General features: G+C 67.7%; 56 protein-coding genes (2 of these 56 running past the window's edge). 19 read left to right on the top strand and 37 right to left on the bottom strand.

The window, feature by feature from the left end:
- On the top strand, window positions 1-623 hold the 3' portion of the coding sequence (locus tag RTW82_RS14330; protein WP_316925478.1) for a YdcF family protein. 139 nt of this gene lie to the left of the window's left edge; the window shows 623 of its 762 coding nt (coding positions 140-762); the start codon falls outside the window, past its left edge; the stop codon is at window positions 621-623.
- A gap of 54 nt (window positions 624-677) precedes the next feature.
- On the opposite strand, the gene lnt is transcribed toward RTW82_RS14330, so the two are convergent.
- The 5 genes from lnt to miaB form a co-directional block, all read right to left on the bottom strand.
- Window positions 678-2,198, bottom strand: coding sequence for an apolipoprotein N-acyltransferase (lnt, locus tag RTW82_RS14325; protein ID WP_316925477.1), 1,521 nt, complete (start codon window positions 2,196-2,198; stop codon window positions 678-680).
- A 102-nt stretch (window positions 2,199-2,300) separates the two neighbouring features.
- Window positions 2,301-3,140 (bottom strand): HlyC/CorC family transporter, encoded by an 840-nt coding sequence (locus tag RTW82_RS14320; RefSeq protein ID WP_021222012.1) that lies wholly within the window; start codon window positions 3,138-3,140, stop codon window positions 2,301-2,303.
- A gap of 21 nt (window positions 3,141-3,161) precedes the next feature.
- Window positions 3,162-3,620 (bottom strand): rRNA maturation RNase YbeY, encoded by a 459-nt coding sequence (ybeY, locus tag RTW82_RS14315; protein WP_021222011.1) that lies wholly within the window; start codon window positions 3,618-3,620, stop codon window positions 3,162-3,164.
- Entirely contained in the window at window positions 3,613-4,635 is a 1,023-nt protein-coding gene (locus RTW82_RS14310) for a PhoH family protein (protein ID WP_037022330.1), read from the bottom strand. Before RTW82_RS14310 ends, ybeY begins: the two co-directional genes overlap by 8 nt.
- 90 nt (window positions 4,636-4,725) lie before the next feature.
- The gene (gene miaB, locus RTW82_RS14305; RefSeq protein WP_043244993.1) at window positions 4,726-6,066 is read right to left on the bottom strand and encodes a tRNA (N6-isopentenyl adenosine(37)-C2)-methylthiotransferase MiaB; all 1,341 of its coding nucleotides are present in this window, start codon (window positions 6,064-6,066) and stop codon (window positions 4,726-4,728) included.
- 128 nt (window positions 6,067-6,194) lie between these two features.
- Between miaB and RTW82_RS14300 the strand changes: the two genes are divergently transcribed.
- Window positions 6,195-6,524 carry a DUF1820 family protein gene (locus tag RTW82_RS14300; RefSeq protein ID WP_021222008.1) on the top strand — a complete coding sequence of 110 codons (330 nt, stop codon included), beginning with the start codon at window positions 6,195-6,197 and terminating at the stop codon, window positions 6,522-6,524.
- A gap of 242 nt (window positions 6,525-6,766) precedes the next feature.
- Here RTW82_RS14300 and RTW82_RS14295 read toward each other — a convergent pair whose 3' ends face one another.
- The 4 genes from RTW82_RS14295 to RTW82_RS14280 all read right to left on the bottom strand — a co-directional run bounded on the left by RTW82_RS14295 (window position 6,767) and on the right by RTW82_RS14280 (window position 10,238).
- Complete coding sequence (locus tag RTW82_RS14295) at window positions 6,767-7,315, bottom strand: tetratricopeptide repeat protein (protein ID WP_021222007.1); 549 nt, start codon at window positions 7,313-7,315, stop codon at window positions 6,767-6,769.
- A gap of 176 nt (window positions 7,316-7,491) precedes the next feature.
- Window positions 7,492-8,781 carry a glutamate-1-semialdehyde 2,1-aminomutase gene (hemL, locus tag RTW82_RS14290; protein ID WP_316925476.1) on the bottom strand — a complete coding sequence of 430 codons (1,290 nt, stop codon included), beginning with the start codon at window positions 8,779-8,781 and terminating at the stop codon, window positions 7,492-7,494.
- Window positions 8,782-8,814: 33 nt separating this feature from the next.
- Window positions 8,815-9,444 carry a thiamine phosphate synthase gene (gene thiE, locus RTW82_RS14285; RefSeq protein ID WP_021222005.1) on the bottom strand — a complete coding sequence of 210 codons (630 nt, stop codon included), beginning with the start codon at window positions 9,442-9,444 and terminating at the stop codon, window positions 8,815-8,817.
- Window positions 9,441-10,238: a hydroxymethylpyrimidine/phosphomethylpyrimidine kinase gene (locus tag RTW82_RS14280; protein WP_021222004.1), complete on the bottom strand. Its 798-nt coding sequence runs from the start codon at window positions 10,236-10,238 to the stop codon at window positions 9,441-9,443. Before RTW82_RS14280 ends, thiE begins: the two co-directional genes overlap by 4 nt.
- A 299-nt stretch (window positions 10,239-10,537) precedes the next feature.
- Between RTW82_RS14280 and RTW82_RS14275 the strand changes: the two genes are divergently transcribed.
- The 3 genes from RTW82_RS14275 to RTW82_RS14265 all read left to right on the top strand — a co-directional run bounded on the left by RTW82_RS14275 (window position 10,538) and on the right by RTW82_RS14265 (window position 15,335).
- On the top strand, window positions 10,538-12,931 hold the full coding sequence (locus RTW82_RS14275; protein WP_316925475.1) for a hybrid sensor histidine kinase/response regulator: 2,394 nt from the start codon (window positions 10,538-10,540) through the stop codon (window positions 12,929-12,931).
- A 105-nt stretch (window positions 12,932-13,036) separates the two neighbouring features.
- Window positions 13,037-13,675, top strand: coding sequence for a TetR/AcrR family transcriptional regulator (locus RTW82_RS14270; protein WP_316925474.1), 639 nt, complete (start codon window positions 13,037-13,039; stop codon window positions 13,673-13,675).
- A gap of 10 nt (window positions 13,676-13,685) precedes the next feature.
- Window positions 13,686-15,335: an acyl-CoA dehydrogenase family protein gene (locus RTW82_RS14265; RefSeq protein ID WP_316925473.1), complete on the top strand. Its 1,650-nt coding sequence runs from the start codon at window positions 13,686-13,688 to the stop codon at window positions 15,333-15,335.
- A gap of 58 nt (window positions 15,336-15,393) precedes the next feature.
- On the opposite strand, the gene RTW82_RS14260 is transcribed toward RTW82_RS14265, so the two are convergent.
- On the bottom strand, window positions 15,394-16,125 hold the full coding sequence (locus RTW82_RS14260) for a hypothetical protein (RefSeq protein ID WP_316925472.1): 732 nt from the start codon (window positions 16,123-16,125) through the stop codon (window positions 15,394-15,396).
- Between the two features lie 146 nt (window positions 16,126-16,271).
- Between RTW82_RS14260 and amn the strand changes: the two genes are divergently transcribed.
- On the top strand, window positions 16,272-17,753 hold the full coding sequence (gene amn, locus RTW82_RS14255) for an AMP nucleosidase (RefSeq protein WP_021221999.1): 1,482 nt from the start codon (window positions 16,272-16,274) through the stop codon (window positions 17,751-17,753).
- 110 nt (window positions 17,754-17,863) lie between these two features.
- Here amn and RTW82_RS14250 read toward each other — a convergent pair whose 3' ends face one another.
- Window positions 17,864-18,919: an MBL fold metallo-hydrolase gene (locus RTW82_RS14250; protein WP_316925471.1), complete on the bottom strand. Its 1,056-nt coding sequence runs from the start codon at window positions 18,917-18,919 to the stop codon at window positions 17,864-17,866.
- Between the two features lie 152 nt (window positions 18,920-19,071).
- On the opposite strand from RTW82_RS14250, the gene RTW82_RS14245 reads away from it, so the two are divergent.
- Window positions 19,072-19,641, top strand: a complete 570-nt coding sequence (locus RTW82_RS14245) for a pseudouridine synthase (protein WP_021221996.1) — start codon at window positions 19,072-19,074, stop codon at window positions 19,639-19,641.
- Window positions 19,642-19,667: 26 nt separating this feature from the next.
- On the opposite strand, the gene RTW82_RS14240 is transcribed toward RTW82_RS14245, so the two are convergent.
- The 7 genes from RTW82_RS14240 to RTW82_RS14210 all read right to left on the bottom strand — a co-directional run bounded on the left by RTW82_RS14240 (window position 19,668) and on the right by RTW82_RS14210 (window position 23,816).
- On the bottom strand, window positions 19,668-20,060 hold the full coding sequence (locus RTW82_RS14240) for a globin (RefSeq protein WP_173178501.1): 393 nt from the start codon (window positions 20,058-20,060) through the stop codon (window positions 19,668-19,670).
- Window positions 20,061-20,135: 75 nt separating this feature from the next.
- Window positions 20,136-20,339: a DUF2788 domain-containing protein gene (locus RTW82_RS14235; protein ID WP_021221994.1), complete on the bottom strand. Its 204-nt coding sequence runs from the start codon at window positions 20,337-20,339 to the stop codon at window positions 20,136-20,138.
- A gap of 188 nt (window positions 20,340-20,527) precedes the next feature.
- Window positions 20,528-21,007 carry an Lrp/AsnC family transcriptional regulator gene (locus RTW82_RS14230; RefSeq protein ID WP_316925470.1) on the bottom strand — a complete coding sequence of 160 codons (480 nt, stop codon included), beginning with the start codon at window positions 21,005-21,007 and terminating at the stop codon, window positions 20,528-20,530.
- Window positions 21,008-21,472: 465 nt separating this feature from the next.
- Entirely contained in the window at window positions 21,473-21,892 is a 420-nt protein-coding gene (locus RTW82_RS14225; protein WP_316925469.1) for an MAPEG family protein, read from the bottom strand.
- 111 nt (window positions 21,893-22,003) lie between these two features.
- Entirely contained in the window at window positions 22,004-22,897 is an 894-nt protein-coding gene (locus tag RTW82_RS14220) for a cation diffusion facilitator family transporter (protein WP_184489651.1), read from the bottom strand.
- A complete protein-coding gene (locus RTW82_RS14215) occupies window positions 22,894-23,397 on the bottom strand; it encodes a DinB family protein (RefSeq protein ID WP_316925468.1) in 504 nt (167 codons plus the stop codon). Before RTW82_RS14215 ends, RTW82_RS14220 begins: the two co-directional genes overlap by 4 nt.
- Complete coding sequence (locus tag RTW82_RS14210) at window positions 23,397-23,816, bottom strand: polyribonucleotide nucleotidyltransferase (protein ID WP_184489652.1); 420 nt, start codon at window positions 23,814-23,816, stop codon at window positions 23,397-23,399. Before RTW82_RS14210 ends, RTW82_RS14215 begins: the two co-directional genes overlap by 1 nt.
- 129 nt (window positions 23,817-23,945) lie before the next feature.
- Between RTW82_RS14210 and hrpB the strand changes: the two genes are divergently transcribed.
- Window positions 23,946-26,477: an ATP-dependent helicase HrpB gene (gene hrpB, locus RTW82_RS14205; protein ID WP_316925467.1), complete on the top strand. Its 2,532-nt coding sequence runs from the start codon at window positions 23,946-23,948 to the stop codon at window positions 26,475-26,477.
- Between the two features lie 9 nt (window positions 26,478-26,486).
- Here hrpB and RTW82_RS14200 read toward each other — a convergent pair whose 3' ends face one another.
- Both RTW82_RS14200 and RTW82_RS14195 read right to left on the bottom strand, forming a co-directional pair.
- Window positions 26,487-26,927 carry a CopD family copper resistance protein gene (locus RTW82_RS14200; protein WP_021221987.1) on the bottom strand — a complete coding sequence of 147 codons (441 nt, stop codon included), beginning with the start codon at window positions 26,925-26,927 and terminating at the stop codon, window positions 26,487-26,489.
- A gap of 235 nt (window positions 26,928-27,162) precedes the next feature.
- Window positions 27,163-28,245 carry an endonuclease/exonuclease/phosphatase family protein gene (locus tag RTW82_RS14195; protein WP_316925466.1) on the bottom strand — a complete coding sequence of 361 codons (1,083 nt, stop codon included), beginning with the start codon at window positions 28,243-28,245 and terminating at the stop codon, window positions 27,163-27,165.
- Between the two features lie 250 nt (window positions 28,246-28,495).
- Here RTW82_RS14195 and RTW82_RS14190 point away from each other — a divergent pair, with 250 nt between their 5' ends.
- Complete coding sequence (locus RTW82_RS14190; RefSeq protein ID WP_316925465.1) at window positions 28,496-29,299, top strand: substrate-binding periplasmic protein; 804 nt, start codon at window positions 28,496-28,498, stop codon at window positions 29,297-29,299.
- On the opposite strand, the gene RTW82_RS14185 is transcribed toward RTW82_RS14190, so the two are convergent.
- From RTW82_RS14185 to RTW82_RS14170, 4 genes are all read right to left on the bottom strand, one after another.
- Window positions 29,293-29,724, bottom strand: a complete 432-nt coding sequence (locus RTW82_RS14185; RefSeq protein WP_316925464.1) for a VOC family protein — start codon at window positions 29,722-29,724, stop codon at window positions 29,293-29,295. The two genes, RTW82_RS14190 and RTW82_RS14185, sit on opposite strands and share 7 nt — an antisense overlap.
- A 521-nt stretch (window positions 29,725-30,245) precedes the next feature.
- Window positions 30,246-30,908 carry a YciC family protein gene (locus RTW82_RS14180; protein WP_316925463.1) on the bottom strand — a complete coding sequence of 221 codons (663 nt, stop codon included), beginning with the start codon at window positions 30,906-30,908 and terminating at the stop codon, window positions 30,246-30,248.
- Between the two features lie 77 nt (window positions 30,909-30,985).
- Window positions 30,986-31,504, bottom strand: a complete 519-nt coding sequence (locus RTW82_RS14175; RefSeq protein ID WP_316925462.1) for a metal-dependent hydrolase — start codon at window positions 31,502-31,504, stop codon at window positions 30,986-30,988.
- A complete protein-coding gene (locus RTW82_RS14170) occupies window positions 31,501-32,073 on the bottom strand; it encodes a cysteine hydrolase family protein (protein ID WP_316925461.1) in 573 nt (190 codons plus the stop codon). Before RTW82_RS14170 ends, RTW82_RS14175 begins: the two co-directional genes overlap by 4 nt.
- Before the next feature lie 131 nt (window positions 32,074-32,204).
- On the opposite strand from RTW82_RS14170, the gene RTW82_RS14165 reads away from it, so the two are divergent.
- Entirely contained in the window at window positions 32,205-32,678 is a 474-nt protein-coding gene (locus RTW82_RS14165; RefSeq protein ID WP_021217618.1) for an NYN domain-containing protein, read from the top strand.
- A gap of 34 nt (window positions 32,679-32,712) precedes the next feature.
- Window positions 32,713-33,315, top strand: a complete 603-nt coding sequence (locus tag RTW82_RS14160; RefSeq protein WP_043245021.1) for a PolC-type DNA polymerase III — start codon at window positions 32,713-32,715, stop codon at window positions 33,313-33,315.
- A gap of 309 nt (window positions 33,316-33,624) precedes the next feature.
- Here RTW82_RS14160 and RTW82_RS14155 read toward each other — a convergent pair whose 3' ends face one another.
- The gene (locus tag RTW82_RS14155) at window positions 33,625-34,098 is read right to left on the bottom strand and encodes an Lrp/AsnC family transcriptional regulator (RefSeq protein ID WP_316925460.1); all 474 of its coding nucleotides are present in this window, start codon (window positions 34,096-34,098) and stop codon (window positions 33,625-33,627) included.
- Window positions 34,099-34,258: 160 nt separating this feature from the next.
- Between RTW82_RS14155 and yedA the strand changes: the two genes are divergently transcribed.
- From yedA to RTW82_RS14115, 8 genes are all read left to right on the top strand, one after another.
- On the top strand, window positions 34,259-35,164 hold the full coding sequence (gene yedA, locus RTW82_RS14150; protein WP_316925459.1) for a drug/metabolite exporter YedA: 906 nt from the start codon (window positions 34,259-34,261) through the stop codon (window positions 35,162-35,164).
- Window positions 35,165-35,252: 88 nt separating this feature from the next.
- The gene (locus tag RTW82_RS14145; RefSeq protein ID WP_316925458.1) at window positions 35,253-36,569 is read left to right on the top strand and encodes a DEAD/DEAH box helicase; all 1,317 of its coding nucleotides are present in this window, start codon (window positions 35,253-35,255) and stop codon (window positions 36,567-36,569) included.
- Window positions 36,570-36,777: 208 nt separating this feature from the next.
- A complete protein-coding gene (locus RTW82_RS14140; protein WP_031287041.1) occupies window positions 36,778-37,608 on the top strand; it encodes a response regulator transcription factor in 831 nt (276 codons plus the stop codon).
- A gap of 661 nt (window positions 37,609-38,269) precedes the next feature.
- Window positions 38,270-39,388, top strand: a complete 1,119-nt coding sequence (locus RTW82_RS14135; RefSeq protein ID WP_316925457.1) for an ABC transporter ATP-binding protein — start codon at window positions 38,270-38,272, stop codon at window positions 39,386-39,388.
- Between the two features lie 86 nt (window positions 39,389-39,474).
- Window positions 39,475-40,614: a spermidine/putrescine ABC transporter substrate-binding protein gene (locus tag RTW82_RS14130; RefSeq protein WP_316925456.1), complete on the top strand. Its 1,140-nt coding sequence runs from the start codon at window positions 39,475-39,477 to the stop codon at window positions 40,612-40,614.
- A gap of 107 nt (window positions 40,615-40,721) precedes the next feature.
- Window positions 40,722-41,633, top strand: a complete 912-nt coding sequence (locus tag RTW82_RS14125) for an ABC transporter permease (RefSeq protein WP_316925455.1) — start codon at window positions 40,722-40,724, stop codon at window positions 41,631-41,633.
- Window position 41,634: 1 nt separating this feature from the next.
- Complete coding sequence (locus tag RTW82_RS14120) at window positions 41,635-42,447, top strand: ABC transporter permease (protein WP_173173572.1); 813 nt, start codon at window positions 41,635-41,637, stop codon at window positions 42,445-42,447.
- An 18-nt stretch (window positions 42,448-42,465) separates the two neighbouring features.
- Window positions 42,466-43,935, top strand: coding sequence for an aldehyde dehydrogenase family protein (locus tag RTW82_RS14115; RefSeq protein WP_316925454.1), 1,470 nt, complete (start codon window positions 42,466-42,468; stop codon window positions 43,933-43,935).
- Between the two features lie 547 nt (window positions 43,936-44,482).
- On the opposite strand, the gene RTW82_RS14110 is transcribed toward RTW82_RS14115, so the two are convergent.
- The 12 genes from RTW82_RS14110 to RTW82_RS14055 form a co-directional block, all read right to left on the bottom strand.
- Window positions 44,483-44,950 carry a PAS domain-containing protein gene (locus tag RTW82_RS14110; RefSeq protein WP_043245029.1) on the bottom strand — a complete coding sequence of 156 codons (468 nt, stop codon included), beginning with the start codon at window positions 44,948-44,950 and terminating at the stop codon, window positions 44,483-44,485.
- A gap of 2 nt (window positions 44,951-44,952) precedes the next feature.
- Entirely contained in the window at window positions 44,953-45,960 is a 1,008-nt protein-coding gene (locus tag RTW82_RS14105) for a response regulator (RefSeq protein WP_316925453.1), read from the bottom strand.
- Between the two features lie 85 nt (window positions 45,961-46,045).
- Window positions 46,046-46,411 (bottom strand): VOC family protein, encoded by a 366-nt coding sequence (locus RTW82_RS14100; protein WP_263403912.1) that lies wholly within the window; start codon window positions 46,409-46,411, stop codon window positions 46,046-46,048.
- A gap of 285 nt (window positions 46,412-46,696) precedes the next feature.
- Complete coding sequence (locus tag RTW82_RS14095; RefSeq protein WP_316925452.1) at window positions 46,697-46,918, bottom strand: GNAT family N-acetyltransferase; 222 nt, start codon at window positions 46,916-46,918, stop codon at window positions 46,697-46,699.
- Window positions 46,845-47,300, bottom strand: coding sequence for a hypothetical protein (locus RTW82_RS14090; RefSeq protein ID WP_316925451.1), 456 nt, complete (start codon window positions 47,298-47,300; stop codon window positions 46,845-46,847). The genes RTW82_RS14095 and RTW82_RS14090 overlap by 74 nt, the downstream gene beginning before the upstream one ends.
- A gap of 121 nt (window positions 47,301-47,421) precedes the next feature.
- A complete protein-coding gene (locus RTW82_RS14085) occupies window positions 47,422-48,798 on the bottom strand; it encodes an amidohydrolase family protein (protein ID WP_316925450.1) in 1,377 nt (458 codons plus the stop codon).
- A gap of 21 nt (window positions 48,799-48,819) precedes the next feature.
- Window positions 48,820-50,160, bottom strand: a complete 1,341-nt coding sequence (locus RTW82_RS14080; RefSeq protein ID WP_021217535.1) for a nucleobase:cation symporter-2 family protein — start codon at window positions 50,158-50,160, stop codon at window positions 48,820-48,822.
- Window positions 50,161-50,263: 103 nt separating this feature from the next.
- Complete coding sequence (locus tag RTW82_RS14075; protein WP_316925449.1) at window positions 50,264-51,322, bottom strand: GTP-binding protein; 1,059 nt, start codon at window positions 51,320-51,322, stop codon at window positions 50,264-50,266.
- On the bottom strand, window positions 51,319-51,942 hold the full coding sequence (locus RTW82_RS14070) for a UbiX family flavin prenyltransferase (RefSeq protein WP_043245034.1): 624 nt from the start codon (window positions 51,940-51,942) through the stop codon (window positions 51,319-51,321). The genes RTW82_RS14075 and RTW82_RS14070 overlap by 4 nt, the downstream gene beginning before the upstream one ends.
- Window positions 51,939-53,336, bottom strand: coding sequence for a UbiD family decarboxylase (locus RTW82_RS14065; protein WP_316925448.1), 1,398 nt, complete (start codon window positions 53,334-53,336; stop codon window positions 51,939-51,941). The genes RTW82_RS14070 and RTW82_RS14065 overlap by 4 nt, the downstream gene beginning before the upstream one ends.
- A 121-nt stretch (window positions 53,337-53,457) precedes the next feature.
- The gene (locus RTW82_RS14060) at window positions 53,458-54,363 is read right to left on the bottom strand and encodes an amidohydrolase family protein (protein ID WP_236209713.1); all 906 of its coding nucleotides are present in this window, start codon (window positions 54,361-54,363) and stop codon (window positions 53,458-53,460) included.
- 4 nt (window positions 54,364-54,367) lie between these two features.
- Window positions 54,368-54,608 carry the 3' end of an amidohydrolase family protein gene (locus RTW82_RS14055; RefSeq protein ID WP_021217540.1) on the bottom strand. The gene runs 689 nt beyond the window's last position, so the window shows 241 of its 930 coding nt (coding positions 690-930); its start codon lies beyond the right edge, outside the window; it ends in the stop codon at window positions 54,368-54,370.

Below are 54,608 nucleotides of genomic sequence, written 5' to 3'. Positions count from 1 at the left end.
GGGCGATGAGCCTGCCGGTGGTGGTCGAGTGGTCGGCACGGGCGCTGGAAACCGAAACACCCTTGACCCGGGATGAGTGGAGCGGCCTGGCCGGGCGTGCCCAGGCCATCGTTGTGCTCGGTGCCGGGCGCATGCGTGGCGACCCCGCCTGGGGCGAAGACCAGCCCAGCCTCCTGGCCATGGAGCGGGTGCGCTATGCAGCGTTCCTGGCCAAGGCCAGCGGTCTGCCGGTGCTGACCTCCGGCGGCCTGCACTACGGCACCCCGCCCAGCGAGGCGGCGATCATGGCCAGGACCCTGGAGCAGGAGCTCGGCGTGCCCGTGCGGTGGCAGGAAGGGACCAGCCGCACCACCTGGGAAAATGCCGTGGAAAGCGCGCGCATCCTCAAGGCCGAGGGTATCGACAAGGTCGTATTGGTGACCCAGGCCTTCCATATGCAACGGGCGCGCTGGTGCTTCGAGCAGGTGGGGCTGGAGGTGGTGACGGCGCCCATGGGCGCCTACGGGGTGCCGGTCTCGCAACCCTTCGGCGGCTGGCTGCCGGAAGCGCCGGCGGTGTGGAGGAGCGGCATGCTGCTCAACGAGTGGATCGGGCTGATCGCCTATCCGCTGGTCTATCGCTGATCCTCCGTGCGTCCCGGGCTGAAGCCCGGGCTACGGTGGCGCCGGGGCGCGGGGTCAGACGGTCTTGGCGATGCGGCTGGCCAGCAGGGCCCAGCCGAACAGCAGGCCGCAGAGGATCACCAGCGGCCAGGCACGCCATTTCAGGTAGGGCGTCAGCTCCTGCATCGGCACCACTTCGCCATACAGGGTGGCCTTCTGGAACTGCGGGATGCTTTCGGTGATCTGGCCGAAGGGGTCGATCAGCGCGGTGACGCCGTTGTTGGTGGCGCGGATCATCCAGCGGCCGGCTTCCAGGGCGCGCATCTGCGCCATCTGCAGGTGTTGCAGCGGGCCGATGGAAGTGCCGAACCAGGTGTCGTTGCTCACCGTCAGCAGCAGTTCGCTGTTGGCCGACAGGCCGGCGGCGAACTCCGGGTAGACCACTTCGTAGCAGATGAACGGGGCGATGCGGTATCCCTTGGCCAGCAGCGGCTGCTGGTCGGCCGGGCCCCGGGCGAAGTCCGACATGGGCAGGTCGAAGAAGGCGATCAGGCCGCGCAGCACGTCCTGCAGGGGGACGTACTCGCCGAAGGGCACCAGCTTCTGCTTGAGGTAGGTGCCTTCACCTTCACCGACCACGGTGATGCCGTTGTAGTAACGCTTTTCACCGCGCTCATTGAGCTGGCGGATCGGCACCCCGGTGATCAGGGTGGCCTGGCGATCATGGGCGAAGCGGTTCATCACCGAGAGGAAGCCGTCGGCGTATTCCTTGAGCACCGGCACGGCGGTTTCCGGCCAGATGATCAGGTCGGCCTTCTCGGCGCTGAAGGTCATGTCGCGGTACAGCGCCAGCTGCGCGTTGAGCTGTTCCGGGTCCCACTTCATGTTCTGTTCGACGTTGCCCTGCAGTGCGGCGACCTTCAGTGGCTCGCCGGCGGGTTTGGTCCAGGCGTGGCCTTTCAGGGCCTGGCCGGCGATCCAGGGGGCGACCAGCAGCACCAGGCCGGCAGCGAGGAAGCCCGGGCGTGTGCGCAGGCGCACCAGGTTGACCAGCAGGGCGGCGGTCAGCGCGAGGACGAAGGACACCAGCCACATGCCGCCCACCGGGGCGAGCCCGGCCAGGGGCGCGTCGAGCTGGCTGTAGCCGGCGTAGAGCCAGGGGAAGCCGGTGAGGAACCAGCCGCGGAAGGCCTCCTGGGCCAGCCATAGGGCGGCGAAGGCCAGGGCGTCGGCCAGGGGCGCTTCGCTGCGGCGGAACCAGCGCGCCCAGACGATGGCGGGCAGGGCGAAGAACAGCGCGACGCCAGCGCTGAAGCCGCCGGTGAGGAAGGCCGCTAGCGGCATCGAGGCGGCGCCGTAGTCATGGATGCTGACGTAGATCCAGCTGGTGCCGGCTATGAACAGGCCGAAGCCGTAGCACCAGCCGCGGATGAAGGCGGCCTTGGGCGCCAGGTCGCGCAGGCCGAGGTAGAACAGCGCCAGGGACAGCAGCGAGAGTGGCCAGATATCGAAGGGCGCGAGGGCGAGCGGGGTGAGCGCGCCGGCCGCCAGGGCCAGCAGGTTGCCCGGCCAGCCGGGGCGGGTGATCCAGTTCATGCACAGTCCTTGGGCTTGGTGGCGCGGTCGCGCCCGGGGAGTTCGTCGCGGCGCAGTCTAGCCGGGCCGCGCCCACGCCGTGAAGCGGGGCGCGGCGTGGTCTCAGCGGGACAGCGGGCTGAGGCGCAGCAGGTGCAGGCGGCGGCTATCGGCGTTGAGCACGCGGAAGCGGAAATCGCCGATCTGGGTGACTTCGTTGCGCTTGGGCAGGTGGCCGAAGGCGCCCATCACCAGGCCGCCGACGGTGTCGAATTCGTCTTCGGAGAAATCGGTTTCGAAGAATTCGTTGAAGGCGTCTACCGGGGTCAGTGCCTTGACGATGAAGTCGCCGCTGGGCAGCGGCTTGATGTAGCTGTCTTCCTCGACATCGTGCTCGTCCTCGATGTCGCCGACGATCTGCTCCAGCACGTCCTCGATGGTCACCAGGCCGGCGACGCCGCCGTATTCGTCGATGACCACGGCCATGTGGTTGTGGTTGGCACGGAATTCCTTGAGCAGGACGTTGAGGCGCTTGGACTCGGGGACGAAGGTCGCCGGGCGCAGCATGTCCTTGATGGCGAAGGGGCGCTCCGGGTCCTGGAGGATCAGCGGCAGCAGGTCCTTGGCCAGGAGGATGCCCATCACGTCATCCAGGCCTTCGCCGATCACCGGGTAGCGCGAGTGCGCGGCGTCGATGATCGCCGGAAGGAATTCCTTCGGGCTCTGGTTGGCCTTGATGCTGATCATCTGCGAGCGCGGCACCATGATGTCGCGTACCTGCAGGTCGGCGACCTGGATTGCACCTTCGACGATCGACAGGGCTTCGCTGTCCAGCAGCTTGTTCTGGTGCGCTTCACGGAGGAGCTCCAGCAGCTCCTGGCGGTTCTTCGGCTCATGGGCAAAGGCCTGGGTCAGCTTTTCCAGCCAGGACCTGTGCCCGTTGCTCGATCGATCTTCGCTCATATGTCCTTGCTCGGTGCCTTCTTATTCGTCATCGCGGTAGGGGTCGGGGTGGCCCAGTTCAGCCAGCAATTCCCGTTCCAGCGCTTCCATTTCTTCGGCTTCTTCATCTTCGATGTGGTCGTAACCGAGAAGATGCAGGCAGCCATGAATCACCAGGTGCGCCCAGTGGGCGTCCAGGGCCTTGCCCTGTTCAGCGGCCTCGCGGGCCACCACCGGGGCGCAGATCACCAGGTCGCCGAGCAGCGGGATATCCAGCAACTCGTCGGGCACGTCGGCGGGGAAGGACAGTACGTTGGTGGCGTAGTCCTTGTGCCGCCAGGTGTTGTTCAGCTCGCGGCCCTCGGGCTCGTCTACCAGGCGGATGGTCAGCTCCGAGTCGGCACTGCGCTGACGCAGGGCCAGTTCGCACCAGCGGCGGAAGTCGGCTTCGCCGGGCAGCCCGGGGGCTTCACTGGCCAGTTGCAGGTCGAGTTCAAGCATCGGCGTCGATCGCACCCGGGTCGTTGTCGGCAGGCTTGGGCTTGGGCTGGTTGCGGTTGTCGTAGCGGTCATAGGCTTCGACGATGCGCTGCACCAGCGGGTGGCGGACCACGTCCTGGGACTTGAAGTGGGTGAAGGCGATGCCCGGTACGTCACGCAGCACATCGATCACGTGGGTCAGGCCGGAGCGGGTGCCGCGCGGCAGGTCGACCTGGGTGATGTCGCCGGTGATCACGGCCGTTGAGCCGAAACCGATACGGGTGAGGAACATCTTCATCTGCTCGAGGGTGGTGTTCTGACTCTCGTCGAGAATGATGAAGCTGTTGTTAAGGGTGCGGCCGCGCATGTAGGCGAGCGGGGCGACCTCGATGACCTGCTTCTCGATCAGCTTGGCCACCTGTTCGAAGCCGAGCATCTCGTACAGGGCGTCGTAGAGCGGGCGCAGGTAGGGGTCGATCTTCTGCGACAGGTCGCCGGGCAGGAAGCCGAGCTTCTCGCCGGCCTCGACCGCCGGGCGCACCAGCAGGATGCGGCGTACTTGCTCGCGTTCCAGGGCGTCCACGGCGCAGGCGACGGCGAGGTAGGTCTTGCCGGTGCCGGCCGGGCCGATGCCGAAGTTGATGTCGTGGTCGAGGATCGATTTGACGTAGCGCTGCTGGTTGGCGCCGCGCGGGCGGATCATGCCCTTGCGGGTGCGCAGGGCGACGCTGGTGTCGACCTTGGCGGGGCTGGCCAGCTGCTCCATGCCGGTTTCCTGGAGGAACAGGTGGACCATGTCCGGCGATAGCTCGCTGGCTTCGGTTTCACGGTAGAGGCGGCGCAGGAGGTTTTCCGTGGCCTGGGTACGCTGGGCGTCGCCAACCAGTTCGAACTGGTTGCCGCGGTTGCGTATCTCGATGGCCATGCGCTGTTCGATCAGCCGCAGGTGCTCGTCGAATTGGCCGCAAAGGTTGGCGAAGCGACGGGCTTCAAAGGGTTCCAGGGTGAAACGGTGCAAATCCAGGGGTGCGTTCAATGTCGTCTGTATGTGGCCGCCGAACGGCAGGGATAGGAAAGGAAGAATAAACCCAGGTGCCCGACTGTGAAAGCTCGGGCATCTCGGAATTCAGTGCAGGGTCTCGTTGATCAGGGTGCCGCGCAGGGAGTGGGGCAGGGCGTCGTCGATGTGGACGTCGACGAACTGGCCGATCAGCCGCGGGTTGGCACTGCGGAAGTTGACGATGCGGTTGTTCTCGGTGCGGCCCTGGAGCATGCCCGGGTCCTTCTTGGAAAAATCGCTGACCAGGATGCGCTGGGTGCTGCCGACCATCCGTCGGCTGATCTCGAAGCCCTGCTGGTGGATGCGGCCCTGGAGGATCATCAGGCGCTGCTTCTTGACCTCGTCCGGGGTGTCGTCCACCAGGTCGGCAGCGGGGGTGCCGGGGCGCGAGCTATAGATGAAGGAGAAGGAGAAGTCGAAGCCGACGTCTTCCACCAGCTTCATGGTGGCTTCGAAGTCCTTCTCGGTCTCGCCGGGGAAGCCGACGATGAAGTCGGAGCTGATGCAGATATCCGGCACTGCCGCCTTCAGCTTGCGCACGCGCGACTTGTATTCCAGTGCGGTGTGGTTGCGTTTCATCGCCGCGAGTACGCGGTCGGAGCCTGCCTGCACCGGCAGGTGGACGAACTTCACCAGCTCGGGCACCTCGGCGTGGGCCTGGATCAGCGCATCGGAGAATTCCAGCGGGTGCGAGGTGGTGTAGCGCAGGCGGTCGATGCCATCGACGGCGGCGACCACGCGGATCAGCTCGGCGAAGTCGGCGATGCGGCCGTCATGGGTGGTGCCCCGGTAGCCGTTGACGTTCTGCCCGAGCAGGGTGATTTCGCGCACGCCGTTGTCGGCGAGGTGGATGACCTCGGCGAGCACGTCGTCGAAGGGGCGGCTGACTTCCTCGCCACGGGTGTAGGGCACGACGCAGAAGGTGCAGTACTTGCTGCAGCCTTCCATCACCGAGACGAAGGCGCTGGGGCCGTCGACGCGAGGCTCGGGAAGGCGGTCGAATTTTTCGATCTCGGGGAAGCTGATGTCCACCTGGGGCACGCGGGTGCTGCGTGCGGCGTCGATCATTTCCGGCAGGCGGTGCAGGGTCTGCGGGCCGAAGACCACGTCGACATAAGGGGCACGATCACGGATCGCCGCCCCTTCCTGGCTGGCCACGCAACCACCGACGCCGATCACCAGCTGCGGGTTCTGCTGCTTCAGGTCACGCCAGCGGCCCAGTTGCGAGAACACCTTGTCCTGCGCCTTTTCGCGGATGGAACAGGTGTTGAGCAGGATGACATCGGCGTCTTCGGCGCGCTCGGTCACTTCCAGCGCCTGGTGTTCGCCCAGCAGGTCGACCATGCGCGAGGAGTCGTACTCGTTCATCTGGCAACCGTGGGTCTCGATGTAAAGCTTCTTGGCCATGCACGTTCGTCGGGTGGTTCGAAGAACCGCGCATTATAGTCGGCAGGCGCCTGGCTTCCTAGCGTCCACCGTCCGGAGCCGTGCTATGCTTCGCGCCCCTCGAACTTCCCCCTCCTGCCGCCTCCTCCATGACCAAGCGCGACCCGATCTACAAGGTGATCTTCCTCAACCAGGGCCAGGTGTACGAGATGTACGCCAAGCAGATCTACCAGAGCGATCTGTGGGGCTTTCTGGAGGTAGAGGAATTCGTCTTCGGCGAGCGCACCCAGGTGGTGGTCGACCCCAGCGAAGAAAAGCTCAAGGCCCAGTTCGAAGGCGTGGTGCGCAGCTTCGTACCCATGCACGCCATCATCCGCATCGACGAGGTCGAACGCCTCGGCACCCCGAAGATCAGCGAAGCCAAGGTCACCGGCAACGTCATGCCGTTCCCCATGCCGATGCCGGATAAGAGCAGCTGAAAGCCTGAAGCCTGAAGCCTGAAGCTGGAAGTGCTGTGTGTAGGATGGGGCGGGCGGCGTTCCGCGAGCGTAGCGAAACCCATGCTGCCGATGCTCGGCATGACTCCGAAATGGTGGACCGGTGAAGCGTGGTCCACCCTACGTTCGGGCCTTCCCGGATACGTAAGGGGTGGGGAAATAAATAAGCCCGAGGGTTGACGGTTTCCGTCGAGGCCTCAGGCTCTTCCAGCTTCCAGCTGCTCCTAAGGCAACGGCGAGAAAGGCGAGCCGCCGTCGGCGGTCTGCAGTTCGATCAGGTAGTTGCGGAAGATTTGCCCCAGCACCTGGGTGGCGATCTCGAGTTCGTCGGCGCGCATCTGGCCGGAGACCATGTCGGCGGTGTCCATCGCCTCGTCCGAGCCGTTCACCGCGGCCATCTTCAGCACGATATAGGCCTGCACGTTGCTGGCTGGCACGCCTTCGCCACGGAAGAACATGTTGCCGAGGCGGAACTGCGCCTGGGCGTTGCCCTTCAAGGAGGCTTGCTCGAACCAGTTGAGCGCCTGGTGCAGGTCGCGGGGGGTGCGCTTGCCGTCGTAGTAGAACTCGCCCAGCTCGTACTGCGCCTCGGTGTCGCCGGCCTTGGCGGCCTGCTGGCAGTTGGAGAGGGCTTCCTGCTGGTCTTCGGGTTGCGTATTCAGGCTGCAGCGCCCGGTGGCCGAGATCAGCAGGGAGTTACCGCCGGCTTCGGCCAGCAGTGGGGAGAGGAGCAACAGGCTGCCCAGGGTCAGGATGCGGCCGGTGCGGTTCATGAAATCACAGCGCCTCGAAAAGCAGTGCGGGCGACGGGCCCGGCCGGCGAAACGCGCCGACCGTCACATTATGAAATAAGCAAGGCGCTTCTTACAAAGTCTTTGCGCGGATTTCCTTGCATCCGGGCGCTGGCCCGTAGGCGCGGCTCCCGGATGCAACGTCCGCGTAAAGCCGGTCAGGCCTTTTTCAGCTCGGCGAACGCGCGCTCGGCGGCCTCCAGGGTGATGGCCAGCTCGGCATTGCCGTGGGCGATGGAGGTGAAGCCGGCCTCGAAAGCGCTGGGCGCCAGGTACACGCCACCCTGCAGCATCAGGTGGAAGAAGCGCTTGAAGCGCTCGGCGTCGCTGGCCATCACGTCGTCGAAGGTGACGATGTCGTCGGCACCGCTGAAGTAGAGGCCGAACATGCCGCCCGCCTGGGTGGTGACGAAGGGGATGCCCGCGGCATCGGCGCGCTGTTGCAGGCCGTCGAGCATGCGGCTGGTGTAGTCGCTCAGCTCGGCGTGGAAGCCGGGGCGGCTGATCAGCTTCAGGGTGGTCAGGCCGGCGGCCATGGCCAGCGGGTTACCCGAGAGGGTGCCGGCCTGGTAGACCGGGCCCAGCGGGGCGATCTGCGACATGATTTCGCGCTTGCCGCCGAAGCAGCCCACGGGCATTCCGCCGCCGACGATCTTGCCGAAGGTGGACAGGTCCGGCGTCACGCCGTAGTAGCCCTGGGCACCGCCGAGGGCGACGCGGAAGCCGGTCATCACCTCGTCGAAGATCAGCACCACGCCGTGCTGGTCGCACAGGCGGCGCAGGCCTTCGAGGAAGCCCGGGGCCGGGGGGACGCAGTTCATGTTGCCGGCCACCGGCTCGACGATGATGCAGGCCACGTCCTGGCCCACTTCGCCGAGCATCTTCTCGACGGCGTCGATGTCGTTGAAGGGCAGCGTCAGGGTGTGCTTGGCGAAGGCTGCGGGCACGCCGGCGGAGCTTGGCACGCCCTGGGTCAGCAGGCCGGAGCCGGCCTTCACCAGCAGGCTGTCGGAGTGGCCGTGGTAGCAGCCTTCGAACTTGATGATGCTGTCGCGGCCGGTGTAGCCACGGGCCAGGCGGATGGCGCTCATGGTCGCCTCGGTGCCGGAGCTGACCATGCGCACCATCTCCATGGACGGCACCAGGGAGCAGACCAGGTCGGCCATCTCGGTTTCCATGGCGGTCGGGGCGCCGTAGGAGAGGCCGTGCTCCAACTGGCGGCGCACGGCGGCGAGCACGTCGGGGTGGCTGTGGCCGAGGATCATCGGGCCCCAGGAGCCGACGTAGTCCACGTAGCGCTTGTCGTCCTCGTCCGTTACGTAGGCGCCCGCAGCGTGCTTGAAGAACAGCGGCGTGCCGCCGACGCTCTTGAAGGCGCGGACCGGCGAGTTGACGCCACCGGGGATGTGTTTCTGGGCGTTGGCGAACAGGGTTTCGGAACGGGACATGTCAGGCTCTCTCTGAAAACGGGTGTACGGGGCTCAGGCCGGATCGAACAGGGCGCTGAAGGCGCGCGCGCGGCGCTCCACTTCGGCGGGGCTGTCGGCGGCGAACAGGGCGTGGATCACGGCGATCAGGTCGGCGCCACGGGCGATCAGCTCGGGGGCGTTGTCCTGGGTCACGCCGCCAATGGCCACCAGCGGCAGGGCGAAGCGGCGTTTGGCTTCGTCCAGCAACTCGGGCGTGGCGGCAGGGGCGCCGGGCTTGGTGTTGGAGTTGAAGAAGCGACCGAAGGCGATGTAGCTGGCGCCTTCGCGCACCGCGGCCTCGGCGAATTCCAGGTTGGCGTGGCAGGTGCCGCCGATGATGGCGTTGCGGCCGAGCAGGGCGCGGGCGGCGGCGAGGGAGCCGTCGCCCTGGCCGAGGTGCACGCCGACGCTCAGGCGCGCAGCCAGTTCGGCATCGTCATTGATGATCAACTGCGCACCGTGGCGCGCGCACAGCTCGCGCAGGGCGTCGGCTTCGCGCAGGCGGCGGGCGTCGTCACCGGATTTGTCGCGGTACTGCAGCAGTCGGGTGCCGCCCTTGAGCGCCGCCTCGACGTAGGGCAGCAAGCGGCCGTCAGCGAGCAGGGCGCTGTCGGTGATGGCGTAGAGACCGCGCAGCTTCATGAGCAGAAGTCCAGGGGCAGGCGGCGCGGCACGAACTGGCCCTGGCCGGGCTGCTCGGCGTCACGCAGGGTGCGCCAGGTGTAATCGAGGGCGGTTTCCACGGCGCTGACCAGGTCCTGGCCGAGGGCCAGGCGGCCGGCGAGGGTGCTGGCCAGGGTGCAGCCGGAGCCGTGATAGCTGCCCGGCAGGCGCTGGCAGGTGAAGGTGTGCTGGCTGCCATCGCGGGAATAAAGGCGGTTGTGCACTTCGGTCTCGTCGCCATGGCCGCCGGTGATCAGCAGGTGGCGGACGAACGGCAGCAGCTTCTCGGCACACTGGTCGGCGGTGCCTTCGGGCAGTTCGGCGAGGATGCGTGCTTCCGGCAGGTTAGGGGTGGCCAGGGTGGCGACCGGCAGCAGGCGCTCGCGCATGGCGAAGCCGACTTCGTCCTTGCCCAGGGCGCCACCGCCGCCCGCGCGCAGCACCGGGTCGCAGACCAGCGGCACGCCCGGCAGGGACTGCATGATTTCCAGGACCGTCTCGACCATTTCCACCGAGCCAAGCATGCCCAGCTTGACGGCGGAGACCGGCAGGTCTGCGATCACCGCATGGGCCTGGGCCAGCACCCACTCGCGGTCGAGCACGCGGAAGTCGGAAACGTTGACGGTGTCCTGCACGGTGAGGGCGGTCACGGCAGGGGCGGCATGGCAACCCTGGGCGATCAGGGCTTCGATGTCCGCCTGGAGACCGGCGCCGCCACTGGGGTCGTGGCCGGAAAGACAGAGGACGATGGGGCGGGAGATGGGCTTTTTCATGGTGCGCGAGCTTATCACTTTTCCAACGCCCGGAGCCCGGCCGGCCCGTGCGCATTGTCGGACAAAAGGTCTCTGCGACAACCTGCCCCAGGGTGGGGCAGGAACACGCCCTTGCGTCTTCCCGTGTCATGCCTTGTAAGTGCCGTTCTAGAGCGGCTGGTGGCTTATGGCAATGTGCCTCTTCGTGCGGCCTTGGGCTGTGCTAAAGTGAGCGAATTCGAACAACCAGGCCCCGTGTGGCGCGTCAGCAGGGGAAGAAGGGACTTCCCGACGCGCACAACAGGCCTTTGCGGGGCCTCATGCGGCGCGTCCTTCTGCTTCTTCTCCTTCTGGTTTCCACGTCCGTGCTGGCGGTCGAATTCGACGAGCAGACGCGCCAACTGCCCCTCGGGCGGCACATGGACGTATTCGAAGACGTACGCGGCGACGCCAGCCTGGCCGATATCACCTCGCCCGCCCTGGAAAGCAGCTTCCGCCGTCACGACAAACCCGTGCTCAACGCCGGCTACTCGCGCTCGGTGTTCTGGCTGCGGGTGGACCTCGACTACCGCCCGCGAACGCTGGGTGGCCAGCAGCCCTGGTTGCTGGAACTCGCCTACCCGCCGCTGGATCACCTCGAGCTCTACCTGCCCGACGGCCTGGGCGGCTACCGCCTGGCCCAGCGCACCGGCGACGCCTTGCCCTTCTCCAGCCGAGAGATCAAGCAGAACAACTACCTGTTCAGCCTCAACCTGCAGCCCAACCAGCCCCAGCGCCTCTACCTGAGGCTGCAGAGCCAGGGCTCGATCCAGGCGCCGCTGGCCCTGTGGTCGCCGCAGGCCTACCTGGAAGAGCAGCCCGGGCGCATCTACGTGCTCGGCATCATCTACGGCGTGCTGCTGGTGATGCTGATCTACAACCTGTTCATCTTCCTCAGCGTCCGCGACACCAGCTACCTCTACTACATCCTCTATATCGCCTCGTTCGGGCTCTACCAGATCTCGGTGAACGGCGCCGGCATCGAATTTTTCTGGCCCGACAGCCCCTGGTGGGCCAACGCCGCGACGCCCTTCCTGATCGGCTCGGCCTCGCTGTTCGGCAGCCAGTTCGCCCGCAGCTTCCTGCACACCGCCGAGCACAGCCCGTGGATGGACCGCACCCTGCTCGGGCTGATGGCCATGGGCGGCCTGGTGATGGTGCTGTCGCTGGCCGCCAGCTACGGCGTGGCCCTGCGCCTGGCCACCTCCCTGGCGCTGATCTTCACGGTGGTGATCTTCACCGCAGGCGTTCTCGCCTGGCTGCGCGGCATGCGGGTGGCGCGCTACTTCATCTTCGCCTGGACCACCTTCCTCATCGGCGGCGCCATCAACACCCTGATGGTGCTGGGCTACCTGCCCAATGTCTTCCTCACCATGTACGCCAGCCAGATCGGTTCCGCGCTGGAGGTCGGGCTGCTGTCCCTGGCCCTGGCCGACCGCATCAACGCCATGAAGGAAGAGCGCACGCGCATCCTCCAGGAAGCCGGGCGCAAGCTGGAGACGCTCAACCAGGAACTGGCCAACAGCAACCGCCTGAAGGACGAATTCCTTGCCACCGTCACCCACGAGCTGCGCACTCCGATGAACGGCGTGATCGGCTCCCTGGAACTGATGCAGACGGTCAAGCTCGACGTCGAGCTGGAGCAGTACCAGAAGACCGCCGCCAGCTCGGCGCGGGACATGATGCGCCTGGTCAACGACATCCTCGCCATGACCGAACTCCAGGCCGGCAAGCTCTACCCCCGGCGCGAACCCTTCAGCCTGCGTGGCCTGTTCGACAGCCTGCGTGCCCAGTACGCCCCGCGTGCCGAAGACAAGGGCCTGCGCTTCTCACTGGAGCTGGATGAAAGCCTGCCCGACATGCTCGAAGGCGACGCCGGCAAGCTCTCCCAGTCCCTCGGCTACCTGCTGGACAACGCCATCAAGTTCACCCCCCGGGGCAGCGTCACCCTGCGCGTGTTGCGCCTGGAGTCCAGCGGCGACGACCTGGGCCTGCGCGTGGAAGTGGAAGACACCGGCATCGGCTTCCAGACCCCGGCCGATGGCTCGCTCTACCGGCGTTTCCGCCAGATCGACGGCTCCATGACCCGCGAATACGGCGGCCTGGGTATCGGCCTGGCCCTGGCGCGGCAGCTGGTGGAGCTGCTGGGTGGCGACCTCACCCATGAATCCGAGCCCGGCCAGGGCAGCTGCTTCCGTCTCGACGTGCAGCTGACCCGGCCCGCCCAGCCGCAGTTGCCGGCCACGCCCCCGCGCCGCGCCGCCGGCCAGGCCCAGCGTCGGCCCGAGCAATGCACCGTGCTGGTGGTGGAGGACAACGCCATCAACCAGTTGGTGACCCGCGGCATGCTGCTCAAGCTCGGCTACCGCGTGCGCACCGCCGACAACGGCGCCGAGGCCCTGGAGCTGCTGCGTCGCGAGCCGGTGGACGGCGTCCTGCTGGATTGCCAGATGCCGGTGATGGACGGCTTCGCCACCTGCCGTGCCCTGCGCGGCATGCCCACCTATGCCGACCTGCCAGTGCTGGCGATCACCGCCCACAGCCACAGTGGCGACCGCGAGCGCTGCCTGGCGGCGGGCATGAGCGACTACCTGGCCAAGCCGGTCAAGTTCGAAGAGCTGCGCACCCTGCTGCACGACTGGCTGCTCTGCCGGCCGGTGGAAACCAGCGCCTGACACGGCAAGGCAGGCGGCGTTTTTCCCCTTTTCGACGGCGTTAATCCCGCTTTCTGCAAAGTCTGAATCCTGATTCACTGAAAAAGATGAATCAGGATTCAGACCATGTCCTACCGAGTCACCGCCACCCGAATCGACCGTGACCAGGAACTGCGCCGGCGTATTCTCGATTGCGCCCTGGCCCGCGTGGCCGAGGGCGGTTTCGCCGCACTCACCATGCAGGCCCTGGCCGAGGACGCCGGCGTCGCCACCGGCAGCCTGTACCGGCACTTCCGCAACAAGGGCGAGCTCGCGGCGGAAGTCTTCGCCCGCGCCAGCCAAGTGGAAGTGGACACCCTGGCCCAGTTGCTGCGCGGCCCAGGCCCCCCCACCTGGCGCCTGGCCGAAGGCTTGAACCAGTTCGCCGCCCGCGCCTGGAGCAGCCGCCGGCTGGCCTTCGCCCTCATCGCCGAGCCGGTGGACCAGGAAGTGGACGAGCAGCGCCTGCTCTATCGCGAGTCCTACGCCGAGCTGTTCATCGAGTTGCTGGAGGAAGGGCGCGCCAGCGGCGAATTCGACCTCCTCTCCACGCCCCTCACCGCTGCCTGCCTGGTGGGGGCCATCGCCGAAGCCCTGGTCGGCCCCTTGTCGCCGCCCGCCCGCGCCGCCCGTGAGCCCGGGCAATCCCAGGCCGACCTCGAACTGGTCAGCCGCAACCTCGTTTTCTTCTGCCTGCGCGCCGTTGGCGCCGCCACCCCTGCCTAGGAGAACCGCCATGAACCTGCACCAGTTCGCCGAAACCCATGACGTACTCAACCAGGTGCCGTCCCTGGACGGCGCCAACCTCTACCGCGTCGACCTGCCCCTGCAGGAATGGACCCGCCGCTACGACGGCGGCTGGGCCGAGGCGCAGCTCGACCGCTACGGTGCTGCGGCCGGCGGCGCGTTGATGGCGGCGGGTTTCCTCGCCAACGAGAACAAGCCGGTATTCAAGAGCCATGACCGCTACGGCAACCGCATCGACCTGGTGGAGTTCCACCCCGCCTACCACGAGCTGATGGCCTCGGCCATCGCCGCCGGCATCCCCTCGCTGCCCTGGACCGACCCGCGCCCCGGCGCCCAGGTGGCGCGCGCGGCCCTCAACTACCTGCACAACCAGCCCGAGGCCGGCAACGCCTGCCCGCTGACCATGACCTACGCCAGCGTCCCGGCCCTCAAGCTGCAGCCGGATATCGCCGAAAAGTGGCTGCCGAAGATCCTCTCCACCCAGTACGACCCGCGTAATTTGCCCATGGAGCAGAAGAGCGGCGTCACCATCGGCATGGCCATGACCGAGAAGCAGGGCGGCACCGACGTGCGCGCCAACACCACCCGCGCCCACCCCGTCGGCATCCCCGGCCCGGGCCAGGCCTACGAGCTGGTCGGCCACAAGTGGTTCTGCTCGGCGCCCATGTGCGACGCCTTCCTCACCCTGGCCTACACCGACAAGGGCCTGTCCTGCTTCCTGCTGCCGCGCCACCGCCCGGACGGCACCCGCAACCAGTTCTACATCCAACGCCTGAAGAACAAGCTGGGCAACTGGGCCAACGCCTCCAGCGAGGTGGAATACCGTGGCGCCCTGGCCTGGATGATCGGCGAGGAAGGGCGCGGCGTGCCCACCATCATCGAAATGGTCTCCCTGACCCGCTTCGACTGCATGATCGGTTCCAGCTCGCTGATGCGTCAGGCGCTGACCCAGGCCGCGCACCACTGCGCCCACCGCAAGGTCGGCGGGCGCGTGCTGGCCGACCAGCCGCTGATGCAGAACGTACTGGCCGACCTGGCCCTGGAAAGCGAAGCCGCGCTGGCCCTGACCATGCGCATGGGCCGCGCCCTGGACCACGCCCACGATGAGCAGGAAGACAAGTTCGCCCGCCTGGTCACCGCCGTGGGCAAGTACTGGATCTGCAAGCGCGCCCCCGCGATGATCAACGAGGCCCAGGAATGCATGGGCGGCGCCGGCTACGTCGAGGAAACCATCCTCCCGCGCCTCTACCGCGAAGCGCCGGTCAACTCCATCTGGGAAGGCTCCGGCAACGTCCAGTGCCTGGACGTGCTGCGCGCCCTGTCCAAGGAGCCCGGCGTGCTCGACGCTCTGTTCGCCGAACTGGGCGACGGCCACGGCGACGCCCGCCTGGCCGCCCACATCGGCAACCTCAAGGCTGCCTTCCATGACACCGCCGACATCCAGTACCGCGCCCGCCAGCTCACCGAAGACGTCGCCGTGGGGCTGCAGGCCAAGCTGCTGCTGGAAGCCGGCAACGCCACCGTCTCCGACGCCTTCATCGCCAGCCGCCTCGGCCAAGGCGGCCGCGTCTACGGCACCCTGCCGCGCGGCGTAGATGTCGAAGCGCTGGTGGCGCGCAGCACGCCGCATCTGGTGTAACGCTCGGCGTGTGGCGTCGTAGGTCGGGTGAAACCCGGCGATCTTTCTGGCCAGCGGTTCAGCGCCGCTGCCAGATCATCTTCCCGCCCGTGCCCTCGGTGACCAGGTAGGGGTCGCTGAAGCGGTAGCGGGCGGCGGGCTGGTAGTCGGCGGCGCCTTGCTGGCGCACCAGCAGCACGCCGTTGTCGCTGCGCCATTGGCCGCTGTATTGCAGCTGGCCGGGGCTGTCGTAGCTCCAGTCGCCGCCACCGCCGGCGGAGCGGGTCCATTGCGCCACGCTGCCGTCGGCGCCGAGGCGCAGGATCATCACGGTGTTGAAGGAGGCGAAGCCGGTGCCGCCGCTGCTGTTGATGATCTTCTCGTGCACCCAGTTGCCCACCAGGGCCGGGTCCAGGCCGCCGCCCGTGCTTTGGGGCTGTGCCTGTGCGTTCGCCTGGTCGGCGCGCAGGAACAGTGCCTGGCGCTCCAGTACCTGGCCGTTGCGCGGGTCGCGGGCGGCGATGCGGGTGGCGAGCTGGGCGTCGGCGTAGCGGGCGGCGAGGGTGGCGACCACCTGGCCGGATTGCGGCACGCTGATTTCCGCTCGCAGCACCTGGCCGTCGAAGCTGCCCTTGAGGTCGAGGCGCAGGCTGCCATTCTCCACGTACTGGCCGCTCACTGCCTGGCCGTCCTGGCGCAGCACCAGTTCGGTGGGCTGGCCGTCGAGGTTGGCCTGGTAGCGTCCGTCGAGTTCGCCGGCCAGCAGGGAGCAGCAGTAGAGGGCGGGTAGCAGGCAGAGAAGGCGGGCCATGGCGGAGGACTCGTCGTTGGGGTCGCCCAAGCCTAGCTGCAGGGCATGCAGGCTGCCATTGCCGGGACAATCGTCGCGCAATGCACCGAAGGCTCTATGCCGCGGGCCCGGACAGCGGCAAGATAGAACCTGTTCGCACAGACAGGATGCCGATCGTGACCCAGGATACCCCCGAGTTTCTCATCGCCAGCACCGCCGAAGAGGCGGTCGACCGTCTGGCCGAGCTGCATGGCCGCGCCACCTCTGCGCTGAGCCAGGCCCTCAAGCTCTACCTCAAGGAACGGGCCGAGCCGGACGCCGCCCAGCGCGCGCAGTTCCGCTACCCGGAGTTGCGCATCACCTATCGCTGCCAGGGCGAGGTACCGTCCACCGTCCGCGCCTACGCCAAGATGCAGGTGCCGGGCACCTACAGCGTCACCGTCACCCACCCCGCGGCCTTCCGCAAATACCTGCTGGAGCAGCTGCGCCCGCTGATGAGCGACTTCACCGTGCAGGTGGAAGTGGGCGTGAGCCAGCAGAACATCCCTTACCCCTACGTGGTCGAGCAGGGCGATGAGCTGGCCGGCACCGACGTGACCGCCGCCGCCCTGGCGCGGGTGTTCCCCAGCACCGACCTGTCCGCCGCCACCGATGGTGTCGCCGACGGGCTCTATGACTGGGAGCAGGCCGACCCGTTGCCCCTGGCACTGTTCGACGCGGCGCGGGTGGATTTCTCCCTGCGTCGCCTGGTGCACTACACCGGCAGCGACTGGCGCCATGTGCAGCCCTGGATCCTGCTGACCAACTACCATCGCTACGTCGACCAGTTCATCCAGCACGGCCTCACCCAGCTGCGCGAAGACCCGCGCTTCGTGCGCATGGTCCTGCCCGGCAACGTGCTGGTAGAGCGGGACATGAACGAGGAGACCATGCAGGCGGTGATCGACAGTGTGGTCTGGCACCGCTACCAGATGCCGGCCTATCACCTGATCGCCGCCGACGGCCACGGTGTCACCCTGGTCAACATCGGCGTCGGCCCGTCCAACGCCAAGAACATCACCGACCACCTGGCGGTGCTGCGCCCCCACTGCTGGCTGATGATCGGCCACTGCGGCGGGCTGCGGCAGTCGCAGACCATCGGCGACTACGTGCTGGCCCACGCCTACATGCGCCGCGACGGCATCCTTGATCGAGTGTTGCCGCCGCATATCCCGCTGCCGGCCCTGGCCGAAGTGCAGCAGGCCCTGCAGGACGCAGCAGCACTGGTTACCGGTGAACATGGCGAAGACCTCAAGCGGCGCCTGCGCACCGGCACGGTGCTCACCTACGACGACCGCAACTGGGAGCTGCGCTGGGCCCAGGAGCGCCCGCTGATCAACCTGTCGCGGGCGGTGGCGGTGGACATGGAAAGCGGCACTATCGCCGCCCAGGGCTATCGCCTGCGGGTGCCCTACGGCACGCTGCTGTGCGTGTCCGACAAGCCGCTGCACAGCGAGATCAAGCTGCCGGGCTCGGCCAGCGCCTTCTACCAACGTGCCGTCAGCCAGCACCTGCGCATCGGCATCGCCGCGCTGGACCTGCTGCGCACCCAGCTCAACTCGCTGCACTCGCGCAAGCTGCGCAGCTTCGACGAGCCGCCGTTCCGCTGAGTGGCAGGCAAAAAGAAAAGGGCCGCGCAATGCGGCCCTTTTCATTCCCGGATGGGGGGGCGACTTGTAGGGGCGACTTCAGTCGCCAAGCGGCGCGCAGCGCCGCCTGCTCACTCCGCTGCCACTGACTTCATCACCGGCACCTGCCACTGGTAGCCCGGCGTCGGCACGCGGAAGTTGTCGGCCTCGACGTTCCAGTCCGCCAGCGCCTTGGCCAGGTCCTTGGGCGGGGTGTACTGGCCTTCATCGGTGAGGTTGAAGGTGCCGAAGTGGATGGCCAGGCTGTTGCGCGAATCCAGCTGCTTGTGGGCCTGCACGGCATCGTCCGGGTTCATGTGGTTGTCGCGCATGAACCAGCGTGGCGCATAGGCGCCGATGGGCAGGGCGGCGAAGCGCATGGGCCCGAAGCGCTCGTGGATCAGGCGGAACTCCGGTCCCAGCCCGGTATCGCCGGGGAACAGCAGCGGGCCGTCCGGCGAGGTGACCACGAAGCCCATCCACAGGGTCTGGTTGGTGTCGCTGCGGGTGCGCGCCGACCAGTGCTGCACCGGCACCGAGTGCAGGGTGAGCTCGTCGTTCAGCGGCAGTTCCTGCCACCAGTCCAGCTCCACCACGCGGGCGAAACCGGTCTCACGGATCAGCGGGCCGTTGCCCAGCCCGGTGGCGACCGTGGCCAGGGGGAAGCGCTCGGCCAGGCCGCGCAGGCTTTCCAGGTCCAGGTGGTCGTAATGGTTGTGGCTGACCAGGATCAGGTCGATGGGCGGCAGCTGGTTGAGGCTCAGGCCCGGCTGCTGGTGGCGGCGCGGGCCGATGAAGCTGAAGGGGCTGACGCGCTGGGACCACACCGGGTCGGTGACGATGTTCAGGCCGCGGTGCTGGATCAGCACGGTGGCGTGGTTGATGTAGGTGATGCGCAGCTCGTCGCCCTGCACCCGCTCGACGACCTCGGGGGCTGCGACGGCGGGCTCTTCCACCCAGGGTGCCTGCTTCTCGCGGTTGAACTGCCACTTCAGCACCGACCACAGGTCCTTGTGCGGCTTGGGTTCGATGTTGTGGAAACGCTGGCCGTCGAAGTGGTCCGAGGTCGGCCCCTGGTAGGGCGTGCCCGCACAGCCGGCCAGGGTCATCAGGCTGATCAGCCAGGTGGGGCGTAACGCACGGGGCATGGTGGTCCTCGCTCTTGCGGTGGTGGGGCGCTCAACCTAGCATGCGCTTCCGATACCCTGTCCACTGCCGCTCGTAACCAGCCATGTCGTCCCGCCCGCCGCGCTCTCCACGTCCTTCTTCCCGCCGCCCCCAGCCTGCCGCTCCCCGCCGCGTGGCCAAGGCGCCGCCGGCCGAACCGCGCCTGGTGCTGTTCAACAAGCCGTTCGACGTGCTCACCCAGTTCAGCGATGGGGAAGGGCGCGCCACCCTCAAGGATTTCATCGACATCCCCGGCATCTACCCCGCCGGGCGTCTCGACCGTGACAGCGAGGGCCTGCTGCTGCTGACCAATGACGGCCGCTTGCAGTCGCGCATCGCCGATCCCAAGCACAAGCTGGCCAAGACCTACTGGGTGCAGGTGGAAGGGGAGCCCAACGAAGAACAGCTGCAGCGCCTGCGTGACGGCGTCGAACTCAACGACGGCCCGACCCTGCCGGCCGAGGCGCGCCTGCTGGAGGCACCGCAACTGTGGGAACGCGACCCGCCCGTGCGCTTCCGCAAGAGCGTACCCACGGCCTGGCTGGAACTGGTGATCCGCGAGGGGCGCAACCGCCAGGTGCGGCGCATGACGGCCGCCGTCGGCCTGCCGACCCTGCGCCTGGTGCGCGTGCGCATCGGCCCCTTCGCCCTGGACGGGCTGGGGCTCGGTCAGTGGAAGGACGTGCCGGCGCGTCTGGACTGAGCGCCGGCGGCTGGATCAGGAACTGATCAGTAGAAGGACTTGATCACTTCGATGCCCTTGTTCAGCACCTCGCGCCAGGCGCTGCGTACCTCGGTGCTGTGCTCCTTGTCGTGCTCGGCGATGGTCAGCAGCAGCGATTCCACCCACAGGTCGTACATCTCGGGGCGGATGTCGAAGCCCTCGCGGGAGTGGGTGGCGCCGAGTGCGCGCAACTTGGTGTCGGGCATGCCGCGGGCGAACATCACCAGGTTGAGGATGCCCTGGCGCAGCAGCGCCTTCTGCGCCGGCATATCGGTCTCGGTGAACTTGGCGCGGATCTGCGGCGAGCTGTCGAGAAAGCGGCGATAGAAGGCATCGAAGAAATCGGGGTTGGCACAGCAGCGTCCATAGCTCTGCATGACGCGATCAGTGGCGTTCATGTTGTCTCCAGGCAGAAAAAACGAAGCCGCCCACGCAGGCGACCTTGCCTGTGCGGGGAGCGCGGGGGAGGTTTTTTACATGCCTTCGAGGCCGCCGATCACCAGGGACTTGATGACGAAGCCGAGCACACCGAGACCCAGGGCGAGGAACAGGATGAAGGTGCCAAAGCGACCGGCCTTGGACTTCTTCGCGAGGTCCCAGACGATGAACGCCATGAACAGCACGAGACCGGCGATCATCGCGGTCATCATCCACTCTTCGAATTTCTCGGGGCTCATTCTCAACCTCTAGCAGCGAAACGAATCAGACCCGGCGCGGGAATGCGCCGGGCAGTGATGCCGTGAGGGCGGGGGCTGCGGTTGTTGTTCTGCGAGCCTGGGGCTCTTATTGGCGAAACCACGCGGGGCACAGCAAAGGCGCGGCGATTATACGCCGCGCTCCGGTGCTCGCCAGTACCACCTACGTATTAGCCGCGCAGGTGGGTCAGCGGCAGTTCCGTGGTGCTCAGCACCTGGTTGAGCACGAAGCTCGAACGCACGCTGGTAACGCCTTCGATGCGGGTCAGCTGGCCCAGCAGGAACTGCTGGTAATGGTCCATGTCCGGCACCACCACCTTGAGCTGATAGTCCGCCTCCATGCCGGTCACCAGGCAGCACTCCAGCACCTCCGGGCACTGGCCGATCACCGACTGGAAGTGCTCGAAGCGCTCCGGGGTGTGGCGGTCCATACCGATCAGCACATAGGCGGTCAGGCTCAGCCCCAGCTTCTTGCGGTCGAGCAGGGCCACCTGGCGCACGATGTAGCCGTCGTCCTCCAGCTGCTTCACCCGCCGCGAGCAGGGCGAGGGCGACAGGCCGATGCGCTCGGCCAGCTCCTGGTTGGAGGTGCGCGCATCGCGCTGCAGTTCGGCGAGGATCTTCAGGTCGTAGCGGTCGAGTTTTTCCATCTGTGCACCCGGATTCCATGTGGATTGCCAGGAATGATGCGTGATTAGTGAAAAATTGCGCAAGTGGCAATCTGCAGAGCAATCTTTGCAATCATCTGTCGTGCCCGGCAGCTTAAGATTCTTCTCAGTTTCACGGCCCGGACAGCATGTCCACCCGACCCGCCCAATCAGGCGCGTCGGCGCCGCCGAACCCACCGGTTCGAGTCGGCCCCCGGGTCCGCGCTGCCCAATCAGGCAGGCGATGAAAGCGGCGACACAATTGCCAGCACAGGACAGATTCCCCAAAGGGGGGCCCGAAATAGGGGCCCCCCTTTTTTATTGCCCGCGAGAAAAACCGTGATGCACAGGCTTGAACCGTAGGATGGGTAGAGCGAAGCGAAACCCATGCTGATGCGCATGCCCATGATGGGTTCCGCCACGCTCGCGGAACGCCGTCTGACCCATCCTGCGGTAGCTGTGGATATCTCAGACCAGATTGGCCAGGCGCAGCAGCCACCAGGCCAGCACCGCCAGCTGCACGAAGAAGCCGGCGAAGCGCAGCCAGACGAACAGCGCGCTGGTGCTGATCAGGTGGACGACGCTTTGGAAGATGCGCGCACCCAGCAGCACCAGGGCCAGAGGGTCGGTGATGGCGGTTTGTGCGGTGGCCAGGGCGAACAGCAGCACCGCCGCCTGCATCGGCAGGTTTTCCAGGCAATTGGCGTGGGCGCGCACCAGGCGCTGGCCGAGTGCACCGGGCGTGTTGCCGCCATCGGGGGCGAAGGCGTTGACCTTCATCCGCCCGCCGAGCACCAGCAGGCCGCGCTGATTTACCAGTAAAAAGACCAGCAGCAGGCTCCAGGCGACCAGGCCGAGTAAGGCAATGGCAGTGGGGGATTGCGACATGGGAAAGGCTCCTCGAATTGTTGTTGTGGGATGACGCGCGGCGAATATAGAGCAAAAGCTCTAAATCTGCGAAGCCAACCAACAATGGGGAGGAATACCGGTAGGGCAGTCTCAGCGGCGGGCGGCCTGGACCACCTCGATGGGGTCGGCGTGCACCAGCACCTCGGCCCGTGGGTAGGCCGCGATGATCGCCTGTTCCACCCGCTCGCACAGCGCATGGGCCTGGGACAGCGGCAGCTCGCCCGGCAGCTCCAGGTGCAGTTGCACATACCAGTGGCTGCCGGAAATGCGCGTGCGCAGGTCGTGGGCGCCCAGCACGCCGGGCACCGCGCAGGCAAGCTGGTGCATGCGCTCGCCCACTTCTGCGGAGACTTCCTCGTCCATCAGCACTGCCACCGATTCCCGGGCGATGCTGATGGCGCTCCAGAGGATGTAGGCGGCAATGCCCAGGCCGAAGAGGCCGTCCACCCGGTCCCAGCCCTGGCTGGCCAGCGCCAGGGCGATGAGGATGCTGGTGTTGAGCAGCAGGTCCGAGCGGTAGTGCAGGGAATCGGCCCGCACCGCGGTGGAGTGGGTGACCTGCACCACATGGCGCTGGAAGGCCAGCAGGGCGAGGGTCAGCACCAGGGACAGCACCATCACCGCCATGCCCAGGCCCTGGCTGCCCAAGGGCTCCGGCTGGCGCAGGTGCTCGACCGCCTGCACGCCCACCAGCACGGCGCTGGCGGCGATGAACATGGCCTGGGCCAGCCCGGCGAGGGATTCCGCCTTGCCGTGGCCGAAGCGGTGGTCATCGTCCGCCGGCTTCAGGGCGAAACGCACCGCCAGCAGGTTGAGCAGGGAGGCGGCGCTGTCCAGCAGCGAGTCGGTCAGGCCCGCGAGCAGGCTGACCGAACCGCTCAGCCACCAGGCGACGGCCTTGGCCAGCACCAGGGTCAGGGCGACACTCAGCGAGGCGCTGGTGGCCAGGCGTAACAGGCGTGCGTGCTGCGCTGAAGTGCTCATGAACGGCTGGGCTGGTAGTAGATGAAATCCAGCGGCGGGCTTTCCAGGCCCATCGCCGTCATCGCCGCGGTCACCTGGCCCCGGTGGTGGGTGCCGTGGTTCACCAGGTGGGTGATGATTTCCCCATGGGGGCGGTGGAACGGCTCGCCCTTCATGTTCTGGTATTCCAGGGGCGCGGCCAGGGCGTCGTCGTCCTGCCCGGCCAGCCAGGCGCGCCACAGGCCGATGCCTTCGGCCAGCACTGCGGCCAGGGCAGCGCGGTCCGGCGCGGCCTCGGCGTCCAGTCTTTCGAAGGGGCGGGGCAGGTGCAGCAGGCGGGAGAACCAGATGCGGTCCACCACGGCCAGGTGGTTCAGGGTGCCGTGGATGGAGCCGAAGAACAGGCCGCGATCGGCCCGGTAGCGGGTGTCGTCGAGGGGCGCGAGGCTCGCCAGCAATTGCCGGTAGGCCCAGCCGTGGTAGGCCAGGAGTTTGTCGAAATGGCCGGCGAGCGCACGCATCAGGCGGCCGGTTTCAGGCCATAGGCGGCCAGTTGCTCGAGGCTGCCGCTGTGCTGGATCAGGCGCGGGTCGTCCAGCGGCAGGTTGCGGCCGGTTTCACGCTCGATGATCGCCTTGAGGCGGGCGTTGTCGATCTTGCCGTCGGTGCCGATGGCGTCTTTCAGCAGCGCCGGGTCGACCTGGGCGGTCTCGTTGTCCGGCAGGTAAATGGCACCGGTGGCGAAGTCGACGCCGAAGGCGATCAGGCCGGGGATCACATAGAAGAGGATGCCGACGGCGTTGAGGGCGGCGACCACCGGGTCGATCTTGCCTTCGATCTGGCCACGGCGGTCAGGGAAGAACAGCGTGCCGCAAGCGGTCAGCTGGGTCAGCAGGGCGGCGGCGACGGCGCCACCGATCAAACGGGAAGACATGCGCATATGCGGCTCCAGGCGAGAAAATGGCGTCACTATACCAAGGCGTTCATTGCAAAACGCACGGCAGTGTTGAGACCACACGAAAGGGCTGGCAGTTCGCCGCTATAATCGCCACCCCGCGTTGGAGCCCCCATGAATCCGCTACCCATCGATGCCGTCCTGCCCGCCCTGCGCGAGGCCCTTGCGCAGCGCCATGAAGCGGTGCTCGAAGCGCCCCCCGGCGCCGGCAAGACCACCCGCGTGCCCCTGGCGCTGCTGGGCGAACCCTGGCTCGCCGGGCAGTCCATCCTCATGCTCGAACCCCGCCGCCTGGCCGCCCGGGCCGCCGCCGAGCGCCTGGCCGACGAGCTGGGCGAAAAGGTCGGCGAGACCGTGGGCTACCGCATCCGCCTGGAGTCGAAGGTCGGCCCGCGCACGCGCATCGAAGTGGTCACCGAAGGCATCCTCGCCCGTCGTTTGCAGGACGACCCGGCGCTGGAAGGCGTCGGCCTGGTGATCTTCGACGAGTTCCATGAACGCAGCCTCGACGCCGACCTGGCCCTGGCGCTGACCCTCAACGGCCGCGCGCTGCTGCGTGACGAGCCGCCGCTGAAGGTGCTGCTGATGTCCGCCACCCTGGAGGGCGAGCGCCTGTCCAGCCTGCTGGACGCGGCACCCGTGGTGCGCAGCGAGGGACGCATGTTCCCTGTGGATATCCACTGGGGGCGGCCCTTCCAGGCTGGCGAATACATCGAGCCGCGGGTGCTGCAGACGGTGCTCCTGGCCCTGGCCGACCAGCCGGGTAGCATCCTCGTGTTCCTCCCCGGCCAGGCCGAGATCCGCCGCGTCGCTGAGCAGCTCGGCGAACAGCTGCAGGGGCGCAGCGACGTCCTGCTCTGCCCGCTGCACGGCGAGCTCGACCTGGCCGCCCAGCGTGCCGCCATCGAGCCCGCGCCGGCCGGCACGCGCAAGGTGGTGCTGGCCACCAACATTGCCGAAACCAGCCTGACCATCGACGGCGTGCGCGTGGTGGTGGACGCCGGCCTGGAGCGGGTGCCCTGTTTCGACCCGGCCAGCGGCATGACCCGCCTCGACACCCAGCGCATCTCCCGCGCCTCCGCCACCCAGCGTGCCGGCCGCGCCGGGCGCCTGGAGCCGGGCGCCTGCTACCGCCTCTGGTCCGAGGCCCAGCACCAGCAGCTGGCTGCCCACGGCAGTGCCGAAATCCTCCAGGCCGACCTCGCCGGCCTGGCCCTGCAACTGGCGCGCTGGGGCGTGGAGCCCGGCGAACTGGCCTGGCTCGACCCGCCGCCCGCCGCCGCCCACGGCCAGGCCCGTGACCTGCTGCGCCGCTTGGGCGCCCTGGCCCCGCGCGACAGCGGCGGCCTGACGCTCACCGCTCACGGCCAGGCCATGGCCGAGCTGCCGGCGCACCCGCGCATCGCCCACCTGTTGCTGCGCGGGCAGGCGCTGGGGCTCGGCAGCCTGGCCTGCGACCTCGCTGCGCTGCTCGGCGAGCGCGACATCCTCCGGGGTGGCGGCGCCGACCTGCACAGCCGCATCGCCTTACTCGCCGGCGAGGCGGGTGCCGCCCGTGGCGCCAAGGGCGGGGTGCAGCGTGCCCGCCAGCTGGCGCGGCAGTTCCGCTCCCACCTGCGTGGCGCCGCCAGCGAAGCCGTGGCCGACCCGGACCACCCGCGCTGGCTCGGCTGCCTGCTGGCCTTCGCCTACCCCGACCGCATCGCCCAGCAACGCCGCCCCGGGGGCGCCGAATACCGCCTGGCCAACGGCCGTGCCGCGCTGTTCGCCGAGCCCGATGCACTGATGAAAGAGCCCTGGCTGGTGATCGCCGACCTGGGCAGCCGCCAGGGCCAGCGCGAGGAGCGCATCTACCTCGCCACCGACCTCGACCCGACGCTGTTCGAAGGCCCCCTCGCCGAACAGGTCAGCGCCCAGGAGCTACTGGACTGGGACGAGCGCGAAGGCGTGCTGCGGGCCGAACGCCAGCGGCGCATCGGCGAACTGGTGCTGGACCGCGAACCCCTGGCCAGCCTGGACGAAGCCGCGCGCACCCGCGCCCTGGTGGGGCTGGTGCGGCGCAAGGGCCTTGAGCTGTTGAACTGGACGCCGGACCTGCGTCAGTGGCAGGCCCGCGTGGCGCTGCTGCGGCGCCTCGACCTGGCCCGACAGGGCAGCAGCGATTGGCCGGACCTCTCCGATGCCGCGCTGCTCGACTCCCTGGAAGACTGGCTCGCGCCCTGGCTGGGCAAGGTCAGCCGCCTCAGCCATTTCTCCGCCCTGGAGCTGTCGGGCATCCTCGCCGGCCTGCTGCCCTGGCCGCTGCCCCAGCGCCTCGACGAGCTGGCGCCGCGCGCGATCACCGTGCCGTCGGGCTCGGCCATCCGCCTCGACTACAGCGAAGACACGCCCGTGCTGGCGGTGCGCCTGCAGGAGCTGTTCGGCCTGGCCGACACGCCGCGCATCGCCGAGGGCCGCCAGGTGGTCAAGCTGCACCTGCTGTCTCCCGCGCGCCGCCCGGTGCAGGTCACCCAGGACCTGGCCAGCTTCTGGGCCAACACCTATATCGAGGTGAAGAAGGACCTCAAGGGCCGCTACCCGAAGCACTACTGGCCGGACGACCCGCTGATCGCCGAGCCCACCGCCCGGGCCAAGCCGCGCAAGTGAGGGGGCGGCTTACCAGCTGAGGAGGAACATCGCCTTGGCCAGGAAGATCACCCCCAGCATGTGCACCAGCACGCTGATGTGGATGCGCCGCGAACGCTGCGGCGTCATCTGCCCACGGCGCATCAGCACCACCACCAGCAGGAAGTGCCCGAGGATGCTCAACGCCAGGATGATCTTCAGCGTCAGCAGGGTGCCGAAGCTGCTGGACAGCGGGGCATGCAACGCCGCGCGATAGTGCATGGCCAGCCCCAGCCCAGCACCGAACAGTGCCAGCACCACCCAGTGCATCACCTTGCGTGCGCGTTGCCCCAGGGCCTTGGAGAAGCGCTCGCGGGGTTCCTGCTCCAGCACCGGGGTGGCACGGCTGAGAATCATCACCTCGAAGAACACCCCGCCAATGAAAAAGGCAGCGGCGGTGAGGTGGATGAATTTGAGCAGCAGGTAATGCATGGCGGGCTCCCGAACGGCGGATGGCGGCGGGCACTAAGCCCGTTGCCGATCATGCCGCGTACCGCCAAGCGCGCCCTGACCTGGGTCAGCTGTGTGTGAAGCGGCCGGAACGCCCCATCCTGCGAAAAGCATGAAGCCCCGCCGTAGGGTGTGCCGAGAAGATGAGACGTGCCTGATACCTCGGATGAGCCGCGAAAAGTGGGGCAGCTAAAAACGCCTCGCCCCAGTCAACATCTCAATGCACCGGCGGCAGCAGGAAGCGTGCGATCAGGGGCAGGTGGTCGGAGATGCGCAGGGTATCGAGCTGGCGCACGCGTGCGTCGATGCGGGTCAGGCGGGGGCTGTGGAACACATAGTCGACGGTGCGGTCCGGCCCCGTCACGCGCGGGTCGTTGGGGAACTGGGTGAACCAGCGTTGGCGCTCGGCGCCGTCGGTTTCCTCGGCGGCGGGCACCCTCGGGTAGGCCTTCAGCGCGTCCAGCTCGCTGTCCGGGGCGAAGCGGCTGCGTTGCACCGCGTCCAGATGCGGGTACTGGCCCGGCGGCAACTGGTTGAAGTCGCCGCCCAGCACCCAGGGCGTGCGCTCCCGTTCCAGTTCGTCGAGCAGGCTGCGGGTCATCGCCAACTGGCGCTGTGCGGTGTCCTGGCCTGGCACCCAGGGGTCCAGGTGGGTGTTGATCGCCGCTAGGCGCCCGCCCTCGCGCACCGGCAGGTAGCTCACCAGCAGCGCCGGCTTGCGTTCGAAGGGGCGCTGCAGCAGGTCGCCTTCGGCGAGGGGCAATTGCAGGCGTTCGGCGCTGTCCATGCGCAGGCGGCTGAGGGTCGCCAGCTTCATGCCGACGCTGCCGAGGATGTGTGGCTGCGGCACGAAGGCGGCCTTCCGGTAGAAGGCCTGGGTGCTGCAGGGATAGACGTCGGCGAGGCGCTCGCGCAGCAGGGCCAGCTGGTCCTGGTAGTCGGTGGCGCGGGCGCCTTCGTCCAGTTCCTGGAGGAACACCAGGTCCGGTTGCTCGTCGCGCAGCACGCGCACCACCTCGTCCAGGCTGTAGGCCACGTCGGCGGCGGTCGGGCGTTCGTCCGGGCCTTCGCGGTCAGGCAGGTCGTAGTAGAAGACGTAGCGCTTGCCGGCCAGGTACTGCAGGTTCCAGGTCAACACCTTCAGGGCTTGGCCGGGTTGCAGCAGCGGCGCTTCGGCCACGCAGCTCACCCGTTCCTCCTCGCGTGCGGCGGGGTGCCAGGTCAGGCTGTAGACCAGCGCAGCCAGGGCGACGGCGAGGATCAGCAGGCAAAGCAGGAGGCGGCGCAGTAAGGGGGGCATCGGCTGGGAGCTGGGCTTGGCTGGAACCGGGAATTGCCGAGCATACCCGAGCAGGCGGCCTGGCCAAAACCCATGGCCAAGCGAAGCGGCCAGGACGCGTGAGCGACGCTATTCTTGTCTTGTCGCGATGGATCGCAGAGCAGTCCGGTAAAGCCGGTTTGCGCATTCCTCGGGTTGCCCTACCATTCCCGGCCCCGTAGGCAAGGGTCTTGCAGGATCAACCCGACAGTCCCGACTTCCAGGAGCAGGCATGCATCGCCAGATAGTGGTCAGTCCCGCCGAGCCGCCGGCCCTTCGCCGGGGTGGCCCGTGGCTGTTCGTGGTGCTGGGGTGGTTGCTCGGCGCCACCGCGGCGCTGGCCGAGGAGCGCGCGCCGTTGCGGGTGATGACCGATTATTGGCCGCCCTTCCGCATGGAAGGCGAGCGCGGTGCCCTGCATGGCCTGGACATCGACCTGCTGGCCGAACTGGAGCGTCGCACCGGGCTGCGCTTCGATGTGCAGCGCGCGCCTTGGGCCCGTGGCCTGGCCGCCTTGCAGAGCGGCTCGGCGGACCTGATGACGGGCCTGGCGCGCACCCCCGAGCGGGAGCGCTACATCGACTACCTGCCCATCCCCTATTACGCCTGCGCGCCGCGCCTGTATGGCACGCCGGAGCTGGCGGCGAGCATCACCCGCTACGAACAGCTGCGTGGCCCCACCATCGGCTACGTGCTGGAGTCGGTGTATTTCCAGCCCTTCGATTCCGATGCCGGTCTGCACAAATCCGGGGTCAACAACGAGCAGCAACTGCTGGAGATGCTCATGCGTGGGCGCCTGCAACTGGTGATCGGCACCGATTGCCAGGTGGACTACGAGCTGCGCGACCCGCGCCTGGCCGGGCGCATCGTCAAGACCGGCTACCAGCCGCAGACCCGCACCGAGCTGTTCATCGGCTTCACCCAGCAGCACCCGCTCACCGACGAAAAGAAGCGGATCGCCACCGCCCTGCAGCAGATGCTCGACGAGGGCTGGGTGGCCGCGGCCGCCAAGCGCTACCAGCCCGCCACTCAGTGAGCGTGGGGTTCGACCACCAGTTCGTAGTCCAGGCTGGTGTCCCAGAACGCCGCCTCGATCTTGTGCCCGTCCGGGTCCCGCACGAAGCAGCCGAAGTAGGGCGCGCCATATTCCGCGCGGGGCCCCGGTTCGCCATCGGAACTGCCGCCACTGGCCAGGGCCGCCTGGTAGAAGGCCTGCACCGCGTCCTTGTCCGCCGCGAAGAAACCGATGTGGGTGCCGTTGCCGGTGCTGGCGGGCTTGCCGTCGATGGGCTTCTGCACCCAGAACTCCGGGTACTCGCGGCCATAGGCCACGGCGCCGGGGTGCTCCATTACGCGGCGGCAGCCGAGGGTCGGCAGCACCTTGTCGTAGAAGGCGAGGGCGCGGTCGAAGTCGTTGGTGCCGAGCGAGATATGGGAAAGGATGCTGGGGTTTTCGGCCATGGAATGAATCTCCCTGTGCAATGGCCCGGACAAGATTAGCCGGCTTTCAGTGTGGCTCTGTCTGCGTTAAGTGTTGCTAGAAGAATTGAGCCCAGCTGATTGCCGAGCTCTGCTGGTGCTTTTGGTTTCGCCCTCCCAGGCGAGTCCCTTTTAACAATCGCCTTAAAAGGAACCAAAAGGGCTTGCCCCATCATCCGGCCCGACTGCGTCGGGTTCCCTCACTCCATCGCCGCTCTGGGGGCCGGCGCGATGGGCCATCCATGGCCTGGCGCGCCTCTCGCGGCATCCATGCCGCTCGTCCCCCGGCGCAACGACTGCGTTCGGCCTCCTGGAGGGGCGTTGGCGGCTGCCCCACCTTTCTTCGTCCAGCGCATCACCACAGGTGCGCACAGGCTTTCGTAGGATGGTGTAGAGCGAAGCGAAACCCATGCGGTGGAGGTGGCACAAACCCTCAAGCGCCCGGAAAGTACCGTGCTTGAGCGCCTGCATTAAAATCACAACAGCTAACGCAGACAGAGCTTTCAGTGTTCCGCTGCCGGCTCCCCCAGCAGGCTGAACAGGCGGAAGATCAGCACGCTGGTGAACAGTTGCAGGAAGCCATCCAGGCAGTCGACGACGATGCTGGCGATGGTGTCCGGGCGTTCGCCCAGCTCGCCATAGGCCCACCATTCGAACAGCCATACCGGTCCCATCGCCAGGAGGATGCAGCAGAGGATGGTGAGGAAGTGCCCGTCGCTCATGCGGAAGCTCTGCTTCATGGCGTCCATCGGCGACATGCCGTCCAGCACCAGAAGGTACTCGGCGAACGCCAGCCGGCTCATGACCCACAGCCCCGGCAGGATCAGCAGCGAGGCGCCTAGCATGATCAGCAGCGTGCTGAAGGCCGCCAGCACCGCGAAGGACGGCCAGCGCAGCAGCGCCAGGCCCCATATCTGTTTCTTCTTCAGGCTCACCCGGCTGCTGCGGCTGTCGAGGAAAACGATCAGCGCGCCGGTGTAGAGGGGGTAGAACACCAGGCGGATGAGCAGGTCGGAGGCTGCCGAAGGCGTCTCGCCCATCCAGGTGGAGGCCAGTTGCAGGGCCAGTGCCTCCAGCAGGATCACCGGCAGGCAGAGCGAGGCGATCATGCCGAAGTGACGGCTGAAGAAATACCAGGAGTCGCGCAGCAGCAGCAGGGGGTTCATCGACGGCGCCATAGGAATGCAGGGCAATGAGGCAACTCTAGTCGATGCCTCGCACCATCTCCAAGGCGCCGCACGCGCTAGAGGGCGGCCTGCGTCGATCCGCCTCGCCGCCGGAGGCGCGCCAGCCAGAGCGCCGCACCCAGCAGGCTGAGCTCCAGCAGGAACGACCAATGCAGGATGAAGTTCAGCCACCAGGGCTGGTAGCGCGGCGTCACGGTGGCCAGGGAGAAGGCCTGGTCGACCCAGGGCGCCAGCCACCAGATATCGCCCACCACGCTGTCCAGCAGCAGGTGCACGCAACCGTTGAGGGTGAACAGCACGAGCAGCATCGGCACCCAGGTGCGCTGCGCCAATCGCTGCCAGGCGAGGGCCAGTGCCAGGGCGCTGAACCACACCACAGGCCAGTGGCTCCAGTAGCTATGGTGGTGATGCTGGCGGCCATCCACCAGGTGGAAATAGAGCATGTCCAGGTCCGGGGCGAAGGCCCCGAGCAGCGCCACCGCCAGCCACAGGCGCGGGCTGCAGGCGGCGGGGCGGAAGCGACGTTCCAGCAGGGCGCCGATCAGGTAGCCCGTGGGCAGGTGGGCGACGATCACGAAACCAGTCCGGCCAGCAGGGCCTCGCTGTTCAGCACCTCGGCGTACTCGCCGGCGAGGTTGGCCATGGCCATGTCGTGCACTTCCTCGGCGCTGCGCGGGCGGCCGGCCCAGTCGGCCTTGGCGAAGGTGTAGCAGGCGTCGGCCACCACAGTGGTAGCGAAGCCCAGGTTGCTGGCGCTGCGCGCGGTGGCCTCCACCGAGTTCTCGCTGGCGACCCCGGTGATCACCACGCGGCGGATGCCGCGCACATGCAGCCAGCGCTCCAGGGCGCTGTGGGTAAAGGCATCGGTGACGTTCTTCTCCAGCACCTGCTCGCCAGGCGCCGGTGCCAGCGCCGGCTGGAACAGCGCGCCGTCCTGCCCCGGGGCGAACACCGAGCCCGGCTCGCGGGACATGTGGCGCACGTGCACCAGCGGCCAGCCGTGCTCGCGCCAGTGGGCGAGCAGGGTGGCGATGCGTGCTTCGGCCTGGGGGTTGTTGCGTGGCGTGGTGACGCGGGCGATGCCCTGCTGCATATCGATGATGATCAGGGCGGGAGGCGCGTAGAGAGGGTCGTTCAGCGGCATATCGGGTGTCCTTTCCTCGGTGCTGGCATACTGTGCGCCGACTCTAGCAGACCGTTGAAAAAACTGACTGCGCTGCCTCGTTTACGTTTTTTCGCAGCTTTAAATCCACGCCCGCCACCCGAGGAAAACCGGTGAAGAAGATCGCAGTGTTCGCCGATGTCCAGAACCTCTACTACACGGTGCGCCAGGCCTATGGTTGCCACTTCAACTACACCGCGCTGTGGAAGGACATCGCCGCCCGTGGAGAGATCGTCGAAGCCTATGCCTATGCCATCGACCGGGGCGACGCCCGCCAGCAGCAGTTCCAGCAGATCCTGCGCAACCTCGGCTTCACCGTGAAGCTCAAGCCCTTCATCCAGCGTGCCGACGGCTCGGCCAAGGGCGACTGGGACGTGGGCATCACCATCGACATCCTCGACGCCGCCGCGCGGGTGGACGAGATCGTCCTGGCCTCCGGCGATGGCGACTTCGACCTGCTGCTGGACCGCGTCCGCGACCATGGCGTCGAAGCCGTCGCCTACGGCGTGCCCGGCCTCACCGCTCAATCGCTGGTGCGCGCCGCCAGCCGTTACGTACCCATCGAGGGTGGCCTGCTGCTCAAGTGACAGCGCGCCGCCCCCGCGAAACACTGGAAACCCCGTGGACCCCATAGCCGTCATCGACTTCGAAACCACCGGCGTCACGCCGGGGGACAACTGCCGCGCCACCGAAATCGGCGTGGTCATCCTCGAACAGGGCCGCATCGTCGACCGCTACCAGAGCCTGATGAACGCCGGCGTCTGGGTGCCGCCCTTCATCGAGAGCCTCACCGGCATCAGCAACGCCATGGTCCGTGCCGCACCGCCGGCGGCCCAGGTGATGGGCGAGGTGGCGGATTTCGTCGGCGACATCCCGCTGCTGGCACACAACGCCTCCTTCGACCAGAAGTTCTGGGACGCCGAGCTGGCGCGCCTCGGACGCCGTCGCCGGCAGGCCTTCGCCTGCTCACTGCTGCTGTCGCGTCGCCTGCTGCCGGAGGCGCCCAACCACAAGCTCGGCACTCTCAACAGCTGGGCGCGCCTGCCTCACACGGGGCAGGCCCACCGGGCGCTGGCCGATGCCGAGATGGCGGCCAACCTCACCCTCTTCATCGCCGAGCGCCTGCGTGACCGCCACGGCGTGCAACGGATCTCCCACGAGCTGTTCTGCAGCCTGCAGAAAGTCCCCGCCGCCAAGATCCTCGATGCGCTGAAGCGGTTGTAGGTGCGCTCGGCGCCGCACCCGGCGAGGTGCTTTGCGTAGGGTCGATGACGCTCTTTTCATCCACCAGGCGATGTCGAGTCCCGCACCGCCTGGTGGGAGCGAATTCATTCGCGATGGGCTGAAGCGATCGTAGGTGCGATGTAGGTTGGGCTGAGGTACGAAGCCCAACGCAGCAGACCCCAACCCAGCACCGTTGGGCCTCGCTGCGCTCGGCACCAACCTACGGAGCCCCACACGGTGATGCGTCCGGGAACACCGTTGGGCCTGTAGGTCGGGTGCAACCCGACGTCTACGGCGCCTGGAACACCTTCACACCTTGCGCAACGCCTCCACCTTGCCGGTGTGCACCTGCAGTTCCGCCGGGATGCGCCGTTCGAAGGGGGTGGAGAGGATCAGCGAGGTCTTGCTGGCGCCGTACTGGCTGAGGCGGTCGATCAGGTCCTGCAGCTCCGGCATGGTGGCCACGGCGGCTTTCATCAATACGCAGGCGTCGCCGGTGATGCGGTGGCAGAGGGAGATCTGCCGGATCTTCTCCAGGGCCTCCAGGGCGCGCTTGGAGTCGTGGTCGGCGAGGCGCAACTCGATCACGCACTCGATGGGCAGGCCGATCTTCGCCGGGTCCACGGCAGCGTGGTAGCCGGTGATCACCCCGCTGGCCTCCAGCTTGGCCACGCGGTCGGCCACGGCCGGGGGCGAGAGGTTGACCCGGCGCGCCAGGTCGGCGAACGAGGCGCGTCCGTTCTCCATCAGCGCCGAGAGTAGCAGGCGATCATACTTGTCCATCGTTGGTCTCCACGCGCTGTGTTTGGGAAAAAAAGGCAAACAGCGTTTATTGGCGTTGATTCGAAAGTTAAGGGACCATTGAAGCAGGTTTCATCGCTTATTTTCCCCATATGGCCTTGCATAGAATAAACACCCTGCCAACCGGATCGTCGAGCCCCCCATGCCTGCGCAACGTTTTCCCCTCCTGCTGATCGGCGCCTTCATCGCCCTCTACATCATCTGGGGGTCCACCTACCTGGCGATCCGCATCGGCGTCGAATCCTGGCCGCCGCTGCTCATGGCCGGCGTGCGTTTCGTCATCGCCGGCAGCCTGATGTTCGCCTGGCTGCGCTGGCGCGGTGCGCCCATGCCCACACTGCGTGAATGGAAAGCCGGCGCGGTGATCGGCGTGCTGCTGCTCAGCTGCGGCAATGGCGGCGTCACCCTCGCCGAGCACCTGGGCGTGGCTTCCGGCGTCGCCGCCCTGGCGGTGGCCACGGTGCCGCTGTTCGCCCTGGTGTTCGGGCTTATCTGGGGCCAGCGCACCACGCGCCTGGAATGGGCCGGCATCGTCCTCGGGCTGATCGGCATCGCCCTGCTCAACCTCGGTTCCAACCTCCAGGCCAGCCCCCTGGGCGCCGCGCTGATCCTCTTCGCCGCCGCCAGCTGGTCCTTCGGCTCCATGTGGAGCAAGCACCTGCCGCTGCCCGCCGGCCCCATGGCCAGCGCGGTGGAAATGCTCGCCGGCGGCGCCGCGCTGCTGCTGGGCAGTGCGCTGAGTGGCGAACGCATGGAAACCCTGCCCACCCCCGCCGGCTGGGCGGCCCTGGCCTACCTGGTGGTGTTCGGCTCGATCATCGCCTTCAGCTCCTACCTCTACCTGCTGAAGAACGTGCGCCCCGCGGCGGCCACCAGCTACGCCTACGTCAACCCGGCGGTGGCGGTGCTGCTCGGCGTGCTCTTCGCCGGTGAACACATCGGCGGCGAGGAGGGCCTGGCGATGCTGGTGATCATCAGCGCCGTGGTGCTGATCGGCCTGCCGCAGTGGCGCAAGGCCAAGGAGCCAGTGCTGCAGCAGACGAGCTGACGGGAGGCCGGAATCCGGCCAAGGAACGCAGGTAGTTTTCCAATGGCCTGATAGAATTGCGCCTTTCCGTTCCCTGGCTGTTACCTCCATGACCTTCGCTTCCCTTGGCCTGATCGACCCCCTGCTGCGCGCGCTCGACACGCTCGGCTACCAGACCCCATCGCCGGTGCAGGCCGAGGCGATCCCCGCCGTGCTCAAGGGCCGCGACCTGATGGCCGCCGCGCAGACCGGCACCGGCAAGACCGCCGGTTTCGCCCTGCCGCTGCTGCAGCGCCTGACCCTGGAAGGCCCGCAGGTGGCCGCCAACTCGGTGCGCGCCCTGGTGCTGGTGCCCACCCGCGAGCTGGCCGAGCAGGTTCACGAGAGCTTCCGCGTCTACGGGCAGAACCTGCCGCTGCGCACCTATGCGGTGTATGGCGGGGTCAGCATCAACCCGCAGATGATGAAGCTGCGCAAGGGCATCGACGTGCTGGTGGCCACCCCCGGCCGCCTGCTCGACCTGTACCGGCAGAACGCGGTCAAGTTCAACCAGGTGCAGGCGCTGGTGCTGGACGAGGCCGACCGCATGCTCGACCTCGGCTTCTCCCGCGAGCTGGACGATGTCTTCTCCGCGCTGCCGCGCCGCCGCCAGACCCTGCTGTTCTCCGCCACCTTCTCCGACGCCATCCGCCAGATGGCCCGCGAGCTGCTGCGCGACCCGCTGTCCATCGAGGTCAGCCCGCGCAACGCCGCCGCCCGCAGCGTCAAACAGTGGGTGACCACCGTGGACAAGAAGCGCAAGTCCGAGCTGTTCCTGCACCTGCTGCAGGAGCGCCGCTGGGGCCAGGTGCTGGTCTTCGTCAAAACCCGCAAGGGGGTCGATGAACTGGTGGGCGAGCTGCAACGCACCGGCGTGTCCGCCGACGCCATCCACGGCGACAAGCCGCAGCCCTCGCGCCTGCGTGCCCTGGAGCGCTTCAAGGCCGGCGAGGTGCAGATCCTCGTCGCCACCGATGTCGCCGCCCGTGGCCTGGACATCGACGACCTGCCCCTGGTGGTCAACTTCGACCTGCCCATCGTCGCCGAGGACTACGTGCACCGCATCGGCCGTACCGGGCGTGCGGGCGCCACGGGCGAGGCCATCTCCCTGGTCTGCGCCGACGAGGTCCAGCTGCTCTCGGCCATCGAGGTGCTGATCAAGCAGACCCTGCAGCGCCGCGACGAGCCCGGCTTCGTCCCCGATCACCGGGTGCCGCAGACCGACGCCACCGGCGCCATCCTGAAAAAGCCCAAAAAGCCGAAGAAACCCAAGGAGTCCCAGGGCAAGCCGGGCAGCGCGCGCCTGGGCAACTGGATCGACAGCGAGGCGCCGAAGGCCAAGGCCGTGCGCAAGGGCCCCGGGTTCGGCAAGGCGAAAAAAGGCTGACTGCTACCGCCCGGTGTAGCGTCGGGTGACGCAACGCGGGGCGCGGCGAACCATCGAGGTGCACTGCGCAGGCCGCTGAGCGAGGCGGCGCGCAGCCTGGCGCGGGATTGGCCAGAGTTCGGGATATTGGCGCAAATCGTGCATTTCTGTGCGAAATGATGAACGCCTAGTGTGTTCGAAGCGCCGTCCCACGTCAGACGATTCCATGATGCGCCCCAAGGAACTCAAGCACTGGACCACCGGTGTCGCCCACCTGCTGTCACAGCCCGCCGGCCGTGCGCGCCTGCTCGGCCTCGCCCAGTGGCTACAGCAGATCTGCCACGTCGACCACTTCGTGCTCTTCGTCTACGAGGGCAACCACCGGCCCCTGGCGCTGTTCGACACCTTCCCGGCGGACAAGCGCCACGTCTACGTCGAGGATTACCAGGTCGGCCCCTACCTGCTCGACCCCTTCTACCTCGCCTGCACCCGCAACCAGGCCCCCGGCCTGTGGCGCCTGCGCCAGTTCGCCCCGGACCACTTCTACCTGGGCGAGTACTACGTCACCTACTACCAGCAGACCGGCCTCACCGAGGAGATCGCCTTCTTCATCGACCTGGCCGACGGCGCCAAGGCGGTACTCTCGCTGATGCGCAGCGCCTGCAGCCCGGCCTACAGCCGCGACGAGATGCAACTGCTCGACTGCGCCCAGGCGGTGGTCGAACAGGTGGTGGGGGAGGCCTGGGAACAGCGCCGCGCCCACCAGCCACGCCCGGCCCAGGACCTGGACTACAAGATCCGCGAAACCTTCGAGCAGTTCGGCGCCCACCTGCTCACCGCCCGCGAACAGGAAGTGGTGCAGATGCTCCTGCGCGGGCACTCCAGCGCCTCGGTGGCGGAGCACCTGGCCATCAGCCCCGGCACGGTGAAGATCCACCGCAAGAACATCTACGCCAAGCTCGGTATCGGCAGCCAATCGGAGTTGCTCGGGCTTTTGGTGCGCGACCTCGCCGGCCAGCGCGAGGCGGTCAGCGAAGCAGTATTGCGTGCGGCGATCTGAGGCATTTCGCTTATCGCCAAGTGGAATTTAGCGGCGCTGATCAATAACCATCCATCATGCTGGAAGCCGCGCGGCGCTTGGCCCCGAGCCGCCTGTCCACGAGTTATCCACAATCCGTTCCACAGATAATGTGAGCAGAAAACTGCACCCCCTGCGGCATTTCGGCCTGTGCAGCAAGCCTTTTTATGCAGAAAAAAAGCTTGCCTTCGCGGGGCCCGGGTGGCAGGCGCTTTTCGTCGCCGCTGCGACCTGAAATCGCAGTTTTGCACCGCTGTTCATTTTTTGTACATATTCGCAAGGTGCCCATATCCAGAGGGCTGTAGAAGGTTATAGACGAGTTATCCACAGCTTCATCCACCGTTTCTGTGGGCACTCGTACCCTTGCCCGGCAGGGTTCGATCTGCTAGCCACCGACGCACTCCGGGGTAGAGCGATTGATCGTTTTTTGAACAGTCGGCGGTGGCCCCTGTCGGGAGTGGTGCGCACGCGCCCATCCACCCTCTGTCCACAAAGTTATCCACAGCTTCTGTGCATAGCTGCGGCAACCGACAGGGCGGGGGTTGTGGCCGGCCAGCCCTATCCCCGGAGGGATATATACAGCCCGAAACGGCGGTTGCTAGCGTGGCTCCACAAGCAGGAACACCTGGAAAAGGGGCTGGTCGTGAGCGATGCAGAGGCTGTCTTCGATATCGAATTCCGCAACGTGGAAAAGAGCTACGGCTCGGTGCGCGCGGTCAGCGGGCTGAACTTCAAGGTCCGTCGCGGCGCCTTCCACTCCTTCCTCGGCAGCTCGGGCTGCGGCAAGACCACCACCCTGCGCATGATCGCCGGCTTCGAGCAGCCCAGCGCCGGCGAGGTCTGGCTCGGCGGCCGCCCGGTGGCGGGCATACCGGCGCACCAGCGGCCGGTGAACATGGTGTTCCAGAGCTACGCGCTGTTCCCCCACCTCACGGTGGCGGAAAACATCGCCTACGGCCTCCGCTACCTCAACCCGCGCCCGGATCGCGACGAACAGCGCCGCCGCGCCGACGAAGCCCTGGAGATGGTGCGCCTCGGCGGCTTCGGCCAGCGCAAGCCCCACGAGCTCTCCGGCGGCCAGCAGCAGCGCGTGGCCCTGGCCCGCGCCCTGGTCAACAAGCCCACCGTGCTGTTGCTGGACGAGCCCCTGGCGGCGCTGGACCGCAAGCTGCGCAAGGAGATGCAGTCCGAACTGCTGCGCCTGCAGCGCGAGGTCGGCATCACCTTCGTGCTGGTCACCCACGACCAGGAAGAGGCGCTGTCGATGAGCGACAGCATCAGCGTCATGCAGGACGGCGGCATCATCCAGACCGCCACCCCCGAGCAGCTCTACGAAACCCCCGCCAGCCGCTACGTGGCGGACTTCATCGGCGAATCCAACCTGTTCACCGGCACCGTGCGCCGGGTGGACGGCGACTGCGTGCTGCTGGACATGCCCCAGGGCCTGCAACTGGCCAGCCCGGCCACCCCCACCGGCCCGCGCCTGGCAGCCAGCGAGCCGGGCTGCATCGCCGTGCGCCCGGAGCAGATCGCCATCGGCAATGCCGCCGACGCCCTGGCCCGGGAGATCAGCCTGGCCGGGGAGGTGGTGGACCGCATCTACCTGGGCAACCTCACCGAATACCGCGTGCGCACCGAGCCCTTCGGCATCGTCTGCGTGCGCGTGCCGGGCCACACCGGGCGCGACAAGGCGGCCTTCGAGCATGGCGCGCCGGTGCGCATCGGCTGGGACCAGGCCGCCGGCCTGGCCATGGCGCTCTAGTTCATCCCCCCGGCAAGGCATCGCAGGGGCTTTTGCAGTGCAGGGCAGACAAGAAAACCAACACTCAACAGGCGGGGTAGCAGGCAATGGACCGTAAAGACTTCATCAAACAGATGCGCAGCTGGCAGAACGGCTCCATCACCCGACGTGAATTCCTCGGCCGCACCGGCCTGGGCCTGGCCGCTGCGGTGGTCGCGACCCACATGCCCGGCCTGCTCACCGGCAAGGCCTACGGCGCCGACAAGGCCATCGGCGACCGCGTGGTGCTGGCCACCTGGCCGAACTACCACAACGCCGAGAACTTCGCGGCCTTCGCCGAGAAGACCGGCGCCCACGTGCAGATGAACGTCTTCGGCTCCAACGAGGAGATGCTCGCCAAGCTCCAGGCCGGCGGCAGCGGCTGGGACCTCTTCGTGCCCACCAACTACACCATCAGCACCTACGTCGAGCTGGGCCTGATCGAGCCGCTGGATCTCTCGCGCCTGCCCAACTTCGATGCCGCCAGCTACGAGAAGCGCTTCATGGAGCAGGGCATCGTCAACGGCAAGCTCTACGCCGTGCCGAAGAACTGGGGCACCACCGGCTTCGTCTACGACAGCGACAGGATCAAATCCAGGCCCAGCAGCTGGAAAGAGTTCTGGGAGCTGGCCAAGGGCGAGGCCTCGGGTCGCGTGATGGTCCATGACTACCAGCTCACCGCCATCGGCAATGCGCTGAAGTCCTTCGGCTACAGTTTCAACTCGTTGGACCCGAAGGAGTTGGCCGACGCCGAGAAGCTGCTGCTGGAGGTCAAGCCGCACCTGTTCGCCATCAACTCCGACTACCAGCCCTCGATGCGCAACGGTGACGCCTGGATGTCCATGTGCTGGACCGGCGACGGCTCGCAGCTGCACCGCGACCTGCCGAACATGCAGTTCACCCTGGGCAAGGAAGGCGGCGAGCTGTGGAGCGACTTCTTCGCCATCCCCAAGGGTGCCGAACGCCCCGATGCCGCCTACGCGCTGATCAACTTCCTCCTCGACCCGCAGGTCAACAAGCTGGAAGTGGAAGCCCACGGCTACCCGAGCGGCGACAAGCGCGTGGACGCGCTGCTGCCCAAGGCGATGCTCGACGACCCGATCATGTACCCGGCCGCCGAGCTGCTCAGCGCCCTGGAGTTCGGCGCCGCCGCCACCCTCACCAGCCCGGAACGTGCCGAACTGATGGCGCGTTTCAAGGCTGCCTGACCCTCATCGGCCTCAGGGGCGAGCTCCAGCCGTGAATCGCGACGCCGCATTCGCGAGCAGAGCTCGCTCCTACCCTGGTCGCCTCCATGAATCGTAGGGACTCTTCCATGAACGTCGCTCTCAGCGCTCCCGCACCGGTCGATGCGGGCCAGGCCGCGCCGGTCGAAAGCCGCAGCCTCGGACGCCGCGTCACGCTGCTCCTGCTGCTGCCGTCCACCCTGTGGTTCCTGCTGATGCTGCTGATGCCGCTGGTGATCATCCTGGTCTTCAGCCTCGGCGAGCGCAGCCCGGTGGGTGGCTACGCCGCCGCGCTGACCCTGGACAACTACCTCAACCTCGGCTCGCGGGCCAAGGCCTTCGCCAACACCCTGTTCCTCGCCCCGGTGGGCACCCTGGTGTGCCTGCTGGCGGCCTACCCGCTGGCCTACTTCCTGGCGGTGAAGGTGCAGCGCAACAAGTCGCTGCTGCTGACCCTGGTGATCGTGCCGTTCTGGACCAGCTTCCTGATCCGCACCTACGCCTGGATCTTCATCCTCGGCGGCAAGGGCATCCCCGCCTTGCTGGCCAGCGTCGGCCTGGAGGACGTGCGCCTGATCAACACCCCCACGGCGGTGCTGATCGGCATCGTCTACGGCTACCTGCCGCTGATGGTGTTCCCCATCTACGTGAGCCTGGAGAAGCTCGACAAGCGCCTGCTGGAGGCCTCCTCCGACCTCGGCGCCAGTGCCTTCGAGACCTTCCGCCGGGTGACCCTGCCGCTCTCCGCGCCGGGGGTGATCACCGGCGCCATGCTGGTGTTCATCCTGCTCATGGGCGAGTTCCTGATCCCCGCCATCCTCGGCGGCGGCAAGGTGTTCTTCGTCGGCAACGCCCTGGTCGACCTGTTCCTGCAATCGCGCAACTGGCCCTTCGGCAGCGCGATGGCCATGACCCTGGTGGCGATGATGCTGGTGATCATCTTCATCTACCTCAAGCTCGTGGCGCGCTACGGCAAGCGCTCCACCGACGGGATGCTCTGACATGTGGCTGCGCAGCTATTCCACCTCGCTGTACCTGTTCCTCTATGCGCCCATCGCGCTGATCATCCTCTTCAGCTTCAACGCCGGGCGCAGCGGGCTGTCCTTCGAATGCTGCTCGGTGCAGTGGTTCGGTCGCGCCTTCGGCAACCCCTTCATCATGGAGGCACTCGGCAACAGCGCGCTGATCGCCCTGTGCTCGGCGCTGATCGCCACCCTGTTCGGCACCCTCGCGGTGTTCGGCCTGCAGCGGGTCGGGCGGCGCGTGCGGATGTTCTTCGACGCCCTGACCTACTGCGCGATCATCATCCCCGGCATCGTCATCGGCATCGCCACGCTGATCGCCTTCATCAGCCTGTTCGAGGTGCTCAACCCGCTGCTGGACCTGCTCCTCGGCGCCGGCCTGCCGCGCCTGCGCATGGGCTTCATCACCGTGGTCGCGGCCCACTCGCTGTTCACCATGGCGCTGGTGATGGTCATCGTCCGCACCCGCGTCGAGTCCCTGGACAAGGCCCTGCTGGAAGCCTCCGCCGACCTCTACGCGCCGCCGCTGGAGACCTTCCGCCGCGTGGTGCTGCCGCAGATCGCCCCGGCGATCATGGCCGGCTTCCTCCTGGCGTTCACCTTCAGCTTCGACGACTTCATCATCGCCTTCTTCGTCGCCGGCTCGGAAACCACGCTGCCCATCTACATCTTCTCGTCCATCCGCCGGGGCATCACCCCGGAGATCAACGCCATCTCGACCGTGATCATCTGCGCCTCCCTGGCGCTGCTGTTCACCTCCCGCTACCTGCAGAACCGCCGCACCGGCGCCTGACGACCCTGGAGAGCCACCATGCGTGACCAGCTGTATATCAACGGCCAATGGGTACGCCCGGACCTGGGCGGCCATTTCGACGTGCTCGACCCGAGCAGTGGCGACCTGATCCAGCGCGTGCCGGCGGCCACCGAGGAAGACATCGACCACGCCGTGCGCGCCGCGCGTCAGGCCTTCAACCGCGGCTGGGGGCAGACCACGGGCGCCGAGCGTGCCGGCTGGCTGGAGGCCCTGGCCAACGAACTGGAAGGGCGCCAGGACGCGCTGGCGGTGCTGGAGGTGCGCGACAACGGCAAGCCGCTGCCCGAGGCGCAATGGGACATCGCCGACGCCATCGGCTGCTTCCGCTACTACGCCGAACTGGCCCGCGAGCTGGACGGCCGCCAGGACGAGGCGCTGGAGCTGCCGGACGCGCGCTTTCGCTGCCGCATCCGCCACGAGCCGGTGGGCGTGGCCGGGCAGATCATCCCCTGGAACTACCCGCTCCTGATGGCCGCCTGGAAGGTCGCCCCGGCCCTGGCCGCCGGCGCCACCTGCGTGCTCAAGCCGTCGGAGCTGACCCCGCTCACCGCCCTGGAACTGGCCAGCGCGGCCGACCGCATCGGCCTGCCCTCCGGCGTGCTCAACGTGGTCACCGGCCTCGGCGGCGATGCCGGCGGGCCGCTCAGCCAGCACCCGGGCGTGGACAAGCTGGCCTTCACCGGCAGCGTGCCGACGGGGGCGAAGATCATGTCGGCGGCGGCGGCCGACATCAAGAACATCAGCCTGGAGCTGGGCGGCAAGTCGGCCTTCATCGTCTTCGACGACGCCGATGTCGAGGCGGCGGTGGAATGGATCATGTTCGGCATCTTCTGGAACCAGGGCCAGGTGTGCAGCGCCACCTCGCGCCTGCTGGTGCAGGAAGGCATCGCCCCGCGCCTGCTCGAGCGCCTGGTCGCCGAGGCGCGGCGCATCACCATCGGCCCCGGCCTGGAGCGCGGCGTGCTGCTGGGCCCGCTGGTCAGCGCCGGGCAGTACCAGAAGGTGCTGGGCATGATCGAGCAGGGCACCCGCGAGGCCACCCTGATCAGCGGCGGCAAGCGCCCCGCGCACCTGTCCCACGGCTACTTCCTGGAGCCGACGATCTTCGACGAGCCGGCCGACAACGCCAGCATCTGGCGCGAGGAGATCTTCGGCCCGGTGCTCTGCGTCAAGCGCTTCAAGACCGAGGCCGACGCCCTGCGCATGGCCAACGACAGCCGCTTCGGCCTCGCCGCCGCCGTGATGAGCGCCGACCTCGACCGCGCCGCCCGGGTGGCCAACGGCCTGCGCGCCGGCATCGTCTGGGTCAACTGCTCGCAACCCACCTTCACCCAGGCGCCCTGGGGCGGCATGAAACAGAGCGGCATCGGCCGCGAGCTCGGCCGCTGGGGGCTGGACAACTACCTGGAGGTCAAGCAGGTCACCGAATACCGCAGCCAGGAACCCTGGGGGTGGTACATCAAGTGATGCGAGGACGCCTCGTAGGATGGCGTAGAGCGAAGCGAAACCCATGCTGTGCGTGCATGGCCGGATCGCCCCATCGCGAATGAACTCGCTCCTACAAAAGCAGCCGGCCCCCGCCGCACAAGCGTGACCGCTGCGTAGGGTGGAGGTCGTTCTTTACCTCCACCAGGCGGAGTCGGGCCCCGGCACGGCATCATGCCTGAGGCTTCGCATCGATGGGTTTCGCGGAGCTCTACCCATCCTACGACGACGCCCCACGCAGAGTCAGGATCGGCACCTCGTCACGCGGAAACTCCGAGCAGGTCGACGAGCAACGGTGGGCTGAAGCGGAGCGCCGCCCGGCCCACCCTACGCCCTGTGTCTGTGCATGACCGGATGGGCTCGACCCATGCGTGGGTGGAGGTCGCTTTTTACCTCCACCAGGCGGAGTCGCGCCCCGGTACAGCGTCATGCCTGAGGCTCCACATCGATGGGTTTCGCGGAGCTCTACCCATCCTACGAGGCCTCCACGCAGGGTTCGCCGTGTGCACAACGAACGGATCGGTGGGCGTTACGCCGGGCCGCCGTCGCCGGCGCGGAGGGCGGCGACCTGCTTCTTGTAGCGCGCCACCTCGGTGACGTCGTAGATCACCACGCAGAGGTGCTCGACGCTGCCGCTGGCGCCCATCAGCGGCAGCAGGGTGACGTTCTGGTACATGAGGTCCTCCTCCCCGGTGATCGGCTGGTAGTTCTTGAAGCGCACCAGGTAGGGCCGCTGCTCCCACAGGCTGAAGGCGCGGGTGCCGAGTTGCACCACGCTGTCCACCTTGCGTCGCAGCCAGGTCTCGTCGATCTCGTCGAACAGCTCGAACAGCACCTTGCCGTGGACCTCGTCCGGGCCCATGCCGGAGTGGTTCTCCATGAAGCTATTCCACACCTCCACCTTGTACTGGCGGTCGAGAACGATCACGCCGACGTCGATGCACTGCACGATGTCGAGCAGCCAGTGAACCTCTTTGATATCGATCTGTGCCGGCATGGTCAGTCCATCAGGTAGCGGATCTTGTGGGTCAGGCGCGGGATCGAGTCCTCGGTGAACAGCAGCAGCAGGTCGAAGTGCACGTTGTGGCCCTCGACGCTGTAGCTGATCTCCACCGCCAGGGTCTTCTTCCAGCGGGTGCGGTTGAGGTGGATCAGCCGCTCGATGGACGCATGCTGGCCGAGCAGCTGCGGGTGGCCCTGGGAGAAGCGCACGTCGATCTGCTCGGCGATGCCCGCCAGGCAGGCGCCGATGATGATGCTGGCCAGGTCCAGCAGCATCTCCGAGGTTTCCTTGTCGTCGGCCGGGTGCCAGCCCAGCAGGTTGGCCATGTCGGCGATTTCGGAGTCGTGGAACAGCAGCAGCGCCTCGCCGGCGATGGCGTCGCCGATGAAGCCCTGGCACAGCGCGCTGAGCCGCTCGCCGCTCTGGGCGTCGGCCAGGGTCATGTGCAGCTCGCTGACCTCGAAGATGTTCACCTGGGGCACCGGCAGCTGCACGAACACGTTCAGCACCTTGGCCAGCAGCGCGGCGGCGCGGCCCATGGCGACGTTGCTCACCTCGCGCAGGGCATCGCGGAAGTTGACCTTGAGGACCAGGTCCTCGCGGGAGGGCACCGGCTCGGCGGGCACACCCGGTGCCGGCACCTTGAGCAGGCCCAGGCGCACCAGCACGGCGCGCAGCTCGGCGGGGTCGGCGGGCTTTTTGATGAAGGCCAGGGCGCCCAGTTCCAGCACCCGGCGCTGGGCCTCCTCCTGGATATCACCGGAAACCACCACCACCTGGGCCACCAGGCCCTCGGCCTGCAGCTGGGTCAGCACCTGGTAGCCATCCATCACCGGCATGGTCAGGTCCAGCAGCACCACCTGGCCCAAACCCTGGCGAATGGCGGCCATGGCTTCTTCACCCTGGGTGGCCTGGGTGATGGTCACCGGCCAATCCTGGGGCAGCGCGCGGATCAGTTGCTTGCGCGCCATCATCGAGTCATCGCAGACGAGGAGGGGAATCACTTAGCGGCACCGCCGTCACTTCAGGTCAGAGCAAGCATAGACGCTGGCCCGGGGCCCGCCGGCACGGGCGCCGGCGGGATTGCGCTCAGATGTTCTGGCCGATCCGCCAGAGCACGCCGCTGGGGTCGAAAAGAATGAAGTCGCGGATGCGCCAGGGCTGGTCCTCGGGCGGGATGGCGCGCACGCCGTAGCGCTCGATCACGCCGCTGGCCTGCACATGCTGCCACCAGGCCTCAACGTCCTTCACCAGCAGGTGCATCATCAGGTTCTCGGCCAGGGCCTGCTCGTAGAAGTTCTGCAGGAGGAAGGCGCAGTCGCCATGGCTGAAATAGGCGATCTCCTCGGAGACGCCGCCGGGCTTGAAGCCCAGGTCCAGGTAAAAGGCCTTGCTCTGTTCGTAGTCCTTCGCGGGGACGAAGGCCTTCATTTCAACGGTTTCCAGCGTGCTCATGGGCTATCCCTGTGGTCGGTGAACAGGCCGTCGCGGTCAGGTGGGCGCCTCTGCGGGCGCCTGCAGCCGCATCCTAAACCCAGGAATACCCGCTCCGGTAGCCCGTCAGGAGCACGAAGGTCGCGTCTCCGCATGATCGATGCAGGGGCGACTTCAGTCGCCAAGCGGCGCGCAGCGCCGCCGCCCTGGTAGGAGCGAATTCATTCGCGATGGGATGATCAGGCCATGCACGGCACAGCATGGGTTTCGCTTCGCTCTACGCCATCCTACGGTCCGCGACCCCCCTCAAATCCCCCGGGTCATGAACCGATGGGCGGCGATGCCGGGGATAGGGGAGGGGCGCTCGTGTTCGACCACGAAGCCGAGGCGTTCGTAGAGGGCCTGGGCGCGGGGGTTGGCGGCGGAAACGTCGAGGGCGGCGCGTTGCAGGCCGTCATGGCGGCCCAGGTGCAGCAGGTGGTCGATCAGCCGCTGGCCGATGCCCTGGCCGGTGAGGCCCTCTGCCACGCCAAGGTGGGCGAGGTAGCAGGTGGCGGCGGGGGGGCGGCTGGATGATGCGCTCCAGCTGCAGGCCGCGGCGGATCACCGCGGCGGCGCCGAAGCCGTAGAAGCCGACGATCTGCCCCAGCGCCGCCAGGCTGTTGCGCAGGTTGGCCTCGCCGCTGAAGGCGGTGCCAGTGGCGACGATGCGGCCATCCTGCTCGCCCACCCAATGCAGGCGGTAGCCGAACTCGCCCGCCTCCCGCGCCAGGGTCCAGCGCAGGAAGTCCACCGCGCTGCGCCCGCCACGGGCGAAGGCGTGGTCGAAGGCGGCGGGGCCGGAGCGGTACACCAGCGGGGCGATGGCCGGGGCATCGGCCGGTGTCGCGGGGCGGAAGGTCAGGGCCATGGCGGGGGCTCGGAAGGGCAGGGGAATGCGAAAATTAGCACTTTCGTGCCACGTTTCGCGAGTGCCCCGCCGAGCCGCCCACCGCGCCGCCCTGAGCCCCGGGCAGCGCGGCTTTCCGGCCTCAGTCGCCCTGCAGCAGCTGCTGCACGCCGTCCAGGGCTTCGCGGCGCAGGCGCTCGACATCGAGCCCCGGGATCACCCCGTCATCCACCACCAGGCGCCCGCCCACCAGGCTGTAGCGCACCGCCATCGGCTCGCCGGCCAGCACCGGCGCCAGGGCCGGGTCGTGGAAGCCGAAGAAGCGCGGGTGGTCGAGGCCGTAGAGCACCAGGTCGGCGGCCTGGCCCACTTCCAGGGTGCCCACCGCGCCCAGGCCCAGCACCGTGGCGCCGCCGGCGGTGCCCCAGTGGATGACGTCCTCGGCCAGGGTGGCCGAGGCGCCCTGGTTGGCGCGATGGATCAGCCAGGCGGTGTTGGCCTCGCCCACCATGCTCCCGGACTCGTTGGAGGCGACGCCGTCCACCCCCAGGGAGATGGGCACGCCGGCTGCCGCCATCTGCGGCACCGGGGCGATGCCGCTGCCCAGGCGCGCGTTGCTCACCGGGCAGTGGGAGATGCCGGTGCCGGTCTGCGCCAGCATGCGGATCTCCGAGGGCTGGGCGTGGACCATATGGGCGAACCACACGTCCGGCCCCAGCCACTCGTGCTCGGCGACGAACTCCACCGGCAGGCAGTTGTACTTCTCGCGGCAGAAGTTCACGTAGTTCTGCGTCTCCGACAGGTGCGTGTGCAGGCGCAGTCCCATGCGCCGGGCGCTCTGCGCCAGCTCGCGGAGCAGCGTCGGCGGCAGCGAGAAGGTCGGCGTGGTGGGGGCGACCACCACCCGGCGCAGGGCGTCCGGGGTGTTCTGGTGGTAGCGCGCCTTGAGCCGCTCGATGTCGCCGAGCATCTGTTCAAGGCTCTCCGGCTGCAGCGCCGTCCTGGAGAAGCCGGGGTGGGCGTTGGCCGATTCCAATGCGCCGCCCCGGCAGAGCACGAAGCGCATGCCGAATTCTTCGGCGATGTCGAACAGCGCGTCGCCGCCCTCGGTGCTGCCATGGGCGTGGTAGAGGTAATGGTGGTCGGCGCAGGTGGTGACGCCCGACAGCAGCAGCTCTGCCATGCCCAGGCGCGCGGCGATGCGCACCAGCTCGGTGGTGAAGCGCGACAGGCGCGGGTAGGGCACGCTGGCCAGCCAGCCTTGCAGGTCCTGGTTGAGGCCGGCGGGTACGGCCTTGAGCAGGTTCTGCGCCAGGTGGTGGTGGGTGTTCACCCAGCCCGGGTAGACCAGGCAGTTGCGCGCGTCGATCACCCGCTCGCCGGCGCCCGGCTGCAGGTCGTTGGCCATCTCGGCGATGCGCCCGTTGCGGATGCGGATGTCGACGCCACCGGCGCGGGCGCGGTCGCCGCGCAGGCCGGTCATCACCGCCTGGGGATTCTTGATCAGGATGTCGTTCATGGAAGGTTCCCGTGGTTGCGCTCAGAGCACGTCGTGGAGGGTCTTGCCGTTCGCGGTGTCCGGCACGCCGACGCCATTGAGGGCGGCGTTGAGGCCCACCGACACCAGGCAGGCGATCACCACGCTGCTGTGCAGGAAGGGCTGGCTCCACTCGGGCAGTTGATGGAACAGGGCAGGGGAGAGCACCGGCACCAGCGCGGCGGCGATGGTGAAGCCGACGATCAGCACGTTGTAGCGGTTGCGCTCGTAGTCGACCTTGGCCAGGGTCTGGATGCCGGCGGCGGCGACCACGCCGAACATGGCCACGGCAGCGCCCCCCAGGGCGGCGGTGGGCATCGAGGCGATGACGGCGCCGGCCTTGGGGATCAGCGCCACGGCGCACATCATCAGCCCGCTGACGGCCACCACCCAGCGGCTGCGCACGCCGGTGAGGATCACCAGGCCGACGTTCTCCATGAAGGCGATGAAGGGGAAGCCGGCGAACATCCCGGCGATGGCGCTGGACAGGCCGTTGGCGCGCAGCCCGGCGACCACCTGGCGGTCTTCCACCGGGCGCTCGACGATGTCGCCGATGGCCACGAACAGGCCCATGGACTCGACCATCTGCACGATCATCACCACCACCATGGTGGCGATGGGGATCAGCGCGAAGGTGGGCACGCCGAAGTGGAAGGGCACCGGCACCGTCAGCCAGGGCGCTTCCTCCACGCCGTGGAAGTTGCCCATACCCAGCCCATAGGCCAGGCCGCCACCCACCAGCATGCCGATCAGCACCGACATGTTGCGCAGCAGCGGGCTGCCGTAGCGGGTCACCAGCAGGATCACCGCCAGCACCACCACCGTCACCAGCAGGAAGCCGGGGGCGCCGAAGTCGCTGTGGTTGCGCCCGCCGCCGGCCCATTCGTAGGCGATGGGGAACAGCTGCAGGCCGATCACCGTGACGATGCAGCCGGTGACCACCGGCGGGAACAGCCGTCGCAGGCGCCCCACCCAGGGCGCCACCAGCATGGTGAAGAGGCCGGCGCCGATCACCGCGCCGCAGATGCCGGCGACGCCGATGTCGGGGTTGCTGCCGATGGCGATCACCGGCCCCACGCTGCTGAAGGCGGCGCCCTGGAGGATCGGCAGGCGCACGCCGAACTTCCAGAAGCCCAGGGTCTGCATCAGGGTGGCGATGCCGCAGCAGAACAGCGTGGTGCTGATCAGCAGCACGGTGTCCGGCTGGGACATCTTCAGGGCGCTGGCGACGATCAGGGGGACGGCGATGGCGCCGATGTACGACACGGCCATGTGTTGCAGGCCGAGGGTGAGCATCTGACGGAGCGGCAGAATCTGGTCTACCGGGTGCACGGCTGAATTCATGGTGTAAGTCCTCTGGCGAATTGTTCTTGTTGCTGAGGGAACCCGTTCAGTGTGCCCAGGGCCGTCGCCCGGCTCACGGGCGTAGCGGCAGCCCGGAGCGTGGTCAGCCTGCGAGGCAGGCGGCGAACCCCTGGTTGAGGGCGGCGCGATCGAGGTCGCGACCGATGAATACGATCTTGCTGGTGCGCGGCTCGTTGCCCCAGGGCGTGGAGGCGCGGAATTCCACCAGGCTGTGCACGCCCTGCAGCACGTAGCGCTGGTCCTCGCCCTGCACGGCGAGCACGCCCTTCATGCGGTAGAGGGTGTCGGCCTGGCGCTGGCGCAGGTCGGTGATCCAGCGGTGGAAGGCCATCAGGTCGATGTCCTGGGTCACGGCGATGCCCACCGAGCTGACGCTGGGGTCGTGCTCGTGGTCGGTGTCCGCAGCAGGCTCGTGGTGGTCATGGTCATAGTCATGGCCGTGGTCGTGATGCTCCGCGCCGATCTCCATCAGCTTGCGGGTGGCCTCGAAGGCGCCGACGCCGAGGATGCCGTCCAGGTCGATGCGGGCGTAGCTGGAGGTCACCAGCTCGGCGGTGGCGTTGAGGCTGCGCACCTTGCCTTGCAGGTCGGCCAGTTCCTCGCCGTTCACCAGGTCCACCTTGTTGATGATGATGCGGTCGGCGCAGACGATCTGGTCCACCGCCTGGTTGTCCACGCCGTCGAGCTGCAGGTCCTCCAGGTGCTGGGCGACGTGCTTGGCGTCCACCAGGGTGACGATGGCGTCCAGCTCCACCTCGGCGGCGATCGGGTCGTCGATGAAGAAGCTCTGCGCCACCGGGTAGGGGTCGGCCAGGCCGCTGGTCTCGATGAGGATGCGGTCCAGGCGCACCGGGCGCGCCACCAGCTCGCGGATGATGCGCACCAGGTCCTCGCGGACCTCGGCGGTGCAGCACACGCAGCCGTTGACCATCTCGTAGATCTCCTCGCTCTCGGAGCTGAGCACCAGGTCGCCGTCGATGCCGACTTCGCCGAACTCGTTCTCGATCACGGCGATCTTGTGGCCGTGGTTCTCCTTGAGGATGTAGTTGAGCAGGGTGGTTTTGCCGGCCCCGAGGAAGCCGGTGAGGATGGTCACCGGGATCTTGCGGTTGGGCGTCGGGGCGTTGAATGGACTGTTCATGCGAGCTCCTTCGGGGTTGCGGAATGGCCGCCGTCGGCGCCGGCTTGCGGGGCGGGTTCGCCCCAGCGCAGTGCGGTGCCGGCGTCGAGGCCGAACAGGTCGAGCACCCGGCCGAGGCTGTGGTCGACCATCTGTGAAAGCGATTGCGGGCGGGCGTAGAAGGCCGGCACCGGCGGGGCGATGATTCCGCCCATCTCGGTGACCGCCGTCATGTTGCGCAGGTGCGCCAGGGTCAGTGGCGTTTCCCGCGCCATCAGCACCAGGGGCCGGCGTTCCTTGAGGGTCACGTCGGCGGCGCGGGTCAGCAGGCTGGAGGAGGCGCCGCTGGCGATCTCCGCCAGGGTGCGCATGGAGCAGGGCGCCACCACCATGCCCAGGCAGCGGAACGAGCCGCTGGCGATGCCGGCCGCCACATCGTCGGCGCGGTGGTGGTGGCTGGCGCGGGCGATGACGTCGGCCAGCTTGTAGTCGGTCTCGTGGGCCATGGTCAGCTGCGCCGCGCGGCTCAGCACCAGGTGGCTCTCGATCCCCAGCTGTTCCAGCAGCTCCAGCAGGCGCACGCCGTAGATGAAGCCCGAGGCGCCGCTGATGCCCACCACCAGGCGACGGGGGGCCGTCATGACGCGCTCCCCGGCAGGTAGCCCTTCAGCAGCTGGCGCATGCGCCCCTGGATACGCGGGTCGAGCTGCGCGCGGATGCCGTCGAAGCCGCTGCTGCGGGTGGCGTCCAGGCCCATGCGCGAGGTGGTGCCGTTGGCCGAGGAGGACGGGTCCAGCGGGCTGCCCGGCAGGCCGTCGATGGTGAACAGGTCCTGGTGCGGCTGGAAGTGCGTGGCCAGCGCCCAGAGCACCTGGCTGTCGTCGCTGATGTCGATGTCGCTGTCCACCGCGATCACCGTCTTCAGGTACGGGTCCCAGCCGAGCAGGGCGAGCATGATCTGCCGCGCCTCGCCGTCGCGGCTCTGGTCCAGCGCCACGTAGCAATGGAAGTGGGTGCCGGAGTTGGGGTAGTGCACGGCGGTCACCGCCGGGAAGCGCGCCTTGAGCTTCTCGCTCATCTCCGCCTCGCGGGGCAGCCGCGCCAGGGTCAGGTGCTCGGCGTAGCGCCCGCCCACCACGTCCACCAGCCAGGCATCGCGCCGGCGCAACAGGGTGTCGACGCGCAGCACGTTGTTGGTGGAACTGTCGGAGGAGTAGCCGCTGAATTCGCCGAAGGGGCCTTCCTCGGCATAGGCGGTGGGGTCGATGGCGCCCTCCAGCACGAACTCGGCGTGGGCCGGCACGCCGATGCCGTAGCGCGGCGTCTTCACCAGCTCCAGGGGCGCGCCGAACAGGCCACCGGCCACCGCGCGCTCGTCGGCGCCATAGGGCAGGCGCGCGGCGGCGGCCAGCATGAACAGCGGGTGGGCGCCCACCACCATGGCCACCGGCAGCTCCTCGCCGCGTTCGCGGGCGGCCTGCAGCATGCGCCACAGGTGGCCGCGGGAATGCAGGCTGGTGGCCAGGGCCTGGCGGGCGTGGCGCATGGAGCGGTGGTAGCTCATGTTGGCCACGCCCGTGACCGGGTCCTGGGCGACGATGATGGCGTTGGTGATGTAGGGCCCGCGGTCGCTGTCGAAGTGCTTGAGCATCGGCAGCAGCGCCAGGTCCAGGGCCTCGCCCTCGATCACCTCGTCGAGCACCGGGCCGGTGGCCAGGTAGACCGGCGGAACGGGGGCGTTGGCGCGGGCCTGGAACACCTCGTGGAGCTTCGCCGGGGTGGTGCCGAAGAGCCGGGCGATGCGGGTTCGCGAGGCGAACAGGTTGGTCACCACCGGCACGCCGAGGCTGCCCACCCGCTCGCAGATCAGCAGCGGGTGCTGGCCCCGGGCGGCCAGGGCGTCGACCAGGGCGGTGACGTCCTGGTCGGCGGAAAGGGGTTCCTTGATGATCAGCACGTCGTCGGCGAAGCGCTCGCGGTAGGCCTCGATGAACGCGTGGAAATCCTGGGTCGTGGCAAAGCTCGGCAGGGTCATGGTGCACCTCTCGAAAAGCAGGCGGTCCCGGGGCGCGGGGTGTCCGAGTCCCTGCACGCGGCCGGCCGATGGCCGACCGCGCGCGGTCCCCGGGACGCCTGTAAGTACCGCAGTGGAAACCCTAGAGGTAGGTGGTGGTCAGGCGGATCTCCGCCTCCGTCAGGTCCTTGGGCGGCGGCGTCGGGTCGATGCCTACCAGGCGGGCGATGTTGTTGCCCAGGTAGTCCTCGAGGTGGTTCTCGTCGATGCCCAGCCCCTGCGGGGCGGGTGAGCAGAGCACCTCCAGCTCGCGCAGCCACATGCCCGGTTCGTTCGGCGGCGAGTCGGTGCCGAAGACGATCTTGTGGCGCGGCAGCTCCTTGGCGAACTCGACGATGCGCGACTGGAAGCACCAGCCCGACTCGCAGTACACGTTGGGCGTGTCCATCGCCATCCAGAAGGCCTCGAAGGAGTAGTTGCCGCCGGTCTGGATGCCGAAGTGGCCGATGATGAAGTTCACCATCGGGAACTCGCGGATGATCGGGTAGAACATGGTCGGGATGGTGTAGGGCCCGTCACCGGTGTGGATCAGCACCACGATGTTGTACTTGGCGCAGACCTTCATCGCCGGGCGCAGCCAGTCCAGGGCGCGGTCCGGGCGGTAGCCGTGCATGTTGGCGTGCAGCTTGAGCATCTTGAAACCGTATTCCTTGACGTGGAATTCCAGCTCCGCCGCACCGTTTTCCGGGCCCCAGCGCGGGTTGAAGGTGAAGTTGCCGATGAAGCGGTCGGGGTAGTTCACGCACAGCTCGGCGATGTACGACATGTAGTCGCGCACGCCTTCGCGGCCGCGGCGGTTGCCGTCGCGGTAGCCGGTGTTGCCCGGCGGCGGCTGGATGAAGCCCATGTCGATGCGGCGCGGCTTGCCGTTGATCATGTAGGGGCCGTCCATCAGCTTGAGCATGCGCTCGCCGGTGAAGGGCGTGCCGGTGTGGCGCCAGGCCTCGTCGACCAGGTTGGTGGGGTGCAGGTGGGTGTCGATGATCATCGCATCAGCTCCTGGCCAGTTGCGTGGTGACGGGGCTCTTCAGCAGCGCCTCGGCTTCGGCGAGGCTGCGCGGCGGCGGGGTCGGCTCCAGGCCGATCATCCGGGCGGTGTTGTTGCCGAGGTAGTCCTCGAGGGTGTCCTCGTCCAGGTCCAGCCCCTGGGGCGGCTCCATGCACAGCACCTCCAGCAGGCGCAGCCACATGCCCGGCTCGTTGGGCGGGGTGTCGGTGCCGAAGAGGATCTTG

This window comes from Pseudomonas sp. zfem005 (genome assembly GCF_032621735.1).
Lineage (GTDB): Bacteria > Pseudomonadota > Gammaproteobacteria > Pseudomonadales > Pseudomonadaceae > Metapseudomonas > Metapseudomonas solani.
The sequence above is the reverse complement of the archived record's forward strand: the minus strand, read 5'-3'. Positions and strand labels throughout refer to the sequence as shown.

What these genes read in the sequence shown, in the direction of transcription:
- RTW82_RS14300 (WP_021222008.1), top strand. Translation starts at nt 6,195, where the DNA reads ATGACCAAGCGCGACCCGATCTACAAGGTGATCTTCCTCAACCAGGGC.
- RTW82_RS14215 (WP_316925468.1), bottom strand. Translation starts at nt 23,397, where the DNA reads ATGCGTGCGCTCGCCGGCCATTTCGACAAACTCCTGGCCTACCACGGC.
- RTW82_RS14210 (WP_184489652.1), bottom strand. Translation starts at nt 23,816, where the DNA reads ATGCGCATGTCTTCCCGTTTGATCGGTGGCGCCGTCGCCGCCGCCCTG.
- RTW82_RS14110 (WP_043245029.1), bottom strand. Translation starts at nt 44,950, where the DNA reads ATGCCGGCACAGATCGATATCAAAGAGGTTCACTGGCTGCTCGACATC.
- RTW82_RS14100 (WP_263403912.1), bottom strand. Translation starts at nt 46,411, where the DNA reads ATGAGCACGCTGGAAACCGTTGAAATGAAGGCCTTCGTCCCCGCGAAG.
- RTW82_RS14090 (WP_316925451.1), bottom strand. Translation starts at nt 47,300, where the DNA reads ATGGCCCTGACCTTCCGCCCCGCGACACCGGCCGATGCCCCGGCCATC.
- RTW82_RS14260 (WP_316925472.1), bottom strand. Translation starts at nt 16,125, where the DNA reads ATGGCCCGCCTTCTCTGCCTGCTACCCGCCCTCTACTGCTGCTCCCTG.
- RTW82_RS14240 (WP_173178501.1), bottom strand. Translation starts at nt 20,060, where the DNA reads ATGAACGCCACTGATCGCGTCATGCAGAGCTATGGACGCTGCTGTGCC.
- RTW82_RS14130 (WP_316925456.1), top strand. Translation starts at nt 39,475, where the DNA reads ATGGACCGTAAAGACTTCATCAAACAGATGCGCAGCTGGCAGAACGGC.
- RTW82_RS14125 (WP_316925455.1), top strand. Translation starts at nt 40,722, where the DNA reads ATGAACGTCGCTCTCAGCGCTCCCGCACCGGTCGATGCGGGCCAGGCC.
- RTW82_RS14185 (WP_316925464.1), bottom strand. Translation starts at nt 29,724, where the DNA reads ATGGCCGAAAACCCCAGCATCCTTTCCCATATCTCGCTCGGCACCAAC.
- RTW82_RS14235 (WP_021221994.1), bottom strand. Translation starts at nt 20,339, where the DNA reads ATGAGCCCCGAGAAATTCGAAGAGTGGATGATGACCGCGATGATCGCC.
- RTW82_RS14140 (WP_031287041.1), top strand. Translation starts at nt 36,778, where the DNA reads ATGCGCCCCAAGGAACTCAAGCACTGGACCACCGGTGTCGCCCACCTG.
- RTW82_RS14195 (WP_316925466.1), bottom strand. Translation starts at nt 28,245, where the DNA reads ATGCCCCCCTTACTGCGCCGCCTCCTGCTTTGCCTGCTGATCCTCGCC.
- hrpB (WP_316925467.1), top strand. Translation starts at nt 23,946, where the DNA reads ATGAATCCGCTACCCATCGATGCCGTCCTGCCCGCCCTGCGCGAGGCC.
- RTW82_RS14250 (WP_316925471.1), bottom strand. Translation starts at nt 18,919, where the DNA reads ATGCCCCGTGCGTTACGCCCCACCTGGCTGATCAGCCTGATGACCCTG.
- RTW82_RS14225 (WP_316925469.1), bottom strand. Translation starts at nt 21,892, where the DNA reads ATGTCGCAATCCCCCACTGCCATTGCCTTACTCGGCCTGGTCGCCTGG.
- RTW82_RS14075 (WP_316925449.1), bottom strand. Translation starts at nt 51,322, where the DNA reads ATGAACAGTCCATTCAACGCCCCGACGCCCAACCGCAAGATCCCGGTG.
- amn (WP_021221999.1), top strand. Translation starts at nt 16,272, where the DNA reads ATGCCGATCGTGACCCAGGATACCCCCGAGTTTCTCATCGCCAGCACC.
- RTW82_RS14200 (WP_021221987.1), bottom strand. Translation starts at nt 26,927, where the DNA reads ATGCATTACCTGCTGCTCAAATTCATCCACCTCACCGCCGCTGCCTTT.
- RTW82_RS14065 (WP_316925448.1), bottom strand. Translation starts at nt 53,336, where the DNA reads ATGACCCTGCCGAGCTTTGCCACGACCCAGGATTTCCACGCGTTCATC.
- RTW82_RS14180 (WP_316925463.1), bottom strand. Translation starts at nt 30,908, where the DNA reads ATGAACCCCCTGCTGCTGCTGCGCGACTCCTGGTATTTCTTCAGCCGT.
- lnt (WP_316925477.1), bottom strand. Translation starts at nt 2,198, where the DNA reads ATGAACTGGATCACCCGCCCCGGCTGGCCGGGCAACCTGCTGGCCCTG.
- miaB (WP_043244993.1), bottom strand. Translation starts at nt 6,066, where the DNA reads ATGGCCAAGAAGCTTTACATCGAGACCCACGGTTGCCAGATGAACGAG.
- RTW82_RS14085 (WP_316925450.1), bottom strand. Translation starts at nt 48,798, where the DNA reads ATGAACGACATCCTGATCAAGAATCCCCAGGCGGTGATGACCGGCCTG.
- RTW82_RS14190 (WP_316925465.1), top strand. Translation starts at nt 28,496, where the DNA reads ATGCATCGCCAGATAGTGGTCAGTCCCGCCGAGCCGCCGGCCCTTCGC.
- ybeY (WP_021222011.1), bottom strand. Translation starts at nt 3,620, where the DNA reads ATGCTTGAACTCGACCTGCAACTGGCCAGTGAAGCCCCCGGGCTGCCC.
- RTW82_RS14320 (WP_021222012.1), bottom strand. Translation starts at nt 3,140, where the DNA reads ATGAGCGAAGATCGATCGAGCAACGGGCACAGGTCCTGGCTGGAAAAG.
- RTW82_RS14070 (WP_043245034.1), bottom strand. Translation starts at nt 51,942, where the DNA reads ATGACGGCCCCCCGTCGCCTGGTGGTGGGCATCAGCGGCGCCTCGGGC.
- yedA (WP_316925459.1), top strand. Translation starts at nt 34,259, where the DNA reads ATGCCTGCGCAACGTTTTCCCCTCCTGCTGATCGGCGCCTTCATCGCC.
- RTW82_RS14060 (WP_236209713.1), bottom strand. Translation starts at nt 54,363, where the DNA reads ATGATCATCGACACCCACCTGCACCCCACCAACCTGGTCGACGAGGCC.
- RTW82_RS14120 (WP_173173572.1), top strand. Translation starts at nt 41,635, where the DNA reads ATGTGGCTGCGCAGCTATTCCACCTCGCTGTACCTGTTCCTCTATGCG.
- RTW82_RS14295 (WP_021222007.1), bottom strand. Translation starts at nt 7,315, where the DNA reads ATGAACCGCACCGGCCGCATCCTGACCCTGGGCAGCCTGTTGCTCCTC.
- RTW82_RS14275 (WP_316925475.1), top strand. Translation starts at nt 10,538, where the DNA reads ATGCGGCGCGTCCTTCTGCTTCTTCTCCTTCTGGTTTCCACGTCCGTG.
- RTW82_RS14145 (WP_316925458.1), top strand. Translation starts at nt 35,253, where the DNA reads ATGACCTTCGCTTCCCTTGGCCTGATCGACCCCCTGCTGCGCGCGCTC.
- RTW82_RS14080 (WP_021217535.1), bottom strand. Translation starts at nt 50,160, where the DNA reads ATGAATTCAGCCGTGCACCCGGTAGACCAGATTCTGCCGCTCCGTCAG.
- RTW82_RS14115 (WP_316925454.1), top strand. Translation starts at nt 42,466, where the DNA reads ATGCGTGACCAGCTGTATATCAACGGCCAATGGGTACGCCCGGACCTG.
- thiE (WP_021222005.1), bottom strand. Translation starts at nt 9,444, where the DNA reads ATGAAGCTGCGCGGTCTCTACGCCATCACCGACAGCGCCCTGCTCGCT.
- RTW82_RS14230 (WP_316925470.1), bottom strand. Translation starts at nt 21,007, where the DNA reads ATGGAAAAACTCGACCGCTACGACCTGAAGATCCTCGCCGAACTGCAG.
- hemL (WP_316925476.1), bottom strand. Translation starts at nt 8,781, where the DNA reads ATGTCCCGTTCCGAAACCCTGTTCGCCAACGCCCAGAAACACATCCCC.
- RTW82_RS14280 (WP_021222004.1), bottom strand. Translation starts at nt 10,238, where the DNA reads ATGAAAAAGCCCATCTCCCGCCCCATCGTCCTCTGTCTTTCCGGCCAC.
- RTW82_RS14155 (WP_316925460.1), bottom strand. Translation starts at nt 34,098, where the DNA reads ATGGACAAGTATGATCGCCTGCTACTCTCGGCGCTGATGGAGAACGGA.
- RTW82_RS14220 (WP_184489651.1), bottom strand. Translation starts at nt 22,897, where the DNA reads ATGAGCACTTCAGCGCAGCACGCACGCCTGTTACGCCTGGCCACCAGC.
- RTW82_RS14270 (WP_316925474.1), top strand. Translation starts at nt 13,037, where the DNA reads ATGTCCTACCGAGTCACCGCCACCCGAATCGACCGTGACCAGGAACTG.
- RTW82_RS14170 (WP_316925461.1), bottom strand. Translation starts at nt 32,073, where the DNA reads ATGCCGCTGAACGACCCTCTCTACGCGCCTCCCGCCCTGATCATCATC.
- RTW82_RS14265 (WP_316925473.1), top strand. Translation starts at nt 13,686, where the DNA reads ATGAACCTGCACCAGTTCGCCGAAACCCATGACGTACTCAACCAGGTG.